Source organism: Streptomyces sp. HPF1205, from assembly GCF_020400825.1.
GTDB lineage: Bacteria > Actinomycetota > Actinomycetes > Streptomycetales > Streptomycetaceae > Actinacidiphila.
The window spans coordinates 57672-115342 of record NZ_JAINVH010000022.1; the positions used below are offsets into that span (position 1 = coordinate 57672).

The following is a 57671-nucleotide window of genomic DNA, read 5'->3' on the forward strand; positions in this document are numbered from 1 at the left end:
GGCCATCCCGCACCGGCCTCCCCGAGCGTGGCGGCGTCGTCAGGTGCGCTGGTCATGAGTACATCCAACAGTCTCTCGGCATCCGCGTGCCGCGGCGCCGTCCGCAGCGGGGACTCATCCCCTGGACCGCACACCGCCGGCATCGATCACCGCGAGTGTACGGATCGCCGGAAGGCCGCGGGACGCTTCGATCCTGACCTCGACCTCGTCCACGACGCGCGGGGGAAAGCGCAGGATGCGCTGGTGGCCGACGGAGTTCGCCTCGGCCAGTACCTCTTCGCGCCCGTCGGCCACCCCGGTCACCACGACCCGCTCCAGGCGCTGGCCCAGCGTGATGTCCTCGCGGATCACCACGGCCGCGACCTCGGTGGGGCCGGCGAGAACGAGTGATGCCGTCGGCACGGCGTCGGACACATCCGGGCGCCACACGTACGGCCGGGCTCCCTCCCGGACCGGCCGCGCGAGCGCGGACCTGTCGGCCACGGGCTCGCCCGCGTCCGTGCGCAGCGCGCCGGACGACAGCCGCACGTCGGCGTCCAGCACCGCGTCGCGGAAAGCGCGGATGCGTTCGCCGAGCGCCGTGAGGGCGGCGACGTCGGGAGCGGCCAGGAGGCCACGGGGATCGGGTGGCACGTTGAGCAGCAGGCACGCGTTCCCGCCGACCGCGTCGCACCACAGGTCGAAGAGTTCGCCGGCGCCGCGGACGCGGTCGTCCTCGTGCCGGTGGTAGAACCATCCCGGCCTGATGGACGTGTTCACCTCGGCCGGGTACCACACGAGGTCGTCGAGCCGGCCGGCGAGGGCCGCGCGGCTGCCCAGATCCTCCTCGTCGCTGCGGACGAGCCGCGAGAAGGCGCCGTCGTCGGCGTGCTGCGAGCGGTCGGCCACGCGCTCGGCGTCCCGCAGCGCGGCGGGCACGACGCTCCACTCGTCGGCCCGGGTGTGCCCGGCCTCGTTGCCGCACCATCGCACGTCCGGCCCGCAGACCGAGATCACGGCGCCCGGTTGCAGACGCCGTACGACCTCGTAGTAGCGCTCCCAGTCGTACACCTGGTGCGCGCCGCCCGGGCCCTCGCCGTTGGCGCCGTCGAACCACACCGAGAACACCTCGCCGTAGCCGGACAGCAGTTCCTCCAACTGCCGCACGAAGAAGTCGTCGTAGGCCTTCCCCGAGCCGTACGTCGCCTCCGTGCGGTCCCAAGGCGACAGGTAGACACCGAACTTCAGGCCGTGTCGGCGCGCGGCGTCGGCCACGAGCCGCACCAGGTCGCCCTTTCCCTCCAGCCACCCGGCGGCGGCGACGGAGTGCTGGGTCACCCGCGAGGGCCACAGGCAGAATCCGTCATGGTGCTTGGCCGTGAGGATGGCACCGGTCATCCCCGCCGCGGCGAACGCCGACATCCACTGGTCGACGTCGAGATCGGAGGGGTCGAACAGGGCCGGATCCTCGCCGCCCAGCCCCCACTCGCGGTCGGTCATCGTGTTCATGCCGAAGTGGATGAAGGCGTAGAACTCCATCGACTGCCACGCCACCTGTCTCGCGCTGGGCCGCACCGCGGTCAGCGCCCTGACCTCGTCGGCGGCATCGCGGGAGGGAGAGGGGGGCACTGTCTCATGGGTCACTCGGGCCGTCCCGTTTCGTTGAGTTCTCACACGTGTTTGTCACGTCTGTTGACAAACAGAGACTGTATCCTCAGTCGGACGCCGGGTCCACATACCTCTCGCCCAGGGCGCGCTCGCGATCGGCCGGATCGAAGCCTTCCTGTCCGCGGGCCCCGGCCGCGGCCGGGGCCCGCTGCTCCCTGTCAGGCCGCAGGATCGGTCAGTTCATGCTCCACCGCTGGTTGGAGCCTCCGTTGCAGGTCCACAGGTCGATCTTCGTGCCGTTGGCGGTGCCGCCGCCGGTGGCGTCCAGGCACAGTCCGGACTGCGCTCCGGTGATGGTGCCGTCGGAGTTGACGTTCCACTGCTGGTTGGTCTGGCCGTTGCAGTCCCAGATGATGACCGCGGTGCCGGGGCTGGTGCCCTGCCCGGAGGCGTCCAGGCACTTGTTGCCGTAGACCGTCAGCTGCTTGCCGGCGGTGTAGGTCCACCGCTGGTTGGAGCCGCCGTTGCAGTCCCACAGTTGCAGCTGGGTGCCGTTGGCGGTGGTGCCGCCGTTCACGTCGAGGCACCTGCCGGACGCGGCGGAGGTGATCGTCCCGCTCGCGCTCGATCCGGCCGGCCTGCGGAAGAGGCCGAACTCGGCGATGCCCGGGGCGGCGCGGGAACCGGTGATGCGCAGCCGCACCTGGCTGGTGGTGACGGGGGATGCCAGACGGATGAGTTTCTTCTGGCCGATGACGGTGTCGGTCGCGATCTGGTTCCAGGCGCCGCCTGTCCACGCGTCCACCGCGTAGGACTCCACGCGCTGACCGATGTTCAGGTCCTCCTGCGTCGAGATGACGTCGAAGGTCTGGGTCGACGGGAGGGTGAACACCAGTGCTCCGGTGTTCCCGGCGGGCTGCCAGGAACTGTCCAGGTTGCCGTCGAGCGCGAGGCCCGGCGCGTGGCCGGTGCTGTTCGAGGTCCCGGTGTCGTCGGCCACGCCGGCGCCCGCGGCGAGGTTGGTGCTGAAGGTGGAGGAGATCGCCTTGCCGTACTGGGACAGGGCCGAGACGGCCGGGGCGTCGATGACGCCCTGCTGGTTCGGCCCGATGTCGAGCAGCTGGTTGCAGTTGCGTCCGACCGATCCGTAGTAGAGGTCCTCCAGCTCCGCTTCGCCCCGCAGGGGGTCACCGGGATGCCAGAACCAGTTGTGGTTCGCCGACAGGGTCGTGTTGCACTCCCCCGGAGACCAGCGCAGCAGGTTCCACGCACTGGTGCCGTCGGATTTGCGCTGGGACAGCAGGGCGTCGCTGCCCAGGTCGGAGGCGCCGTTGCCGCCGGGGACGGACAGGATGGAGTCGGCGGCGGTGGAGGCGTCGCCGGTGTAGGGGACGACCGACCACTCGGAGGTCCGGGCGTAGCCGTTCTCGTTGCCCACCCAGCGGATGTCCGGCCCGCCGTCGTTCTCGATGACCGCGTTGGGCTGCAGGGCGCGGACCATCTTGATCCAGTCGCTGAAGTCGTACGGCTGGTTCCGCCCGGTCGGGTTGGCGTTGTCCCACCACAGCTCGTCGACACTTCCGTACCGGGACAGCAGTTCGTACAGGGTGTTCTCGTAGTAGGTGTTGTAGTCGTCGGAGGTGAAGTGGAACGAGACCCCGTTGGTGATCTCCGAGGAGTCGGAGGGGATGGTCACCGCCTTGTAAGCGCTGCCGTTGGCGTACCGTCCGCCCGGCTGGTTCTCGTGGAGGTCGGCGGGTGAGAGGTAGATGCCGACTTTGAGGCCGTACTTGTGCATGGAGGCGGTGAAGTTCTTGATCACGTCACCCTGGTGGTTGTCCCACGAGGAGGACGCGACGCCGAAGGACGAGTACTTGGAGGGGAACAGCAGGAAGCCGTCGTGGTGCTTGGCGGTGAGGATGGCCTCCTTGAACCCCGCGGCCTTCAGTGAGGCGGCCCACTGATCGGTGTCCAGTCCGGTGGGCTGGAAGATGTTCGGGTCCTCCGTGCCGGTGCCCCACTCCCTGCCGTCGTAGGTGTTGACGCCGAAGTGCAGGAAGGCGGTCTCCTCCAGCCGTTCCCACGCCAGTTGGCGCTGCGAGGGCACGACATTGGCCGCGTTCGCGATGATCGTCGCGGGCGGGTCCGAGGGGGCGACGGGGGCGACCTCGGCCGGTGTCGCGGCGCCCGCGGGGCTCGCCGCGCACACGGTGAGCACGAAGAGACCGAGCGCGGACAGCGCGGTCAGCGCCCGCCTGGTCGGGCTTTGCCTGTCGTGTTTCGCTCTGCGCCTGTTCGTCATGTGCATAGGGGGTCCTCTCCGGGTGGGCAGCAGGGCACACCGGCTCCGGGTGAGCGGTGGCAAGGTCCGTGAAGCTGCGCGCACGTGTCCGGACCGCGGCGGGCCGGGGCGCCGGGACCGGGTCCCGGTGTCCGGCCCGCCGCGGTCGGGCGTCCGTATGGTTCAGGAGGTACTGCCGGTGACCGTGGTCCCCGACCTGGTGACGTAGTACGTCACCGTGGCGCCGCTCCAGAAGTGGAAGGTGAGCGTCACCCGTGCTCCGTCGGTGAGGGAGTTCAGGAAGTCGGAGGTGAGGGTGATGGCGTTGTTGCCGTAATCCGGGGAGAACGTGCTGTTGAACTCCTGGTAGGAGGTCCAGGTGGCGGTGCCGGCGTTGCTGCCGTCGGCGTACTTCGCCTCCATGGTCGCCAGCAGGTCGCCCCGGAACTGGGTCGGGACGGTCAGGGAGCTGGTCGTGCCGCTCGCGTTCGACAGCACCGGCGTGTCGTACGTGACCACGTTGATCTGCCAGGGGACGCCCTGGGAGAAGCGTGCCTGCAGTGTGGCGTCGACGCCGTAGGAGCGGCTTGCGGCCAGCCGGGTCAGCGCCGAGGCCTTCAGTGTGAGCTGGGTGCCGGCGACGGTGTAGTCGCTTCCGTACTTGAGCCACGTGCCGCCCTGGGTGAGGCCCTGGAAGCTGGTTCCGTTCGTGTTGAGGGTCAGCGTCTGGTCGGTGATGGCGCCGGACTTCGGCAGGAAGACGTTGTCGGAGGAGGCGGTTCCCGACCGCGTGGTCCAGCTCGAACGGATCTGGGCGAACAGGTGCGGATCGCGCAGTTGCAGGGTGCCGCGGTTGATGTACGACCCGGCGTCCCACAGTTCGGTGGTGACCCCGTTGACACGTGCCTGGTAGCCGAGGGCTTCGAAGTACTTCAGTGCCTCGCCGTACTCGACGCTTTCGGGCTTGGTGTAGTCGGGGTAGCTGAGCAGGCTGTACTCGCCGAGGACGACGGGGATGCCGCGGGCGACGAACTCGCTGTGCATCAGGCCGAAGTCGGTGGTCATGTCCTGCTGGGTGTTGGCGTCGAAGCGGGTGAAGCCGGCGATGTTGACGCTGAACGGCCAGAAGCCGTAGTAGTGCACGCTCGCGATCAGGTTCGGGTCGTGCAGGGCGGTGATCGTGGCGTACAGGCTGTCCATGTCGGCCTGCGACGGCGTGTCGCCCAGCGTGGGCAGCAGCAGGTAGCGGGTGGCGTTGTTCCCGCCCGACGCGCGGACGATGTCGTGGAAGGAGGTGTTCAGCTCGTCGAGCAGCGGGGCCGCCTGGGCGTCGGTGACGTTGCTGAACTGGGGCTCGTTGATGCTCTCCAGGACCAGCCTGTCCGGCTCGTCCTTGAAGGTTCCGGCGATCTGGGTCCAGGTCTTGTCGAAGCGGCTGCGCACACCGTCGTGGTCGGTGGGCATGCTGCTGATCCACTCCCACGAGTCGTGGTGGGTGTTGAGGATGACGTAGAGGCCGTCGGACAGCGCCCAGTCCACCACCTGTTTGACCCGGCTCATGAAGGCGGGGTCGATGGTGTAGTCCGGCGCCGGTCCCTCGTGGCCGGCCCACGTCACCGGGATGCGGACGCTGCGGAAGCCCTGCGCCCGGACGGTGTCGAACAGGGACTTGGTGACGAGCGGGTTGCCCCACGACGTCTCGTCGGGGATGGCGTCCAGCGTGTTGCCCAGGTTCCAGCCGGGCTGCATGGCGGCGGTCACCGACATCGCCGTGTGCGGCCTCACGGCCGACGTGCCGGTGTGCGCGCCGGCGGCGGTGCAGGACGACGCGTCCGTGGCGGAGCAGCCGGCCGCCGCGTCGGCGGTCGCGGTGCTCAGCGCGACGACGCCACCGACGAACAGGCTGAGGACGGCGGCGGTCAGGCCGGTCCGCCGGCGCTTTGCGGGGGGAAGGGGGGACAAGGTTCCTCCTGCTCGGGCAGGCCCGTGCCCGGTCGTGGCACGGGGTGGGGGGAGAAGAACCGTCGGCGGCCGCATCGCACGGCACGCCGGACGTGTCGGTACCGGCGTCACCGGGACGGCGATCGACGGACACCTGGTGGAACAGTTCATCGCGCCCGGGCCGGTGATGTGCCCGGCACGGTTGAAAGCATGGCGGCGAACGCCAAGGGGGGGCGCTCGGACCGTGCCGTTCCACCGCGCCATGGAGCCGGAGGCGTTCCAGAAGCGCGGCTTACGGGTCGCGGTCCGTCAGGGCCGCCGCACGGGCGGCGCGCGCGGGCCTGAGCACCCCTCGGCGAGATGCCTTGGTTCGCGCGTCAGTGCATGTATTGACGTTCGCCGTGTTGCTCACCGCGGGCCGGATCCGCGGCGGGACAGACGCGAGGTCTCACCGATACAGAACCTGCACCCCGCTCCACCGGAGTGTCAAGGGGTCGCATCGAATCGATTCGCCCCATCCGTCTTCGTGGAGTGAATCCCGCCAGGTGCGGGGGTGGCTGAACGTTACGAATCCAACGGGCGGCCCGGTGCCGGACGGCACCCTCCGAACACCGCGACGCGAGCGCCCGCCCGCGGGCCCGGCCCGGCCGGGGAGGGCTCAATCGGCCGGTGGGGCCGTGCTCTCCCGGACGACCAGGGAGGTCGCGATATCCAGTCCCGACTGGGGTACTTCTTCTCCGCGGCCGATGGCCAGGGCCAGTTCGGTGGCGGCGATCGCCATCTCGGCCAGCGGCTGGTGGACGGTGGTCAGGGGCGGGTCCATCCACGCCACGACCGGCAGGTCGTCGAAACCCACCACGCTCAGGTCCCCCGGTATGGACAGCCCCAGCTCGCGTGCCGCCTGATAGACGCCGATCGCCTGCAGGTCGTTGGCTGTGAAGATCGCGGTGGGCCGCTCCGTACGGGACAGCAGGTCGCGCGCCGCGGCGCACCCGTCCTCCCGCGTGAGCAGGGTCCGCACCAGCAGGCCGGGGTCCGCCGGCACGCCCGCTTCCCGCAGCGCCGAGGAGTAACCGGCCACCCGGGCCCGGCAGAAGGGGTGGTCCGGGCCGCTGATCATGGCGACGCGCCGGTGCCCCAGGCCCACCAGGTGGCGCACCGCGGCCCGGCCGCCCCTCCAGTTCGTCGCCCCCACGAACGGCACGTCGTCGGGCAGTTCGTCGATCGGATCGAAGACCACGAAGGGAATGTTCCTGGCCGTCAGCTGCGCCCGCTCGGCCTCCGACAGCTGCGCCACCGACAGCACACACTGCGGGCGCCGACCCACCGTGTCATCCATGGACATGACCGCCGAGTCGTGCAGGCCGAACTCCGAGACGACCACGCCCACCCGGTTCCTGCGCGCGACCCGCTCCACCCCTCGGATGATCTCCACCGCCCACATGCTCTCCAGCTCGCGGAAGACCAGCTCGACCACGTTGCTGCGGGTCCCCGGCGGCTTGCGGTAGCCGTACCTGCTGATCAGCTCCTCGACCCGCGCCCTGGTCCCCTCCGCGACCCCCGAACGGCGGTTGAGCACCTTCGAGACGGTGGGAACCGACACCCCCGCCGACTCGGCGATGTACGCGATGGTCACCGAACCCGGACCGTCACCCCGCGAGCCCTGCCCGTCGGCCGACGATCCCCCCGGTCTCATGTCCGTCACGGCTGCCCTTCGTGAACGTGTCCGTCTTCGCGCCGTTGGCGTGACACCGAGGCACCGCCCGGGCGCACCTGGGCACCTCTGTGCTCAAACGTTCCTTCGTGCACGGCTATTGACCCGGCCGGAGGCTCCTCGCTACCTTTCGCAATCGCCGGAAATTCTATCATCTTTTGCTTGGAGAGTTTCTCTCCAGGCTCTGACCAGGATTCATCGCCCCACAGCCCACCGCAATCGCCTCAGCGTTCGCCGTCGCTCGCAGGTGCCATGGCCGTCGTCCCGGAGGAGCCCATGCGTAGACTCGGCCGCTTCGCTCCCTCGCGGTCAACCGGGCAGCGGCCATGCTGCTCGTCATCGCGGGCGCCGCCCGCCGCCGGCGGACGGGGTGCCGGCCCTGAGCTGTCGCGGGGGGTGAGCACGGGGGTCAGCAGCGTGATCTCGTCGGTGGGTGTGCCGTTCAGGCGGGAGCTGACCAGTTCGACGGCCCGCGCGCCGAGTTCCCTCGCCGGGCCGGTCACCGCGGTCAGCGGGGGCGAGTACTGCTCTGCCAGGGGCTCGGGGCACAACGCCACCACCGACGCGTCCTCGGGGACCGCCCGGCCGGAGGTACGCAGCAGGGACAGCAGCGGACCGATGGCGCCTTCGTTCTGGACCACGAAGCCCGTCGTCCCCGGGCGGTCGGCCAGTATCCGGGTGAAGGCCCCGGCCGTGGACTCGTACGTGCCCTCGCACGGACGGTGCAGCACCCGCAGTCCGAGGTCGTCGGCCGCCTGCTGGAAGCCCGCCAGCGTCCGCTCCGCGTAGCCGGCGTGCCGCTCGTACACCGCCCGGGAGTAGCCGATGAAGGCGATCTCCCGGTGGCCCAGTGCGGCCAGGTGCTCCGCGCACAGCGCGCCCGCGCGGGCGAAGTCGTGGTCGACCGAGGCCAGTCCGCTCGTGGTGCCGGGCAGGCCGATCAGCGCGGCCTGGCTGCCGGTCTCCCGCAGTACCGCGATGCGCGGGTCGTCGAGCTGGACGTCCATCAGGATGACGCCGTCGGCCAGGCCGCTGCGGGCGACCCGGCGCACTCCGTCGGGGCCCTCGTCGTTGGTGATGAGCAGGACGTCGTAGCCGTGCCGGCGGGCGGTCACGGTGACCGCGATGGCGATCTCCATCATGACCGGCACGTACAGGTCCGCGCGGAGCGGGACCACCAGGGCGATGATGTGGGAGCGCTTGCCCGCCAGGGCGCGGGCTCCCGCGTGGGGGTGGTAGCCGAGCCGCGCGATCGCCTCCCGCACCCTCAGCTGGGTGGGCGTGGAGATCCTGCGTTTTCCGCTGAGGACGTAGCTCACCGTACTCGGGGAGACGCCCGCGGCCTCGGCCACTTCGACCAGTGTCACCATGCAGGTGGTTCCCTCTCTGCTTCCTGCGTACTCGCGTACCGCGTGCCTGTCCGGGGTGTCGTCACTGTCGCCGGGGTCAGCCCTTGATGGCGCCGGTGAGCACGCCCGTTCTGAAGTGCTTCTGCATGAAGGGGTAGACGAGGAGGATCGGCACCAGCGTCAGCACCACGACGGCCATCTGCAGCGACAGGGGGGCGGTCTGGGCGTGGTGGGACCCGAAGCCGTTGTTGGCGGACCCGGGGATGGACATGCCCTGGTTGACGTACTGCAGCAGGACGTACTGCAGCGGCCACTTGGTGCTGTCGGTGGGCATGTAGAGCATGACGTTGAAGAAGGAGTTCCAGTAGCCGACCGCGTAGAACAGGGCTACGACCGCGGTGACGGCGCGGGAGGTGGGAAGCACCACCGACCACAGGATGCGCCAATCGTTGGCCCCGTCGATTCGGGCCGCGTCGATGAGGTCGCCGGCCGTGCCGGAGTAGAAGGCGCGCAGCACCAGGATGTTGAAGACCGAGACGGCGCCGGGCAGGATCAGGGCCCAGTACTGGCCGTAGCCGCCGAGCTCGGTGACCACCAGGAAGGTGGGGATCATGCCGCCGCCGACGAACATGGTGACGACCAGCACCAGCAGGATCGCGCGGTGGCCGAACGAGCGGGAGCGGGAGAGTCCGTAGGCGCACAGCACGGAGACCGCCATCGAGATGGCCGTGCCGATGACGGTGATGCCGAGGCTGACCAGTACGGCCCTGGTGACGGGGCCGTTGGTGAGCATCTGCCGGTACGCGTCCGCGGTGAGCCCGTCGGGCCACAGGACCAGGCCGCCGGCCCGGTTGATGGCGCCGGGGGTGGAGAAGCTGGTGAGGACCACGATCCACAGGGGCACCAGGACGGCCGCGACCACCAGGACCAGGACGCCGCCCTTGAGGGTCTGCGCAACGGCGCCCGGCTGCTCCTCCCAGGCCGGGCGGCTGGTGCGGCGGCGGACGGGCCGCATCGCGGAAACGGGCCGCGCGGGTGTCAGTGACTGGCTCATTTGCGATACAACCCGTCTTCGCCGAAAGCGTGCGCGAGCCTGTTGGCGCCCCAGATGAGCAGCAGCGAGATCACGCTCTTGAACAGTCCGGCGGCAGCGCCGTAGCCGTAGTTGTTGGTGGCGATGCCGTAGTAGAAGGAGAAGGTGTCCAGCACGTCGGCGGTCTCGTGCCCCACCGCGTTGCGCTGGATGAGGAACTGCTCGAAGCCGACGGACAGGGCGTTGCCGAGGCGCAGTACGAGCATCAGGACGATGACGCCGCGCATCCCCGGCAAGGTGATGTGCCACATCCGGCGCCAGCGTTTGGCGCCGTCGGCGGCGGCGGCCTCGTAGAGGTTCTGGTCGATGCCCGCGAGCGCGGCGAGGAAGACGATGATGCTCCAGCCCGCCTCCTTCCACACGTTCTGCGCGGTGACCAGCAACGCGAAGGTGTGCGGGTCGGTCATGATGTTCCACGGCCCCATGTCGTGCTGCGCCAGGAAGTGGTTGAGGAGGCCGGCGCCGCCGAGCATCTGCTGGAAGATGGTGATGGTCAGCACCCAGGAGAAGAAGTGGGGCAGGTAGACCACCGACTGCACGAAGTTGCGCAGCCGTTCGCTCATCACCGAGTTGAGCAGCAGGGCCAGCACGATCGGAACGGGGAAGAAGAGAACGAGCTGGACGAAGCTGAGCCACAGGGTGTTGCGCAGGGCGGCCCAGAAAACCGGGTCGTGGAACAGCTGCTGGAACTGGGCGAGTCCGGCCCACTGGCTGTGCACCACCCCGGACAGCGGATCGTAGTACTCGAAGGCGGTGATCAGGCCGAAGAGCGGCACGTAGTTGAAGACCAGCAGCAGCACGACGGCCGGGACGGTCATGATGATCAGGGACTTGTCCCGGCGCAGCCTGACCCGCCAGTTCGCACCCGCTCCCGTGGCGTTCGCGGTCGCGGACGTCGATCCCCCCTGCGCGCGGGTCGCACCGGAGTCCTTGCTCTTTCGTTGCGGCTTTCTCACCCTGGTGGATGCGGCGGGCACCGTTCCTCCTTGCTCGGCGGCGGGCGTCGCGAGAAACCCGCCGCACGCCGTCGTCCGTTACTGACCGGTGCCGTTCTTGTCCAGGACGTTGGTCCGGTACCAGTTCCTGAGCTGGTCCCCGCCGGCGGCCTTCCACGCGGACAGCGCGTTCTGGTAGTCGGAGACCTTCTTCAGGCCGTGGGTGACGTCCTTGATGGTGTCGGTCAGCTGCTGCCCGGCGGCGGCGGTGGACAGGCGCTGCGGCAGGGTGATGTTCATGCCGTAGAAGAGCGGCTTGTACAGGTGCTTGACGGCCCGGGCACACCAGTCGGTGTAGTCCTTGGTGACCATCTCGGCGCCGGGGTTGCTGACCACGCTGGCAGGGGAGGCCAGGAACGGGTACGTCTGCTGCTGGGCGGTCTTCTTGCCCTCGTCGGTGTACGTGGGGGCGCCGTTCTGCATCGTGTAGTGCACGCCCTCGACGCCGTAGTTGACCAGCGTGTACTCGGTCGAGCCGAACGGCGCGGCCAGGTAGTCGGCTATGGAGAGCAGTTCCTCGATCTGGTCGCCGGCGAGCTTGGCGTTGAGGTAGCTCATGATGCTGGTGGCGGCGCCGAGGTAGGTCCGCGGCGTGGACTTGCCGTCGGCGGCGATGATGTCGAAGGCGTCCCGGCGGTAGTTCTTGTCGGCCGTGGTGCCGGACTGGTAGTCGGAGAGGTTCCAGGCGCCGGTGCCGCCGCCTGAGATCATGACCTTGCCGGCGTAGAACCGGGTGCCCTGGTCGTTGGTGTTGCCGGCCAGCGCGTCCGGGTGCACGAAGCCGGCCTTGGCGAGCTTGTAGTGCCAGTCCAGCGCCTCCAGTATCTCCGGCGTCTCCCACCCGTGGACCAGCTTGCCGTCGTCGAGCCTCCAGCCGGACGGAACTCCCCAGGCCGGTGACAGATAGGTCCACACGTCGTCGAAGGCCCAGACGCCCGCCTTCGCGTCGGTCAGTTCCTTGCCGAGGTCCCACAGGTCCTGGGCCGACTTCACCTGGGCGGCGGTGATGCCCTTGGGCTCCAGGATGTCCCGTCGGTAGAAGACCGCCCCGGACAGGGGCATGCCGCTGGCGAAGGAGGGAATGCCGTAGAGCTTGTCCTGCCAGGCTCCGGCCTGCCAGGCGAGCGTGGGGATCGCGGCGAGGTTGGGGTACTTCTTGATCTTGTCGCCGGCGAGGTACGGGGTCAGGTCGGCGAGTTGCGTACCGGCGAGTTCCCCCACGTTGAAGTTGTTGTTCCACCAGGTCGGCAGCTGGATCCAGTCGGGCAGCTTCCTCGACGCGGTCATCGTGGGGATGATGGTCGCGTAGTCGTTGCCGTTGGCCGGCTTCATGGTGATGGTGGCGCCCAGAGCCTTGTTCACGGCCCGGTAGTAGGAGTTGTCCGGGGGCGGCAGGGTGCCCCACATGGGCGTGACCGCGGTGTAGTGGCCCCCTTTGCCGGGCGTGCCGGAGACCGTTTTCACGGGGTTGGCGGGGTAGGTCAGGAAGCCGGGGTCGGTGAAGGCGCCCGCGGTTCCGGTGACGGAGGGGATGTCCGGCTTGATCGCGTTGCTGGGCCGGTAGGCCGGCAGCGCGGCGGCCAGGCCGGTCTTGCTGTTGGTCCCGCCCTTGGCCGCGGAACCGCTGCCGCAGGCACTGAGCACCGGGGACAGGGCGGCGGCCCCGGCGACGGCGACAGCGCCGTTCAGCAGCGTTCTCCGGTTCATGGCGTTACTCATGGTGGAACCTTTCGCCGTAGAGGTTTCGTTCGGCGACGAGCACGTCGTTCGACGCCTGGGCGGTGTGTACGCGGGAGGAGAGGGAGAAGCGCGAGCGATCGCCGCCGGCCCTGGCGCCCGCCGCTGAGAGGCGCCGCGATCACGGAGCTCTCGAAGCGCTTGAATATGGCCGTGAGGTTAAGTGCACCCTCGCCCCGGACGCAAGACCCCGGCAAGGAAACGAAAAGTCTGCTTGCGCAGAAACTCTCCGGTCTGATCGCGGAAACTTTCTCTTGACATCGCGAGAGCCCACGTGCCAGCTTCGAAGGGCTTCACCTGGCGCCGGGCACGGCCTGCTCGCCGGTGCGGACTGCTCACCATGGACGACCTGGACCGGACCGTGCGCCGCCGGCTGTCGATGCGCTTCCGCCTCGGCGGGCTCGACCCCGGGACGGGGCGGCACGACGGGTCTTGCGCCGGGTGGCTCCGAGCGGCCCCGGACACCATCGCGCTCGGCACCGCGGACGATCGACGCCCGCCGCCGCCCGAGCCTCCGACAACCCGTGAAGGACCTGACACGATGTCGATCCGCCCGCTCGCCGCCCGCGCGGCCAATCCGGTGGTCCCCGGCTTCCACCCGGACCCCAGCGTCTGCCGCGTCGGCGAGGACTACTACCTCGCCTGCTCAAGCTTCGAGTACTTCCCCGGCATTCCGATCTTCCACAGCAGGGACCTGGTGAACTGGACGCAGATCGCGAACGCTCTCGACCGGCCCGGCCAGTTCCGGCTCCCGCCCGGCACCTCCCCCTCCGGAGGCCTGTACGCGCCCACCCTGCGCCACCACGACGGCCGGTTCTGGCTGGCGGTGGCCAACGTCGCCCCCGGCGGCGGGAACCTGCTGTACACCGCCACCGATCCGGCCGGCCCCTGGTCGGACCCGGTGCGGCTGACCGGTGTCACCGGCATCGACCCGGACCTCGCCTGGGACGAGGACGGTGCCTGCTGGTGCACCTTCGCCGGGAACGCGCAGGTCCGCATCGACCCGCGTACCGGCGAGACCCTCGGCACGCCGTACCCGGTGTGGTCCGGCACTCCGGGCGCGGCAGCACCCGAGGGACCGCACCTGTACCGGATCGGCGGGTACTGGTACCTGTTGATGGCCGAGGGCGGCACCGAGCGCGGGCACAGCGTCTCGATCGCCCGTGGCCCCTCCCCGGCCGGCCCTTTCGAGCCCTGCCCGGACAACCCGATCCTCACCCACCGCAGCACCACCCGCCCGGTCCAGAACACGGGCCACGCCGATCTGGTCCAGGCCGTCGACGGCTCCTGGTGGATGGTGCTGCTCGGCGTCCGCCCGCAGGGAGGCACCCCCGGCTGGCACATCCTGGGCCGGGAGACCTTCCTGGCCCCGGTCTCCTGGGAGAACGGCTGGCCGGTGGTCGCAGAGGTCGGACTCGACCTGCCGGACATGCCCTGGCCCCTGGTTCCGGTGCCGGCGGACACCGGACGCGACGACTTCGAGCCGGGCGACCTGCACCCGCGCTGGATCTCACTGCGCGACAGACCGGCGGAACTGGTGACCACCAAGGAGCGCGACGGCTGGCTTACGCTGCGGGCCCGCGGCGGCTCCCTCGACGAGCCGGACGCGGTCTTCGTCGGCCGCCGCCAGCAGGACCTGGCCTTCCTCGTACGGGCGTTGGTGGACCCGGCCGCGGGCAGCGGCGGGCTGGCCGTCCGGCTGGACGAGCGGCACTACTACTGCGTCGAGGCCACCGCCGAAGGGCGGGTGCAGGTGATCGCCCGGATCGGCTCGCTGCGCACCGTCGTCGCCGAAACCACCGTCGCCTGCGGCCCAGTGGTGCTCACCGTACGGACCGACGAGGCTCCGCGGCCGCACGACTCACGCACCGGACCGGACTCCCTGGTGTTCGGTGTCGAAACCGCCGACGGCAGCGCCACGGAGGTGGCCTCCCTGGACGGGCGCTACCTCTCCACGGAGGTGGCGGGCGGTTTCACCGGCCGTGTGGTCGGGGTGTACGCGGCATCGGGCACCGTCCACGTCGACTGGTTCGACTACACGCCCCTGCCCTGACCGGGGCCCTCCACCACGCGGCCCGCCGTGGATCGGCGGCCCCGGCCGGCCGCGCACGCACGCGTGCCGTCGCCACAGCGTCCGGCGCTGCCGGCGGGCCTCGCACGGTGCCCCGGTGTCGCCCACCGGCCGTGGCGGACACGTTTCGTCGCCTGCGCCGCAGAGATAGCATGGCCGGGCGATTGCCGCTGGTCCGGCTGCACGGCCGACAGGAAGGCGGTAGTGGCAACGGCCCCCGGCCGACTCGCAGGAGCGGTGCGGACGCGAAGGATCGGAAAGCGGCTTTGGCTGACGACGCAGTGGAAGGACCGGCGGACGGCGAACACCGGGGAGGCGATCCCTCCCGGCCGGTGACGATCGCGTACATCGCCGAGTCGGCGGGCGTGTCCGTGCCGACCGTCTCGAAGGTGCTCAACGGGAAGTCGGGCGTGTCCCCGGGCACCCGCGCGCGGGTCGAGGAGCTGATCGACCGGTACGGATACCGCAAGCTGTCCGGCGCCAACCGCAGCAACGTGGTGGAGCTGGTCTTCCGCGAGCTGGAAAGCATGTGGGCCGTGGAGATCATCCGGGGAGTGGAGCGCGTGGCCAGCAGGCACCGCGTGGGCCTGATGGTCTCCCGGTTCGGCCTGCACGACTCCCCCGCCCCCGTCTGGGACGACACCGTGGCCCGGCGCCCGAACTGCGTGCTGTCGGTGGCCCAGCTCTCCGAGGCCGAGCGTGAACAGCTCAAGGCCAAGGGAATTCCCTTCGTGGTGTTCGACCCGACCCGGGAACTGCCGGACGACGTCCCCTTCGTCGGCGCCACCAACTGGTCGGGCGGCCGAGCCGCGACCCGTCACCTGACCGACCTGGGCCACCGCCGCATCGCGATGATCAGCGGACCGTCCGACGTCCTGTGCTGCGCCGCACGGCTGGACGGCTACCGCTCCGCCCTGCAGGCCGCCGGGCTGCCGACCGATCCCGACCTGGTGACGCACGCCCCGCTCACCCGCGAGGACGGCTGCGCCGCGGCCCGCGACCTGCTGTCCCGTCCCGGCCGCCCGACCGCGATCTTCACCGCCAACGACCTCCAGGCCATCGGTGTCTACCAGGCCGCACGCGAAGCCGGCCTGCGCATCCCCGAGGATCTCAGCGTGGTCGGCTTCGACGACCTGCCGCTGGCCTCGTGGGTCGACCCACCGCTGACCACCGTCCACCAGCCCCTGACCGAAATGGCCATCGCCGCCACCGAACTCGCACTGACCCTCGGCCGCGGCGAACGGGCCCCGCAGACCGGGCTGGAGATCGCCACCACGCTCACCGTACGGGAAAGCACGGCGCCGCCGAAGGACTGACCGCGAAACGCTGCGCCGCCGCGTCGGGCACCCGGCATGCGTACGCGACCGGGACGGACCGGGGCGGCCCGGCACCGTACACCTGCTGAACAGGCATAGACACCGGGCCAGGAGGCGGTGACGCCCGCGCCGACGGGCCGTCACCGTCGCTCCACGGCTCGTCGGCGCTGGCGCGTTCCACGCGACGCCGATGGGTGGCTTCCGGGGACGGGCCGTCGAACAGCCGCGCTACCGGGGCTTGCGCAGGGAGAACTCGTTGCCGTCGGGGTCGAGCATCAGCACGCGGTCGCCGCCGCCCTCGTCGGTTCCGGTGCGCGTCGCGCCGAGCGAGATCAGGCGGTCGACCTCCGCCCGCCAGTCGGCGCCGGTGGGGAGCGCCAGGTCGAGGTAAACCCTGTTGGGGCCCGTCTTCGGCGCCACCGGAGGACCGCCCCACGTGATCTTCGTACCGCCGTTCGGTGATTGGATCGCGGTCTCCTGGTCCTGGTCCCAGACCAGCGGCCACCGCAGCGCCTCGCTCCAGAAGTAGCCGACCTCCTGCGTACCGTCGCAGGCCAGCGCTCCGATGAAGCCGGTGTCGGCAAGGAACTTGTTGCCCGCCTCGATGACGCAGAACTCGTTGCCTTCCGGATCGGCGAGCACCACATGCCCCTCTTCGGGGCGTTGACCCACGTCGATGTGCTTCCCACCGAGTTCCAGTGCCCTGGCCACCGTCTGCTGCTGATCGTCCGGGGAGGTGCTCGTCAGATCGAAGTGCGCCCGGTTCCTGCCGATCCTGGGCTCCTGGCTCGGCAGGAACCGGATGCGGAACCCGCCGCCATCAGGAGGCAGGATCGCGACCTCGTCGTCCGAATCGCCGGCCGACGTCCAGCCCAGGACCCCGGACCAGAACCGTGCCAGGCCCGACGGCCGGGTCGCGTTGAAGCAGATCGCGAACAGTTGACTGGCCATACGCCGTGCATCTCCGATTCGCCGACAGTCGATACGGCGGCCCGCGCGCCCCGCGGGCACAGCCTAGGCGTGGCCGTGCCGCACCTGCATCCGAGATTCCGCCGCAAGGGAACGCGGTCACGCTCGATGCCCGCCGGGAGCTCCGCAAGTCCCGCCTATCCGGCGGAGGCGTCCAGAGGATTGGAGGCTACCCTGTCGGCCAGACCCGCTCGCACCGCGCTGTCGGCCGAGCTGCCGGGTTTGCGCGCCGCCTGGTCCTGGAAGCACGCAAGGAACCGCTCCGCGAGGTCCAGTCGGGGATAACGCCTCAGCACGTCGGCCCGGAAAGCGGCCGAATAGCCTTCCGCGTCCTTGCCGACGATCTCGGTGGCGGTGGCGCGGGCCAGCAGGTGACCCTCCGGGTCCTCGGACACGTCCACCTCGCGCCACATGTGGCGGATGATCACCTGTGACAGGCGCTCCCGGCGCTCCGCCGGCCACCCCGCGCCGGCGGCGAAGACCTGGGCGACATGGCCTCCGGCCTCCTCGAAGACCACGGTGTGGCTGTCGAACGCCGGTACGAGGCCGAAGTCGTGGAACAGCGCCGCGACGTAGAGCAACTCCGGGTCGAACGAGACGCCGTCCGCCGTACCGCGGGCAGCCGCCCAGAGGTATGCGCGCAGCGAATGGTTGAGCAGCGCCGGGGGCAGATAGGCCGATGCCACCTCCAGCGCGGCGACCGCTGCCGCGCCGGCAGGCATGGGAAGGGCGCCGAGTGACATGTGCTTCATCGTGCGACCGCTTGCGTGGTCCCGGCCGGCGCGACGCGGATGATCGTTTTCCCGCGGATGTGGCGGCCGGGCGCGAACACCGCCGGAGTTTCGGCGAGCGTGCGCACCTCACTGACGATCGGCTTGAGCCGGCCGTCCCTCACCCTCTGCGCCAGGTCGGCCAGGCGGGCCCGGTCGGGTTCAACGACGAAGAAGACCGCCCGCCCGCCTTCGGGAGTGACCGTGGGCGGCGCCGTGATGGAGACGAGAGTGCCTCCGGGCCGTACCAGCGCGGCCGAGCGGTCGAGGATCTCGCCGCCGATCCCGTCGAACACGACGTCCACCGGGCCCGTGTCCTCCAGCCGCTGCGTCTCCAGGTCCACGAACGTCTCGGCGCCCAGGCCGAGAGCGGTCTCCCGGTCGGCGGCTCGGCCGGTGGCGATGACGCGTGCTCCTGCCTCGCGGGCGAGTTGCACCGCGAGGGTCCCGACACCTCCGGCCGCGCCGTGGATCAGCACCGCCTGGCCCGCGGTGAGGCGTCCATGGTCGAACAGGCCCTGCCAGGCGGTCAGTCCGGAGATCGGCAGTGCGGCGGCCACGGTGTGGTCGATGTCGGCGGGAAGCGGGGCCAGGTTACGGGCCTCCACGGCGGTGTATTCCGCCAGGGACCCGTCGCGTGCCCAGTCCGTCAGGCCGAAGACGCGCTGGCCGACGGTCAGGCCGGTCGTGCCGTATCCCAGTTCGGCGACGACTCCGGACAGTTCGTGTCCGGGCACGCTCGGCGTCCGGTCGCGCCCGGCGCGGTCGGTCCATGTCGCGGGCCACGTCAGTTCGGTGCGCGTGAATCCCGCGGCGTGCACACGCACGACGACGTCGTTCTCGGCCGCGTGGGGGTAAGGCAGCTCCGACAGGGCGAGGCCGCCGGCACCGGCCTGCCGGTCCTGGACAGTGATGGCTTGCATGGGTCTTCCTTCATGGACTGTGCAGCGGCGTTCGAGCACACCGATGCCCGCTGCGGGTGGGCGAGGCTCCGGCTCCGAAGTGATTCCACCGTATGGCCCAACCAGCCCGTCCCTGTGGACCACTTCTCGGACGAAACAGTGGGCCACTTGCGGGTCCCTGTACGCGGGACGCCGGCTCGGGAGGCCGGCCCCGCCCGCACCTCGCGTGCGCGGAGGATCAGTGCCTGCCGCGTCCCCCTGGCGCTGTGGACGGCCTGGCCGCCGACACCATGGCGCACCTCGCGTACGTACCGTGATTGTTCGGTTACCGTTCATCGTGTTCCGGTCGTCCGCGCGCCCTCGCCCGAAGGAGGAACCCGTTGGACACCAACGCGCTGCCGCACCTCGACCCGTACGCCGAACGCTTCCTGGCGGCGCATGCCGCGGCCAATACGCCGCCGCTGGAGGACCTGACACCGCAGGAGGCCAGGGCCGGGGCGTTGGCGGGTCAGCTCGCCGTTCACGCGGTGCTCAAGCCCGTCCGTATCGAGGAGCGGACGCTTCCCGTCGGCCCCGGTGGCAAGGTCCTGGTGCGGATCGTACGGCCGCAGTCCTCGTCGGGCATCCTGCCGGCGGTGATGTACTTCCACGGGGGCGGATGGGTGCTGGGCGACCGGATCGCCTACGACCGCAAGACCCGCGACCTGGCCCACGCCTGCGGCGCCGCGGTCGTGTTCGTGGAGTACACGCGCTCGCCGGAGGCCCGCTATCCCGTCGCGCTGGAAGAGGCGTACGCGGCCACCGCCTGGATCGCCGAGCACGGCCTGGAACTGGACCTGGACGGCGCCCGGCTCGCGGTCGCCGGCGACAGTTCGGGCGGCAACCTGGCGACCGCCACGGCCCTGCTCGCCAAGCGCGGCGGCGGCCCACGGCTCCTGCAGCAGGTGCTGTTCTACCCGTCCCTGGACGCCGGATTCGACACGCCGTCCTACGAACGGTTCGCTGACGGTTTCTTCCTCACCCGCGCGCAGATGCGGTGGTTCTGGAGCCAGTACGCGCCCGACCACTCGGTGCGCACGGAGCCGACCGCCGCACCGCTGCGGGCCCCGACGCAGGAACTGGCAGGGCTGCCGCCCGCCCTGGTGATCACGGGCGAAGCGGACCCATTGCGCGACGAAGGCGAGGCGTACGCCCGCAAGCTCATGGAGGCGGGCGTGCCCGTCGTGGCGACCCGCTACCTGGGAGCGATCCATTCCTTCACCGCCCAGGACCAGTTGGCGGCCAGTCCCCTCACCCAGGCGGCGATCGACCAGGCCGGCCAGGTGCTGCGCAGGGCCTTCGACAGCCGGCCGTGGGTATCAGCAGCAGGCTGCTGATACCCACGGCCTGATACCCACTGCCCCCGACGGCCACCCGACCGGCTGCCTTGTCCGCTGCCGGCAGGCAGTCAGCTGCTCTGGAAGAATTCGAGGATGTCCGGGTTGGTGACGTCCGGATGGGTCGACAACATGCCGTGCGGGAGGCCTTCGTAGCTCTTCAGCGTCCCGTTCTTCAGAAGTTTCGCGGACAACGGCCCGGAGTCGTCGTACGGAACGATCTGGTCGTCCTTGCCGTGCATCACCAGAACGGGAACGTCGATCTTCTTGAGGTCCTCGGTGAAGTCGGTCTCGGAGAATGCCTTGATGCACTCGTAGTGGGCGTTCGCCGCACCCATCATGCCCTGCCGCCACCAGTTGTCGATCAGCCCTTGGGAAACATTGGCGCCGGCGCGGTTGAAGCCGTAGAACGGCCCTGTCGGGACCTCGATGTACAACTGCGCGCGGTTGGCGGCGAGGGCGCTGCGGAATCCGTCGAAGACCTCGATGGGCGTTCCGCCCGGATTGGACTCCGACTTGACCATGATCGGCGGCACGGCGCCGACCAGTACGGCCTTGGCGACGCGGCCGGGCTTGGCGCGCGCGGCATACCGCGTCACCTCGCCGCCGCCGGTGGAGTGCCCGACGTGGAAGGCACCGCGGAGATCGAGCGCGTCGGTCAGCGCGATCACGTCAGCGGCATAGGTGTCCATGTCGTGGCCGGTCGAGGTCTGTGTGGAGCGGCCGTGACCGCGACGGTCGTGAGCGATGACGCGGTAGCCGTGCGACAGGAAGAACAGCATCTGGTTGTCCCAGTCGTCGGCGCTCAACGGCCATCCGTGGTGGAAGACGATCGGCTGGCCGTCGCGCGGCCCCCAGTCCTTGTAGAAGATGGTCGTGCCGTCGTCCGTGGTGATCGTGCCCATCGGTTGAGTCCTCCGCTCGCCCGGAATTCTCCACGCGCGCGAACGGGGCGGAGCTGGGAAACAGGCTCACTGCTTCCGGTCGGACCACGCGCTGCCACCCCGCGTCACACACCATTCGTCACCAACGCTACCCCCGCGTGCCATACCGCACATCTTGTGCCATGGGAGACATGTCAACACCTGCCTCACCAGTGAATGCGCCGCGGTCAATGCGCCGCCGCACCGCCGATCGCGACCGGCCCCGGCCGCTGTTGACGCGGAGAAGCAGAACCGGCATCCGTTCGCCGGCCACGCGGCGCGGCGCAGGCCGCCGCCCTACGGCGAAGCAGGTCAGGCCCGCCCCGACGCGGGCGGCGACCACGATCGTGCAACGCGATCAGCCGCCTCGTCGTGCCGCCGTCGGACTGCCGTCGGAAGGCAACCTCATGCCGCTGTTGCGCCGGACCTTGGGGCGGCTCGCCGAGGCAGGGCTCCGCGCGTGCACCCTGTGGCTGCCTGCCGCGGCTGGGCATGCCGAGAGGGCCATGGAGTGGGTCGCAGCCGAGGTGGCCGGGAGGTCAGGCGGTCAGCGCCGCAAGTTCCGCGTTGGCGCGCTCGGTGACCAGGGCGAGGACGCGGCCGGCGGCGGTCAGGTCCGCGGCGGGTATGCCGCCCCAGATGCGGGCGCTGACAGGGGCGGTCTCGGCGCCGACGGCGGCCATCAGCTCGCGCCCCGCGTCCGTGGGGCGAAGATGCGGGCCTTCCGCGTCAAGCAGTCGCTTGGCGAGCAGCTCGTCGACTGTGGCACGGACATCGGCCGGATCGGCCTTGAGGGAGTTCTGGATCTGGGCGACGAGATCGTCCGGTGTCTGCGGGGTGTCGGCGGTGACGGCGGCACGCAGGGCGACCTGCTGCTGGAACGTGATGCCGTGCCGGGCCAGGACGTGCTCCAGGACGCCGCGGGCAGCGTAGTGGGCCAGGGCGAGGTCGCGGGCGTTGGCGACTGGTTCGGTGGTGGACGCGGTGGCGGATGCGGTGGCGGTGGACGCGGTGGTGGTCATGGTGGTGTCCCTTGAGTGCTCTGGTCGTTCGGTACGGATGGAGCGAGTGGCGCGTCGAGCAGGGTCGTCAGCTCGTCGGTGAACGTGTGGGTCCGCGGGGCGTCGAGGCCGCCGAGCGGCTCCAGCAACTGCTGAAGCAGCTCCTGGACCACCACGATGGCCTTCCGCGCGACGGCCTGGCCCTGGTCGGTGAGGGCGAGCTGGACGGCGCGCGGGTCGCGGGGATCGCGGGTGCGCTCGATCAGACCGCCCGACTCCAGGGCGCGCGCCAGCTTCGAGACATACAGCGCCTCCAGGCCGGTGTGGTCGGCGAGTCGGCGCTGACTGGGCCGCTCGCCGGCGCGCTGCATACCGTGCAGTGACGCGAGCAGTGAGTACTGCGCGTGGGTGAGGCCCAGCGGAGCCATCGCGCGATCGACCGCGACACGCCACTTGTTGGCGAGCCGCCATACCAGGAAACCGGGCGTGGGGCCCGGCGAACCCTTGCTCATGTCGAATAGAGTACATGGCTACTATGTCCATGGCTACTGATTTCGACGGCTGCAACGACGGCACCCGACTCGGCGCCACGACGGGCCGGGGACCGCCTCCAGCGGGACGGCTTCCACCCACTCGCGGTCGGTTGCGTCCGGGACCGCTCGGTGGAAGGTGGCCCGGGATGCCGGGGCGTCCCGGGCCACAGGTTCGTTCAGCCGCGGCGCCGGGTGGTGGTGCGGCGCCGGGCCGACAGGGTCAGTGCTCCGGTGCCGGCCAGCAGCAGTGCGCCCGCGCCGACGAGTACGGGCGTGGTCGAGGTGCCGCCTGTGTGGGCGAGTTGGCCGGTGGACCGGCCGGTGCCGGACGTGACGCCGCCGGACGTCGTGACGCCAGGGGTCGTCGGTGTGGTGGTCGAGGTGGGCTCGGGGGCCGGGGTGCCGGTCCCGGTGCCGTCTGCGGTGGTCGCCTTGATCGTCAGCCGGGCGTTCGGTCCGCAGGTCGTCGTGCCGCGGAAGGGGATGGCGCCCTCGTTGACGATCACGCAGTTCCCGATGGTGGTCGGGCCGGTGGGCGCGTCCTTGCGGTAGGTCACGCGGACCTGGGTGCTCGTGGTGGCGTGCGCGGCGAGCTTGGAGTCCTTGCCGTCGAGGGTGAACCCGTACAGGTCCGGATCATCGTTCGCGGTGCGCGGTGCCAGGGTGGCCCAGTGGCCACCGCGCAGCACCTGCACGGTGGCGTAGCGGTTGGTGTAGAGCAGGTGGTCGAGGTTGACGTAGGACGAGGGCGTGGGATTGCGGACGGTGGCATGGAAGGTGACGCCCGGGCCGCCGGCGGTCGCGGTCCGGGGCGCGCCGCTGACCACGGAGGTCAGGCCGTCGACGGCGACGGCGTCGTCCCTGGAGGCCAGAGCCGCGCCACCGCTCTTGGGGGCGACCGCGGTGTGGACCTTCAGCTCGTCGGTGCCGCCGTTGGTGTCTCCGTCGTGCGGGGCGCCCATGGGCAGGCCCAGGCGCAGCTGGAACGCGCGGGACTGGCCGGCTGCGAGGCGGAAGGACAGCGGCAGGGCCCCGTCGAAGACGGTGCTGTCCTTGGCGCTGTGCGAGGCGGCCATGGGCACGCGGTGCCAGCTGCCGCTGTCGGTCCGGTACTCCAGGCTCAGCGCGTTCGTCGGCAGTCCCAAGCCGCCGTCGATGCTGAAGCTCAGGGCCAGGTCCGCCGAGGCGTCCGCGCCCGTGCCGCCGGTGACGGTGTCGGTGAACTCGACCGGCAGCCCGGCCAGTCCGACCTCGCCCGGGGTGGCCGTGGACAGCGAAACGCCCTCGTGGGCGGTTCCCTCCGCCACGGCGGACGGGGCCAGGCTCACGCCGACCGCGGCGAGCAGGGCTGCGACAGTCCCGGCTGCCGCAACCCTGCGCACGGAGTGGGCGCGGGTGCCGGAGGTGCTGATGGTGCTGATGGTGCATGTGTGATTGGAGCTGTGCTTCAACGTATCCCCCCATGGATGAGTGGACTGGTCCGGTGCGGTGGTCCGCGTCACGGATGTCCAGTCAGCGGGTGTTCGAACCCGCCTCTGTGCGCATTTAGACACGTGCATCCATGTGATGGTTGCGGCGGAACTCGAAGAATTTCCGGCTGAGTTGTCAATGCGGTGGTCAAGAGGCTTTCCCTCGATGCGGAATTCTTCGTTCTGCCAACCCGCTCGCAAGGCGGGCGAGGTTGTTGCGTCCGGTCAGGGTGCGGAGCCGGCGGGGCCCAGTACCCGCAACCGGTCTTCCAGCAGCTCGGCCTACGCCCCGGGCGAAGAGCGGGCGCCGTGTCGCGCAGCACCGCGACTTGGTTGCCCTTTTTTTGCGCCGTTTTCCACTCCTCAAATCGTGCCGTGACGGTCCGAAAATCGCTCCTTGTGATCAAGGATTTGGAGCTTGTATCTATCTTTGACGGGGACGGGCGGGATCGCCGAAGAAGCGCTACGGGGGGCTGATCCGGTGTTGGATGTGAAGGTGTTCCGCACGACGGACCTGCCGGTGGCGGACAGGTTCGACATGTGGCAGCAGCTCTTGGGCAAGGCGCATGCACCGATACGTCTGACCAGTGAGTTCGCCGGCGACTTTCGTGCCACGCTGCGCCAGTTCAACCTTGGTGCGGCCACGTTGTGGCCTGCCGAGTACCCGCAAGTGACCTGGTACCGGCCGGCCAGGCTCGTGAGGCAGGCCGACCCGGAGAACTGCCACCTCACACTCGTCCTGCGCGGCAGCGGCGTAGCCCAGTGGGACCGGGCCGAGAGGGCTCTGGGGGAGTACGACTTCCACGTCAACCACACGTCGGTGCCCTACGTCATCCACTGCCACCCCGGGCAGCACGAGATCATCGGCGTCGATGTGCCCAAGGCGTCGCTCGGCCTGCCCTGGAACCGGGTGCAGCAGGTCGTAGGGCAGGGATTGCCCGCCCGCGACGGTGTCGGCATCCTGCTGACGCAATTCCTCACCCAGGTGGCCCGCGATACCGACGGTTACGCGCCGGCCGAGGCGCCGCGGCTGGGCCTGGTCCTCACCGATCTGGTGACCGCGCTGTTCGCGCGGGCGCTGGACGCCGAGGAACACCTTTCCCCGGAGACCCGCACGCGGAACCTCCTGCTGGAGGTGAAGGCCTTCATCCGGCGCAACCTGCAGGACGCCGGCCTGGGCCCGAGCAGCATCGCGGCCGCGCACCACGTCTCCCGCAGCCACGTGCACCGCCTCTTCAGGGCCGAGGGCGTGACGATCGCCGCCTACATCCGCGCCCAGCGTCTGGAGGCAGCCCGCCGCGACCTTGGCGACGCTTCCGCGGCGGCCGTACCCATCCACGCCATCGCCGCCCGCTGCGGCTTCAGGGACCATGCCACCTTCACCCGCGCCTTCCGCGCCGCCTACGGCACCACTCCGCGTGACTACCGCCACGTGGCCGTCCTGTGATCCGCCCGTCCGGCGCTCCCGGGCCTCGTGGCCGGCGACCGCTCCCGGCCGTGCGTGCGTCGGCGGCCCAGGGCCGGGTTTGGACCGCCGGCGCACATCACCCCTCTCACACCGAGGCAGTCGTCAGCGCCACGTACTCCCGGGGCCGGACGGGCGGCCGCACCGCGTGGACCGCCGCGAGGTGGCGGGCCGGCAGGGGGGAGCGGTACGAGGGGACCGAGACGTACGGCGCCGGCAGCGGCCCGGCGGCGGTGTCACCAGGGCACGACCCCGGCGTCGTCGAAGAACGCGCCGGTCGGGCCGTCGTCGGGCAGAGTGGCGAGCCGGATGGCGATCTCGGCGCCCTGTTGCGGGGTGCGCACACCGCGGTAGCCGTTGAGGTCGGTGGCGCAAAAGCCCGGGCACCCGGCGTTGATCAGGATGTTCGTGCCGCGCAGTTCCTTGGCGTACTGGACGGTGACGGCGTTGAGGAGTGTCTTCGACGGCGAGTAGGCGGCGGAGATCGGGCCCGTTTCGGCGCCGGGAGTGGTCTGCCGGGTGAGCGATCCCACCGTGCTGGACATGTTCACGATCCGCGGCGACGCCGAGCGGCGCAGCAGCGGGAGCATGGCGTTGGTGGTGCGGATGACGCCGATGACGTTGGTGTCCAGGACCGCCCGCACCGTCGCGGGGTCCACCCGGGTCGGTTCCTGCGGCATGCCGCCGGTGATCGCGGCGTTGTTGACCAGCACGTCAAGGCGTCCGGCCAGCTCCTCGACGATGCCCGCGGCGGCGGCGACGCTCGCGTCGTCGGTCACGTCGAGCGGCACCCCGAAGGCGTCGGCGCCCGCCGCGCGCAGCTTCGCCACGGCGGCCTCCCGGCGCTCCTCGTCCCTGGCGCCGACGCCGACACGCCAGCCGAGAGCCCCGAGACCGGCCGCTATCTCGTACCCGATGCCCTTGTTCGCGCCGGTCACCAGCGCGATCGTCTGTTCGTTCGTCTGTTCGTTCATACGGCCATCCTGTGCCGCGCGCCGGCGGAGCCGCCAACACCGATCGGGTGGGCAGTGATACCCCACGGGTATCAGTTGTGGCCGGGGCCGGGTATCGTGGGGGTGTGGAGACGCGGGAACTGCGGTACTTCGTGGCCGTCGCCGAAGAGCTGCACTTCGGGCGGGCCGCACAGCGGCTCGGGATCGCGCAGCCCCCGCTGTCGCGGGCGATCCGCCAGCTCGAACGGCGCCTCGGGGCGACCCTGCTGGAACGCACCAACCGCACGGTGACCCTGACCGACGCCGGGTCGACACTGCTGCGGGAGGGGCGGGCGGCGCTGGACGCGGTTGAGGCGGCCGAGCGGCGCACGCGCCGCGCCTCTCTCGCCGCCGATGGCGAGGCCGGCCTGATCCTGGTCTCGAAGGCCGGTGCGTCCGGCGAGTTGCTGGCGAAACTCCTCGACGCCTACGCCGCGGAGCCCGATGCGGCCGCCGTGGAGGTCCTGCTGTGCGGGCCCGGCGAGCAGGAAGGGCTGCTGCGCGACGGGCGGGCGGACGTGGCTCTGCTGCACCGCCCGTTCGACTCGACGGCCGGGTTCGACACCGAGGACCTCGTCGTGGAAAAGCAGGTCCTGGTCCTGCCGGCCGGTCACCCCCTGGCCGGCCGGCCGCACGTACGGCTCGCCGAGACCTCCGAGCTGCCCGGCCTACCGCTCCCGCGCTGGCCGGCCCCCGACGGCACCTACCCCGAGGGTGCCGGCCTGCAGGTCCGGGACCACACGCAACTGCTCCAGCTGATCGCCCTGGGCCGGGCCTGCGCGATCCTGCCGGAATCCAGCCGGGTCCAACTGCACAGCGGGCACACCACCGTCCCGGTTCTCGACGCCCCGGAGGTCACCACCGTCATCGCCTGGCCACCGCACAGCCGCTCCCGCGCCGTGGCCGCCCTCGTGCGCACCGCGACGGCGCTGTGACCCCGCCGGGAACCGGGAACCGCGCCCTCGGCGCCCTCCGCTGCGACCGGGCGTTTCGAAGGGGCTCAACCCGGCGATCCCGCCTGTTGGTCGGGTGACCCGATGGACATGGCCGAGGGAGCAGGACAGGCCGCGGAGCAGGGAACGGGACCGCTGGACGGTTCAAGTGGCCCGGGTCGTGTGGCGTGTTCAGCCGCGCGCCGACGACAGTACGTCGAGGATGTGGTCCTTGGCGAAGGTCTTGTCCCACGGAGTGTCCAGGACCAGGCAGCCGCCCAGCTTCTTGATGTCTTCCCTCACCACGTCGGAAGACCCCATGGGGGCTCTGCTGGTGAACTCGAATTTCCACGGCATCCACAATGATGCCGTGCTGTCCGTGGCGGCACGGGAGTAATCCGGTTTCGCCGCCGGAAAGGCGGGGCACGGGCGGAAACCGGAGGTGACGATTTCACGTGTGGGAAAGTATCCGGTTTTCGATCGGCGATTTTCGATGTAGAGCTCCCCCGCTGTGGTGATGTAGAACATGGGGGTGGTTCCGGGGCCTCGGTTGATAATCCACCCGCCGGGATGCGAGATGAACCGGTCCACGAATCCCGGGCCGGTGGGTGACCTGTCGCGACCCCGGCCCACCACTTCTTTTCCGGTTTTCGGTGGGATCCCGCGCCGGGGAGCCAGCGTGGCGAAATCCCGGCAGTAGGCGAGGAAGTCGTTCCAGACCCGCGAGGCGGTCTCGAAGGTCGACTCGACGCCGCTGCGAATGTCGGATTCCGAGCCTCGGGCAGCCGCCTGGGCCTTGTTCAGATCGTCCTCCAGTCCCATGACGGAAGCCTACCCGGCCTCCTGAGCGTGTCCATGCAGGTGCGGAATCGGTCGCCGGGTGTTGTCCGCCGCGTCAATCCAAGAGCCGTGCCCGTGCCCTGCGCCTCGCCCACAAGGGCCGGATCGAAGCTCCGCAGAGACGACGTCAGTGGCCGCCTGCTGATTCCACGGTCAAGTCACCGTTCGTCGTCGACAGATCCAAGCGGTACTTTCCCGACGGGTCGTTCCTGAAGGCCACCTTCTTGTCGCCGTGGGAGTCGCTCGCTGAGATCCGGTAGTCGGCAGGCGGGGCCGTGACCGTGAGGCTGCCGCTGGTCGTGCGGGCCTTGATGTTCTGCGGGGTGGCCGTCCGGATCGTCACCTCGCCGTTCGATGTCTGCGCGTCGATGTCGCCGCCCTCGGCGTCATCGACGTGGACGCTGCCGTTGGTGGTGCGCAGCCGCACCGTGCCCGTCGCCCCGCTCACCGTGATCTCGCCGTTGCTCGTGTGCACGTCGACCACGCCGACATCGCTCAAAGTGAGGCTGCCGTTGGACGTGCCTCCCGTCACCGCAAGACCGGCGGGCACCTTGACGACGTAGTCGACGCCGCAGTCCTTGCCGCAGCCGGAGAGCGTCAGGACGCCGTCCTCGACGCTGAACGAGGTGCCCCTCGGCTTGTCACCGCGGTAGTTGACCTTGCGGTGCACGGAAGTCGTTGAGATGTCCGCCGAGGCGTCCACCTTCACCCCGCCGTTCCTTGCGTCGAGACGGATCGAGGTGATCTTCCGGGGCACCGTGGCATCGTCCTCGAAGGTCTTCTGGTTCAGGACCGAGCACGCGGAGAGGCCGCCGACGGTGAGAGCGGCCAGAGCCACAGTTGCAAGGAGACGCGTCCGCAGGCGTCGCACGAAGTTCCCCCGTGTGGAGTGAGTCGGACGATGATCGGTCACTGCGACCTTACGCAGCGACAGTCCCCGCCCACGATGGGGGAAACCCCCCAATTCCCGGACCGGGCCGGCCTGCACGGCGATCACGGGTACTCGCTGAAGGACCAGTCGGCACCACCGACGACAGTGGCCGTGCGCGACCGGGCCGGCCTTCGACGAGGGGGCGCTGCGGCCGATCGTCGGCAGCCGGGCCGTGGCGGCCACCTCGGCCGGTGCCGGGCCGGGGTGCCGGCCACGGCACCGGCCCGGCCCGTTCGGCCCCCGTTCGCACGGTCCACGGGCCCCGGGCCGGAGGCATTCGGCCCCTGATCGCCGCGAACAAGTCGGGCGCACGCTGGGCGCACGACGACCCGAGGAGGCGGCCGTGCGCACCACCACCAGCCTGGACGCCGCGACACTGGAGAAGCTCATCTCCGCCGCCGTCGCGGCACCCTCCCAGCACAACACCCAGCCCTGGCGCTACCGGCTGGACCCGGACACCACTACCGTCGAGGTGCGCGCCGCCCCCGAGCGCGGTCTGCGGCACACCGACCCCGTCGCCCGCGGCCTGCACGTCTCCGTCGGCGCCGCCCTGTTCAACCTGCGCGTCGCCGCTACCCACTTCGGGTGGCACCCGGTGGTGAGGCTGCTGCCCCGTCCCGCCGAGCCGGGGCTGCTGGCGACGGTGCGCCTGGCCGGACCTCGCACCGCCGGCCGCCTGCACCGGCCCGACCTGTACGACGCGGTGTGGCGCCGGCACAGCAGCCGCTTCCCCTTCACCGGCCCGCCCGTTCCGGCGCGGGTGCTGGCGGAGATCGCCGAAGCGGCCACCGCCGAGGGGGCCTTGCTGACCTTCCCCGGCCCCACGGAGGTCAGCCGCATCATGCGCCTGACCGCCGAGGCCGAGCACCACAGCGCCGCCGACCCGGCCCGCAGCGCCGAGACCCGCGATTGGGTGCGCGAGGGCGCCCCGGACGGCCTTCCCGGCGCCGCGCTGGGACCCTACGACGCCATGGGCCGCCTGCCGGTCCGCGACTTCGCCGGTATCCATTCCGCGAGCCGCCCGCGCTCTGCCGCCTTCGAACGCCGGCCTGTCATCGGCGTGCTGGCCACCGCGCACGACACCCGCGCCGACTGGCTGCGCGCCGGGCAGGGGCTGCAGCACGCCCTGCTGGTCGCCACCGCCCACCACGTGCGCACCTCGCTGTTCAGCCAGGCCGTGGAGTGGCCCGACCTGCGCTGGGCGCTGCGCGACCCGCGGACCGGCCGCCGTCACGTGCAGATGCTGATCCGGTTCGGCCACGGCCCCGACGGCCCGGCCACCCCCCGGCGCCCGGCCCGCGACGTGCTGGACGTCGACGAGGCACAGGATGTCCGAGCCGGGGGCCGGCCCCGAGCGGTCACCGGCCGGGGCATGGCCGCTCCCTGTTCCGCACAGGGCTCCGCACGGCGGTACCGGAGCGAACGGCCGGCCCCGTGAGCCCGGCGGACCCGGGGCCGGCCGGAGCCCGGGTCAGGGACCAACGGCCCTGCTCGGCAGCGGAGTTCGGGTTCAGGATCGAAGACGAGGGCGGAACGTACCGCCCGCGGGCACGGGACAAGCGCGAGAGCGCGGAGAGGAGTTGCGATGACCGTGATGACGCGGCCCGCCGAGGACATCGACCCCGGCGCCTGGCACGGATTCGGCGGTACGGCGTGGCGCGAGCGCGTCGACGTGCCGGACTTCGTCCGGGCGAACCACACCCCGTACGAGGGCGACGCGGGCTTCCTGGCCGGCCCGACGAGGAGGACCCGCGCGGTGTGGGAGAAGGTCGCCGCGCTCTTCCCCGAGGAGCGGCGGCGCGGGATCCTCGACGTCGACCCGGCCACCCCGTCCACGATCACCTCGCACGCGCCCGGCTTCATCGACCGCGACCGCGAGCTGATCGTCGGCCTGCAGACGGACGCGCCGCTGAAGCGGGCGATCATGCCGAACGGCGGCCTGCGGATGGTGGAGAACTCGTTGCGGGCGTACGGCTACGAGCCCGACCCGTTCGTCACCGAGGTGTTCGGGAAGTACCGCAAGACCCACAACGACGGGGTCTTCGACGCCTACACCCCGCAAATGCGGCGGGCCCGCAAGGCCGGCATCATCACCGGTCTGCCCGACGCCTACGGGCGCGGCCGGATCATCGGCGACTACCGGCGGGTCGCGCTGTACGGGACCGACCGGCTGATCGAGGCCAAGCGGGCCGAGCGGGCGCTGCTCGACGAACGGCCTTCGACCGAGGACGTGATCCGCGACCGCGAGGAACTCGCCGAGCAGATCCGGGCGCTGGGCGAGCTGACCGCGATGGCCGCCTCGTACGGCTGCGACGTCTCCCGTCCCGCGGCCGGCGCGCACGAGGCGGTGCAGTGGCTGTACCTGGCGTACCTGGGCGCGGTGAAGGAGCAGAACGGCGCCGCGATGTCGCTGGGCCGCACCTCCACCTTCCTCGACGTCTACCTCCAGCGCGATCTGCGGGCGGGCGTCATCGACGAGACCCGCGCGCAGGAGCTGATCGACGACTTCGTGATCAAGCTGCGGATCGTGCGGTTCCTGCGCACCCCCGAGTACGACGCCCTGTTCTCCGGCGACCCCACCTGGGTCACCGAGTCCATCGGCGGCATCGGCTCGGACGGCCGCACCCTGGTCACCCGCACCTCCTTCCGCTTCCTGCAGACCCTGTACAACCTCGGCCCGGCCCCCGAGCCGAACCTGACCGTGCTGTGGTCCCCGCGCCTGCCCGAGGGCTTCAAGCGCTTCTGCGCGCAGGTCTCCGTGGACACCAGCTCCATCCAGTACGAGTCCGACGACCTGCTGCGCCCGCGCACCGGCGACGACACCGCGATCGCCTGCTGCGTGTCCGCGATGGCGGTCGGGAAGCAGATGCAGTTCTTCGGCGCCCGCGTCAACCTCGCCAAGGCCCTGCTGTACGCCGTCAACGGCGGCCGCGACGAGATGACCGGCGAACAGATCGCCCCGCCCACCGAGCCGCTGACCGGCGAGTACCTGGACTACGGGGAACTGTCCGCGGCCTACGACCGGGTGCTGGACTGGCTGGCCGCCACGTACGTGGACGCCCTCAACGTCATCCACTGCATGCACGACAAGTACGCCTACGAACGCCTGGAGATGGCCCTGCACGACCACCCCGTGCACCGATTCCTGGCCTGCGGCGTCGCCGGCCTGTCGGTCGCCGCCGACAGCCTGTCGGCCGTGAAGTACGGCCGGGTGAGGGTGGTCCGCGACGGCACCGGCCTGGCCGTCGACTACGTGCCCGAGGGCGACTGGCCCGCCTACGGCAACAACGACGACCGCGCCGACGCCATCGCCGCCGGCCTGGTCGAGTCGTTCATGGCGAAGATCGCCCGGCACCCGGCCTATCGGGGCGCCGAGCACACCCTGTCGGTGCTGACGATCACCTCCAACGTCGTGTACGGCAAGCACACCGGCAACACCCCCGACGGCCGCCGGTCCGGGGAGCCGTTCGCGCCCGGCGCCAACCCGATGAACGGCCGCGACCGGCACGGCATGGCCGCCTCGGCCCTGTCGGTGGCGAAGATCCCGTACGACAAGGCGCGCGACGGCATCTCGCTGACGTCCACGATCACCCCCGAGGGGCTGGGCCACGACCCGGCCGAGCGGGCCGGCAACCTGGCGGCGCTCCTCGACGCCTACATGACCGCCGGCGGCTACCACCTCAACGTCAACGTGCTCAGCCGCGCCACCCTTGAGGACGCGATGGCCCACCCGGAGAAGTACCCGGACCTGACCATCCGGGTCTCGGGCTACGCCGTCAACTTCGTGCGGCTCACCCGCGAGCAGCAGCTCGACGTGATCGGCCGCACCTTCCACGGAAGCCGGTGACCGGGCGATGACCGGAACACCTCCCACTCCCCCACGAGCGGCCTCGCACGCCCCCGGCACCGACGCCGGGGGCCCCGCCGGGGACAACCCCACGGCCGTCCCCGGGCGGTCCGGTGCCGGGGCCGGGAGGCCCGCCGCGGCCGCGGGCGCCACCGGCCGGATCCACTCCTGGGACCTGTCCACCGGCGTGGACGGGCCCGGGACGCGGTTCGCGCTGTTCCTCAGCGGCTGCCCGCTGCGCTGCCTGTACTGCGCCAACCCCGACACCTGGCACATGCGCGACGGGCGGACCGTCACGGCCGACGACACGCTGGCCCGGATCGCCTCCTACGCCGGCTTCCTCAAGGCCGCCGGCGGCGGCGTCACCCTCACCGGCGGCGAACCGCTGCTGCAGGCCGCCTTCACCGCCCGGCTGCTGCGCGGCTGCCGTGACCTGGGCCTGCACACCGCGCTGGACACCTCCGGCTACCTCGGGGCGCGCGCCACCGACGCCATGCTCGCCGACACCTCGCTGGTCCTGCTGGACATCAAGCACTTCGACGCCTCCCGCTACCGCCGGCTCACCGGCGCCCCCCTGTCCCCCACCCTGGCCTTCGCCACCCGCCTGGACCGTCTCGGCGTGCCCGTCCGCGTCCGCTACGTCCTCGTACCCGGGTGGACCGACGACGAGGAGGGCGTCGACGGCCTGGCCGCCTTCGCCGGGGGCCTGTCCAACGTCGAGCAGGTCGACGTCCTCCCCTTCCACAAGCTGGGCGCCCGCAAGTACGAGGAGCTCGGCGTCCGCTTCCCGCTCCGCGACACCCCCGTACCCGATCCGGCGCTGACCGAGCGCGTCCGCGAGCAGTTCCGGGCCCACGGCCTGCGCGCCTGCTGAACGGCGGCCGGGCACCCGACCGCCCCCGCTCACTTCGTCCGCAAGGAGGGCCCTGCCATGACCGGCAGTCCGCACATCGTCCGCGACGTCATGACCGCCGACACCGCCACCGTGGACCGCACCGCACCGTTCAAGGAGATCGTCCGCATCCTGCAACGGCGGAAGGTCGGCGCGGTGCCCGTCGTGGAGGCCGACGGCCGGGTCGTCGGCGTCGTCTCCGAGGCCGATCTGCTGCCGAAGGAGGAGTTCCGGGACAGCGAGCCCAGCCGCCTGACCCAGTTGCGCCGCCTGGAGGACGTACTCAAGGCCGGCTCGGCGGTCGCCGGGGACCTGATGACCGCCCCCGCGGTCACCATCGAGGAGGACGCCACCTTGTCCCAGGCCGCCCGCGTCCTGGCCAGGGCCGGTGTGAAACGGCTGCCGGTGGTGGACGGGGCCGGGCGGCTGCGCGGCGTCGTCAGCCGCGCCGACCTGCTGAAGGTCTTCCTGCGCGAGGACGAGGACATCGCCGAGGAGGTGCGCCGGGAGATCGTCGCCCACGTCTTCCCCGGCGAGCCCCCCACCGTCCGCGTCCACGTCGCCGAGGGCACCGTCGTCCTCCGCGGTCACGTCGCGGACACCGCCCGTATACCGGTGGCGGCCCGGCTGGTGCGCGCCGTCGAGGGCGTGGTCGACGTTCGCTGGGACCTCGACCAGGCACCCCGGCGCCCGGCGGGGCCGCCGCGGGTGGGGCCGTTGTTGTGACCGCCTCGCGGCATCCGGCGGGCGGGGGCAGGCGCTCGCCGGGTGCCGCGGGGCCCGCGGTCGGCCGCCGCGTACGGCGGGCGGCACCGCGGGCTCGTCAGGGCTCGGGCGGAAGGGGTACGAACACGACGGGTGTGGTGCTGTGCCGCAGGCAGTACAGGCCGATGCCGCCGGGGATCTCCGGTGAGCTGATGCCGGTGGTGCCCAGGACCAGCAGCGACGCCCCTTCGGCGCGGGCCACCAACTGCTCGCCCGGCGACCCCTGCACCGGGGCGCTGATCACCCGCTCGGGCAGTTCGCGGTGGCGGGCCAGCGCCTGGACGGCCCGCTCCAGGCGTTCACGGGCGACCGCCAGGTGGCCGTCGGCGGCGGCGCCCGGCGGCCGGGCGGCGAGTTCCTCCCAGACCGCCACCAGGTCCAGGACCGCGCCGCGCTCGCGCGCCTGCGCGGCCGCCCAGGTCACGGCGGTGCTGGAGCCGAAGGAACCGTCGACGCCGACGACGATGCGCTGAGCCCGTTCCCGCCCGGCCAGCTGCTCGCTTGCGACCTCCTCGGCGGTCAGGTTCGCGCCGTCGAACTGAGAGGGCATGGTGTCTCCCTTCCTCGGGGCACGGCTTGCCGCCAGGCGGACGCGGAAACCCCGGGGCCGGAGCACCGGAGCGGTTCGTGGTGGTGCGCACGCGGACCGTGACGACGCCGGGGCGGCGGGGCAGCGGACGGCCGCCGGCCGGCAGACACCGCGGGCGCCGCCCGGCGTCTGTTCCGGCCGGCCGGGTCAGGGCCCGCGTGGCCTTCGAGATGTGACCTCCCGTACGGCGGGAGGGGAGAGGACGGACGTCATGCCGAAGTACGTGTACGAGTTCGCCGAGGGCAGCCGAGGCATGGCAGCCCTGCTCGGCGGCAAGGGCGCCAATCTGGCCGAGATGACGGGCCTGGGCCTGCCGGTGCCCCCCGGCTTCGTCATCACCACCGACGCCTGCCGCGCCTACCTCGCCGACGGCCGGGAACCGGTCGGCCTCGCCGAGGAGATGGCCGGCCACCTGGCCGGGCTGGACGCGCCCGCCTGTACCGCAGGCGCGAGCACATCCCCGACGACCTGGGCACCGCGGTCACCGTCCAGGCCATGGGCGACGGCAACCTCGGCGACGACTCCGGCAGCGGTGTCGCCTTCACCCGCGACCCGGCCACCGGACGCCCCGGTGTGTACGGGGACTACCTGCCCGACGCGCGGGGCGAGGACGTGGTCTCCGGAGTGCGCAACACGATGCCGCTGACCGACCCCGACTTGACCCAGACGGTGTGGGGCTTGTCCCGCGACGACGTCGAGGCCGCCTTCTTCACCCAGTACCTCGACCAGCACATCTTCGAAAGCTCCCCCTTCGAGACCCTCGACCGCGAAGGCGTCGGACGTCTGGTGCGGCTGGCGGTCACCGAGGGCCGCGCCGCCCGTCCCGGCCTGAAGACCGGGGTCTGCGGCGAGCACGGCGGCGACCCGGACTCCGTGCACTTCTTCCACGCCGCCGGCCTGGACTACGTCTCCTGCTCCCCCTTCCGGGTCCCCGTGGCACGCCTGGAGGCCGGACGGGCGGCTGTCGAGCAGGCCGAGCGGAGCCCGGCGCGGAGCTGAACCGTATCCACCAGCGGGTTCGCCGGCGCGGCCCGCGTCGACGGGCCGCGCCGGCCACCCACCGACCACACCACCGGGAGCACACCATGAAGCACCGCAGGATCGGGCAGGTGATGACCGAACAGGTCGTCAGCGTCCGCCCGCAGACACCGTTCAAGGAAGTCGCAGGACTGCTGGGCAGGCACCGCGTCAGCGGCCTGCCGGTGGTGGACGCGGACGACAGGGTCGTCGGCGTCGTCTCGGAGAGCGATCTGCTGCAGCGCCAGGCGCTGGCGGACGTCCAGGAGCCGCGCCGCCGGCTGTGGCGTTCCCGCGCGGCCCGCGCCGCCGGACGGAAAGCGGCGGCGCTGACCGCGGGCGAGCTGATGTCCGCCCCGGCGGTCACCGTGCGGGCCGACGAGTCCGTCGCCCGCGCGGCACGCACCATGACAACCCGCCGCATCGAGCGGCTGCCCGTCGTGGACGGTGAGGGCCGCCTCGTCGGCATCGCCACACGCCGGGACCTGCTGCGCGTCTTCCTGCGTTCCGACGAGGACATCCGCAAGGAAGTCATCGACGAGGTCCTGGTCCGCTCGCTGTGGCTCATGCCGCAGGAAGTGGGGGTCCGCGTCAAGGACGGCGTCGTGACGCTGGAGGGCAGAGTGGACCGCGAGAGCGAGGTCCACATCGCCGGGCGGATGACGGAGCACATGGACGGCGTGGTGGGCGTGCACAACCTCCTGACCGCGCGGTTCGACGACTCCCACCTGCGGCCCGTCCAGCCCGGCGGGAACGGGGTCGTCCGGGACCGGTGACGCGGACCGTGACGGGCGCCGGAGGAGCCCAGGCCCGCGGTCCGCCACGCCGCGGGCCGAGGCGCGTCCGGCGGCGCCCCGACACCACAGGCCGTCCGCCGGCCCGTACCGGCGGACGGACTGTCGCCATGGCACGTGCCTGTCGCCGACTGGCGGCCCGCTCGGCGAGGCCGCGCAGCGCGTGGCGGGCCGTACACACCGGTACCGGCCCGAGGAGGTGGTGCGGCCGGTGCTGACGGAGTGTCTGCCCGGATCGGCGCGGCCGTCGGCGGAGCATGGTGGCCACCGCCCCCGGGACCGGTCACGCGAGGCGTCGGGGCGCACAACGCGCGAGCGGGCGGCCGCGGCATCCGAGGAGGCGAATGGTGTGAGCACCGACCGGGCCGATGCCGCGGCGGAGCGGCTGATGCGTACGGCGCAGTACTTCTTCCCCGGCACGCAGTCACCCGACCGGCGGACCCTGTACCGGGAGGGCGGCCGGGCGGCGGAGGAGTTCTACCGGGAACGGTGGCGCCACGACCGGGAGGTGCGCTCCACGCACGGGGTGAACTGCACGGGCTCGTGCTCGTGGCGGGTGTTCGTCAAGGACGGCCTGATCACCTGGGAGACACAGGCGACCGACTACCCCTCGGTCGGCCCGGATTCCCCGGAGTACGAGCCGCGGGGCTGCCCGCGCGGCGCCTCGTTCTCCTGGTACACCTACTCGCCCACCCGCATCCGCTACCCGTACGTGCGCGCCCCGCTGCTGGACCTGTGGCGGCGGGCCAGGGCGCGGCACGCGGATCCGGTCGAGGCGTGGGAGTGGCTGACCGCGGACCCGCGGCGGTGCGCGGCCTACAAGCGGGTCCGGGGCAAGGGCGGGTTCGTCCGCTGCGGCTGGCGCGAGGTGACCGAGCTGGTGGCGGCGGCGCAGGTGCACACCGTGAAACGGTACGGCCCGGACCGGATCGTGGGTTTCTCGCCGATCCCGGCGATGTCGATGGTGTCCTACGCGGCCGGGACGCGGTACCTGTCGCTGATCGGCGGCACGATCTCGTCCTTCTACGACTGGTACGCCGACCTGCCGATGGCGTCGCCGCAGGTGTTCGGCGACCAGACGGACGTGCCGGAGTCCGCCGACTGGTGGAACGCCGGCTACCTCGTCGTGTGGGGCACCAACCTGCCCATCACCCGCACACCGGACGCGCACTTCATGACCGAGGCCCGCTACCGGGGCCAGAAGGTCGTGGTGGTCTCCCCGGACTACGGCGACCACACCAAGTTCGCCGACGACTGGCTCGCGGCGGCTCCCGGCACGGACGGCGCGCTGGCGATGGCGATGGGGCACGTGATCCTCACCGAGTTCCACCGCGACCGGCAGGTGCCGTACTTCACCGAGTACGCCAAGACGTACACCGACCTGCCGTTCCTCGTGCGGCTGCGCGGGCGCGAGGGTGGCGGGTTCGTGCCGGAGAAGTTCCTCAGCGCCGCCGACCTTCCCGGCCGGGGTGGTGAGGAGGAGGCGGCCGAGTTCAAGACGGTGCTGCTTGATGCCCGTACGGGAGAGCCGGTGGTTCCGAACGGGTCACTGGGTTTTCGCTGGACGTCGCAGGACGGTGGCCCCCGGTGGAACCTGCGGCTGGAGGGCGCGGATCCGCTGCTGTCCCTGTACGGGCGGCCGGGCGGCGAGGCGGTGGCCGTCGACCTGCCGCGCTTCGACACGGGGCCCGGTGAGTCCGGCGGGGTGCTGCGGCGCGGTGTGCCGGCGGCGCGGGTCGGCGGTCACCTGGTGACCACCGTCTTCGACCTGGTGCTCGCCCAGTACGGGGTGGCCCGCGAGGGCCTGCCCGGACGGTGGCCGAGCGGTTACGACGACGCGGCGGCCCCGTACACCCCGGCCTGGCAGGAGGCGATCACCTCGGTGCCGGCCCGCGCGGCGGCCCGCGTGGCGCGCGAGTTCGCCCGCAACGCCGAGCGCACCGGCGGCCGTTCGATGATCGCGATGGGGGCGGGCACGAACCACTGGTTCCACTCCGACCAGATCTACCGCGCGTTCCTGTCGCTGGTGATGCTCACCGGCAGCCAGGGCGTCAACGGCGGCGGCTGGGCGCACTACGTAGGGCAGGAGAAGGTGCGCCCGCTGACCGGCTGGTTCCATCTCGCGTTCGGCCTGGACTGGCAGCGGCCCACCCGGCACATGGTGGGCACGCCGCTGTTCTGGCTGGCCACCGGCCAGTGGCGCTACGAGGCGTTCTCCGCCGACGCGCTGGCCGGCCCGCTCGGGCAGGGCCGGCTGGCCGGGCGCACCCTGCCCGACTGCAACGCCCTGGCCGCCCGGCTGGGCTGGATGCCCTCCCACCCGGCGTTCGACCGCAACCCGCTGGACCTGTGCGACGAGGCCGAACTGGCCGGCACGGACGTACCGGATTACGTCGTCGGGGAGTTGAAGGCCGGCAGGTTGCGGTTCGCCGCCGAGGACCCGGACAACCCGGCCAACTTCCCCCGCGTGCTGCTGGTCTGGCGGGCGAACCTGTTCGCGTCGTCGATGAAGGGCCACGAGTACATGCTGCGGCACCTGCTGGGTACCGACGACGCGGTGACCGCCGCCGAGACCCCGCCCGGCCTGCGCCCGGCCGAGGTGGTCTGGCGGGAGCCGGCCCCGGTCGGCAAGCTCGACCTGTCGGTGGCGGTCGACTTCCGGATGACCAGCACCTGCCTGTTCTCCGACGTGGTGCTGCCCGCGGCGACCTGGTACGAGAAGTACGACCTGTCGTCCACCGACATGCACCCGTTCGTGCACGCCTTCAGCCCGGCCATCGCACCGCCGTGGCAGGCGCGTACCGACTTCGACGTCTTCCACACCCTCGCCGCCGAGTTCTCCCGGCTGGCCGGGACCCACCTCGGGGTGCGCCGGGACGTGATCGCCGCTCCGCTCGCGCACGACACCCCGGACGAACTGGCCCAGCCGCACGGACGCGTGCGGGACTGGAAGGCGGGAGAGTGCGAGCCGGTACCGGGCCGGACGATGCCGAAGCTGATCGTGGTGGAGCGCGACTACACCGAGGTGGCCGAGAAGATGGCCGCGGTGGGTCCGCTGCTGGACACGCTGGGCACCTCCACCAAGGGCCTGACGTGGCGGCCCGGGCAGGAGATCGAGGACTTGCGCCGCCGCAACGGCGCCGTGCGCGGCGGCGTCGCCGACGGGCGGCCCTCGATCGCCCGCGACGACCAGTTCTGCGAGGCGATCCTGGCCCTGTCCGGCACCACCAACGGCCGGCTGGCGGTCGCGTCGCTGCGCGCGCTGGAGGAGCGGACCGGCGTGGACCTGGTGGACCTGGCCGAGGAGCGCTCGGGGGACAGGATCACCTTCGAGGACACCCGCGCCCAGCCGCGCGCGGTGATCACCTCGGCGGAGTGGTCGGGCACCGAGTCCGGCGGGCGCCGCTACTCCCCGTTCACCGTCAACGTCGAACGCCTCAAACCCTGGCACACCCTCACCGGCCGCCAGCACTTCTTCCTGGACCACGACTGGATGGCCGAGTTCGGCGAGCAGCTTCCCGTGTACCGGCCGCCGCTGAACATGCTCGCGCACTTCGGCGACCCGACCCGCGCACCGGACGGCCGCACGGAGCTCGTGGTGCGCTACCTGACTCCGCACTCGAAGTGGTCGATCCACTCCGAGTACCAGGAGAACCTGCACATGCTCACCCTCTTCCGCGGCGGGCCGGTGATCTGGATGAGCCCGAAGGACGCGGAGACGATCGGCGTGGCCGACAACGAGTGGATCGAGGCGTACAACCGCAACGGCGTGGTCGCCTGCCGCGCCGTCGTCACCCACCGGATGCCGACCGGAACGGTGTTCATGTACCACACCATGGACCGGCACCTGAACGTACCGAGGACGGAGACCTCCGGTCTGCACGGGGGCGGCGACAACTCCCTCACCCGGCTGATGATCAAGCCCACCCATCTGATCGGCGGCTACGCCCAGTTCTCGTACGCCTTCAACTACATCGGCCCCACCGGCAACCAGCGCGACGAGATCACCGTCATCCGCCGCCGCGACCAGGAGGTGGACTTCCGATGAGGGTCATGGCGCAGGTGGCGATGGTGATGAACCTCGACAAGTGCATCGGCTGCCACACCTGCTCGGTGACCTGCAAGCAGACGTGGACCAACCGGCCCGGATCGGAGTACGTGTGGTTCAACAACGTCGAGACCAAGCCGGGTACCGGCTACCCCCGCCGCTACGAGGACCAGGAGAAGTGGAAGGGCGGCTGGGCCCTGAACCGCCGTGGGAGGCTGACGTTGAGGGCCGGTGGCCGGCTGCGCAAGCTGGCGACCATCTTCTACAACCCCGACCTGCCCTCGCTCGACGACTTCTACGAGCCGTGGACGTACGACTACCGGAGCCTGACCACCGCGCCCCTGTCCGACAGCTTCACCAGCGCCCGCCCCACGTCCCGGCTCACCGGCCGCGACATGCGCCCCGCACGCGGGCCCAACTGGGACGACGACCTCGCCGGGGCCGCCGAGTACGCGGCCGCCGATCCGAACCTGGAGGGCATGTCGGAGCGGGTGCGGATGGACTTCGAGCACGCGTTCATGTTCTACCTGCCGCGGATCTGCGAACACTGCCTCAACCCCTCCTGCGTCGCCTCCTGCCCGTCGGGGGCGATGTACAAGCGGGAGGAGGACGGCATCGTGCTGGTCGACCAGGACCGCTGCCGCGGCTGGCGGTTCTGCGTCTCCGGCTGCCCGTACAAGAAGGTCTACTTCAACCACCGCACCGGCAAGGCCGAGAAGTGCACCTTCTGCTACCCGCGCGTCGAGGCCGGACAGCCGACCATCTGCTCGGAGACCTGCGTGGGCCGGCTGCGCCACCTCGGCGTCATGCTCTACGACGCCGACGCCGTCCTGGACGCCGCCTCCGTCAGGGACGACAAGGACCTGTACGAGGCGCAGCTGTCGGTCTTCCTCGACCCGCACGACCCGGACGTGGCGGCCGCGGCGGAACGTGACGGCATCGCCCACGACTGGATGCGGGCCGCCCGCCGCTCCCCGGTGTACGCGCTGATCAAGAAGCACCGGGTGGCGCTGCCGCTGCACCCGGAATACCGCACCATGCCCATGGTCTGGTACGTCCCGCCGCTCTCCCCGGTCACGGACGCGGTGCACGCCACCGGCTACCACGACGACGACCCCGACCGCGTGTTCGCCGCCATCGACGCCCTGCGCATCCCCGTGGAGTACCTGGCGAACCTGTTCACCGCCGGGGAGACCACCGTGGTGGAGGGTGTGCTGCGCAAACTGACGGCGATGCGTGCCCACATGCGCGCCCGGCAGCTCGGCGACCCGCCCGACCAGGACCTCCTCGGCCAGGTCGGCGCCAGTGCGCAGGACATCGAGGACCTGTACCGGCTGCTGGCCATCGCCAAGTACGACGACCGCTACGTCATCCCCCGGGTGCACGCCGAGGACTCCGGCGCCCTCATGGCCCAGCACTGTTCCCTCGACCACCTCGGCGGGGCGGCCGATCCCGCCGCCCGTGACGCGGACCGGCCCGCCCCGCCCCTGCCGGGCCTGAACCCGCCGGGCGGCGGCAGCCGGTTCCGCGACGGCGACGGCACGGTGCGTTTCAACCTCCTCGGCTGGAACGGCAGCGGCCCGGCCCCCGGCCTCTTCGGCGAGGGGAGCGGCCGGTGATCCCCCGCCGAGCCCGCCGCCCGGCGGCCGACACGCCCCTGGTGCACCGCATCGCCTCGGTCCTCCTGCGCTACCCGGACGAGCCGATGCTCGCCTGCCTCGACGACATCGCCGCCGCGCTCCCCGCCGTCGCCGACCCGGCCGACCGAAACCTGCTCGTCGCCGCCTGCGACCACCTGCGGTGCCTGACCCCCACCGAGGCCGCCCGGAGTTACGTGGAGACCTTCGACCACACCCGGCGCCGCAGCCTGCACCTGACCTACTACCGGCACGGCGACACCCGCGCCCGCGGCATGGCCCTGCTCGCCCTCAAACACGCCTACCGGCACGCGGGCCACGAACCACCCGAGGCGGAGCTGCCCGACTTCCTGCCGCTGGTGCTCGAATTCGCCGCACTCGCGCCCGAAGCGGGCCACCGGGTCCTGCTGCGGTGCCGGGCCGGACTCGAACTCCTCCGCCAGGCGCTCCACGAACGCTCCAGTCCCTACGCCGGCGTCCTGGACACGCTCTGCGGCCGGCTGCCCGAGCCGGCCCGCCGCGAACGCGACGCCTGGCAGCGGCTGGCCGCCGAGGGGCCGCCGGGCGAAGACGTCGGGCTGGAGCCCTTCGGCCCGCCCGAGCAGACCGGACGTCCGCCCGAGCGGACCGGCCGCGAGCCGTTCGCCCCGCCGGGAGACCCCACGCCCAGCGCGGGCCCGGTGGGTGAGGCGTTCCTGAGCGCGAAGGAGGGACGGTGAGTTCCTGGGACCTGTGGTGGTGGGTCATCCTGCCCTACCTCGCCCTGGCCACCTTCGTGGTCGGCCACGTCTGGCGCTGGCGCTACGACCAGTTCGGCTGGACCAGCCGCTCCACCCAGCTCCAGGAGCGCCGCCTGCTGAAATGGGGTGGGCCGCTCTTCCACTACGGCACCTTCGCCGCCATCGCCGGGCACGTCCTGGGCATCCTCGTCCCCGAGTCGTTCACCCGCCGGCTGGGCATCCCCGAGGACACCTACCGCTGGTTCTCCGCCGTCGGCGGCACCCTCGCGGCACTCGCCGTCGCCTTCGGCGTGGCAGTCCTCGCCTTCCGCCGCACCACCGTGCCCAAGGTCCGCGCCACCACCAGCCCCGTCGACTGGATCGCCCTCGTCCTGCTCGCCGTCGTCATCGTCCTCGGCATCCTTCCGACCATGGGCATCAACCTCTTCGGCGGCGGCTACGACTACCGCCGGAGCGTGGCGCTGTGGTTCCGCGGGCTGTTCGCCGGCAGCCCGGACGTGACCGCCATCGCGCACGCCCCGCTGATCTACCAGGTCCATGCGACCGCGGCCTGGGCCATCCTCGCGGTGTGGCCCTTCACCCGCCTGGTCCACGCCTGGAGCATCCCGCTGTGGTACCTGTGGCGTCCGTACGTCCTGTACCGCTCCCGCACCGCCGCCCACCCCACCGAACCCGGCACCAGCGGACGCCGCTGGCGCCGCATCGGCGTCCGCTACTGACCCGAGCTCATGGCCGTACGTGCCCGTACGTGCTTACGTGCCCGGTACGGCCGGGTATGACGGTTCAGGCGGGCGGCCAGGACGCGAGCCGGTCCGCGAACGCCTCGGCATGCGGGATACGGAGTGCGGGATGCGGGTCATGGGGCGTGGGGGAACGGTCTCCGCGCCGTGGCGGCTTCCTGGGCCGTCACTCCCCCTGCGGTGGAAGCGCGGCGACGACCGGATGGTCACGCTCGATCAGCCCGAGCTTGGCGGCGCCGCCGGGAGATCCCAGCACGTCGAAGAACTCGGCGTTCGCCGGGGTGTACTGCGACCACTGGTCCGGTACGTCGTCCTCGTAGAAGATCGCCTCGACCGGGCAGACCGGCTCGCACGCGCCGCAGTCCACGCACTCGTCCGGATGGATGTACAGCGAACGCTGTCCCTCGTAGATGCAGTCCACCGGGCATTCCTCGACGCACGCCTTGTCCTTCACGTCGACACACGGCTGCGCGATCACGTAGGTCATCGCCCCGACTCCCCTCTCGTCCCGGAGGTGTTCAGCACCAGGTTTCTACGAATAGTACATGTAATAATTACTGGCATCCGACGGGGATGCTGCGGGAGAAGGGCCGACCGGCGGCGCTTTTCACTCGTTTCTACGAAACGCACTGGGTAAAATCGGCGAGATGAGTGAGCAGCCGTTGCACGATCCGGCCGGGCCTCCCGCCGTGAGCGAGAGCCGGGCCCGCGTACTCGACGTCCTGCGCGCCACGCCCGAAGCCGTGGGCGTACGGGAGATCGCCGAGCGGACCGGCCTGCACTCCAACACGGCCCGCTTCCACCTCGACACGCTGGTCAAGGAGGGGCTCGCCGAGCGCGGTACCGAGGGCGGCGGCCGGCCGGGCAGGCCCCGCGCCGTCTACCGCGCCGCCCCTTCCCCGGTACCGGCAGGCCGCCGCAGCTACCAGCTGCTCGCCCAGATGCTCACCGGCCTCGTCGCCGAGGCGCTGCCCCAGCCGGCACAGGCCGCGGTCACCGCCGGCGAGGCGTGGGGCCGCTACCTTGCCGACACCCCGTCCCCGGCCCAGCGCATCGGCGCCGACGAAGCCGTCCGGCGGCTGACCCAGGTGCTCACGGACGTCGGCTTCGCCCCCGGCTCCGTCCCGGCCCGGCCGGACAGGGTCCTTCCCCTGCGCCACTGCCCGTTCAGGGAAGTCGCCGAGGAACACCGCGACGTGGTGTGCTCCCTGCACCTGGGACTCATGCGCGGCGCCCTGCAGGAAGTACGCGCGCCCATGGGCGTGGACCGACTGGAGCCGTTCGTCGAGCCCTCACTGTGCCTGGCCCATCTCACACCCGTGGAGGAGCCGGCGGACCGCGCCGGCTGAGCGTGCGCGAAGGCGCTGACGACTTGCCTGCGTCGGGCGGCGTCACCGACGTCCCGGCCTCCTGCGGTGCCAGGGTGCGCACGACGTCGAACTCGTCGCCCTCGGGGTCGGCCACGACCACCCGGCTCCGGCCGGGGCCCTGGCCCACGTCCACCCACGAAATGTCGAGGCCCGGTTCGACGGCGTGCCAGCCTGCCGGGTCCTCCCGCACCCGCGTGGCGGCCTGCGGCCGCTCACGCGGCTGCGCGGCTCTTGTCGGGGCCGTGGACGCGGAAGCGTTCGGCGGCGCTCCACTTGACCTCCAGGCCGTGTCCCGGCCGCTCCCGGTCAGGGGCCAGGGCGCCCGCGGCGGGACCGAGGGTGCCCTCGAACAGCATGTCCTCGATGCGGACGTGGTCGTGGAAGTACTCCAGGTGGCGCAGCCGCGGCACCGCGCAGAAGGCGTGGGCCGACACGGCCGGCGCGCAGTGGGCGGACAGGTCCACGTGCCGGGCCGCGGACAGGCCCGCCACCTGCAGCAGCCCGGTGATGCCGCCGCAGCGCGTGACGTCGGCCTGCAGGCAGTCCACCGCCGGCCCGTCCAGCAGATCGGCGAAGTCCCGCAGCACGTAGCCGTACTCCCCCGCCGCCACCTCCAGCGGCGCCGGAGCGCGCTCACGTACCAGCCGCAGCCCCTCCGGATCGTCGGAGCCGACGGGCTCCTCCAGCCACGACACACCCCACTCCCCGGCGAACCGCGCCGCCCAGTACACGGCCTCCTTGCGGCCCAGGGCGCCGTTGGCGTCGGTGAACAGCTCCGGCCCCGCGCCGATCGCCTCGCGTACCGCCCGCAACCGCCCCGGATCCTGCTCCGGGTGGCGGGAGGTCTTCAGCTTCACCCGCGTGATTCCGTCCTCGACCCACCCGGCGAGCTGCCCGGCGAGGCGGTCCAAGGGGTAGTTGGTGAAGCCGCCGCTGCCGTACACCGGCACCCGGTCGTGGAAGGCGGGCAGCACCGCCGTCAGCGGCAGGTCCAGCAGCCGCGCCTTCAGGTCCCACAGGGCGATGTCGACGGCCGAGATCGCCATCGCGCCCGCTCCCGGCCGGCCGGCGTTGCGCAGCTGCGCCTGCATGCGCCGCCAGGCGGCCGGCGGGGCCAGCGCGTCCGCCCCCAGCAGCACCCCGGCGAGCTTCGAGGACACCAAGGACGCGGTGGACACGTCGCCGTACGTGTAACCGGTGCCCGTCCGGCCGCCCGCGTGCACCTGCACCAGGACCATCGTCGTGGAGTCCCACTCCAGCGTGCCGTCCTGCTCCCTGCCGTCCGGCCCGTCGGTCGGCACCTCGAAGGCGTGCACGTCGACGCCCTTGATCGTCTCCTGTACGGCCGGCACGGCACTCACTCCTCCTGCGGTTGCCCTTGGTCACGTGGTCGCCCACGTCGCGCGGCGGCCCGCCGCGACCACGCCGGCCGCCGCACCGTCCGGGCATGTGCTCGGCCGTCCCGGCGAGCCTCTGCCGGACCCCCTTGGCGGCGATACCGGTCCCCTCGGGTCGTGGACGGCGGCCTTGGTGGCCTTCTTCCCCTGGACGGCCAAGATGTGCGGCGGGATCGGCGCGATCTGCGGGCCGGTCCTGAACTCAGGGACCACCGGACTCAGGGACCACCGGCTCGCTGTGCCCTACGGGTGTCCTCCCTGCGAGCCGGCAAGACCTCGGTGCGCCAGTCGGGTGACCTCGACGCGGAAGCCCTGGTCCGGGACCGGGCCGGGTGGCGATCACGGTCCGGCCGAGGGCACTGTCGAGGACGGCAGCGGCCCGAGCCGACCGCGTCACGGTCGGCCTCGTCCCGCAGGCCGGTCCGGTGTGCCTGCGGGAGCCTGGCTGCCGTCCGGCGCCACGGGTAGGAGGGTCGGAACCGACAGTCGACAGTCACCGGGAGAGGTGACAACCACAGGAGGCATGGAGCGTGCCGGTAAGCGGAAAAGCTGACAGGTGGCTGCGCCGGGCCGGGAAGGCGCTGGGCGGGGTGGCCGCCCTCGTGATCGTCGGGGCCGCGTCGATGTGGCTGGCGGTCCGGCTCACGCCGATGCAGTCGGTGTCGGCCGCGGGCCAGAGCGTGAAGGTGGGCGCCACCCAGCCGGGCTGGAGCCTGTCCGGGCCGGGGGAACTGGACCTGTTCGGTGAGACCATCGCCACCCGTCCGCACTTCGACGGCCCCATCCGCCCCCGCCTGAAGCTCGCCCACATCAGTCTCGGCTCCCAGGTCGACGACGCGGCACGCGGCGGCGGCGAACTGGTGCCCGTGCTGAGCCGCCGTCTCGCCTCCGGGTGGCTCCACTACTGCCTGTGGGAGTCGCTGATCGCTGCCGGATGCGCCGCCGTCATCGCCGTCGCCGTCGCCGGGATCAGACGCGCCTCGCGCCGCGCCACGCTGGCCGCCGTGGCGGCCGCGGTGGCATCGGTGTGCGCCGTGAACGCCGTGGGCATCTATCTGCTGGCATCCGGCACGCCCCAAGTGCTGCGGCGGGTCCGAACGCTGGACGACCTCGTGGGACGCGCCCCCGCCAAGAACGTACCCGCGGCAAAGGGGCCGGCGATGCCGGACGTGCGCGTCGTCGTGCTCGGCGACTCCACTGCCGCGGGCATCGGCAACCGTCCGGTGGACCACCCGACCGCCACGGACCGGACGTGCGGGCGCAGCGCCGACTCCTATGCGGCCGACCTCGCGGCCGTCAACGACTGGAACGTCCTCAATCTGGCCTGCCAGGGGGCCACGGTGACCGACGGAATCCTCGGCGTCCAGACGCGCGGCGACGACATGATCGCGCCCCAGCTCGCTGTCGCCCAACGCGCCACCAGCGCGTCCGCCCTCGTTGTCAGCGTCGGCGCCAACGATCTCGACTGGGCCGCGCTGACCGCCCTGTGCGCGCAGGCACCGGTCTGCGACGACAAGGCGTCCACCGCCTACTTCACCAAGCAGATCGCCGCGTTCAGCCAGGACTACCTCGACCTGCTGCAGCAGCTGGCCGCCCTCCCCCACCACCCTCACGTTTTGGTCAACGACTACTACGACCCCTTCGGCGAGGACACCGGGTGCCTGAGCAAGGACGGCGTCACACCTGACAAGGCCAAGGTCCTGCGCTCCCGCCTCTCCGACCTGAACACGGTCCTGGAAAAGGGCGCGGCTGCCTTCCACTTCGTCTCCGTCCGTCCCCACTTCGACGGGCACGGGCTGTGCAGCGAACAGCCATTCGTCCAGGACTCCGCCGACAGGGCACCTCTGCACCCCACCGCGGCAGGCGAACTGGCCATCGCTCTCGCCGACCAGCAGGCGCTGACCGGCACGGTCGGAACCGGGCCCGCGGGCGGTACCGGCTCGGCGGCCTCCGGCACAGGCGCATCGCCTGATGCCACGCCGTGAGCAAGCACTCGGTCCGGCCACAGCCGTTCGACCACAGCCGTCCGATGCCGGCCGTTCGATCCCGGCCGTTCGGCGGCGCGAGCGCGGACGTCGTCGTGCGGGAACGTTCAGGACACCGAGGGTTCCGGCGCGGACACGGCGCCGGCGGTGCCCGGGGTGTCGACGACTCCCAGCCGCAGGTGCTCGATGTGGTGGACGGCCTGGTCGAGGAGCTCGGCCACGTGGTCGTCGTGCAGGGCGTAGACGACCGAGCGACCCTGGCGGGTGCCGGTGACCAGGCCGAGGTTGCGCAGCAGGCGCAGTTGGTGGGAGCACGCGGACTGCTCCATCCCGACGGCCACCGCCAGCTCGGTCGCGGCCAGGGGCCCTTCGCGCAGACGGGCCAGGATCAGCAGTCGCGAGGGCGTGGACAGGGCCTGCAGCGTGGTGGCGACCTGCGCGGCGTTGGCAGTCGTCAGGCGGGTGCGCGGCGGCGCGCCGTCGGGGGTGTTCGCTCCGTGGCCCATGGCACCATCCTACGGAATGAACCCATGAACGATTCTTCAAGTATTCCTGTTACGGTGGGGTGGTTGCCCGCTTCTCGCGCGAAGGAACCGCTCTCGCCATGCCTGCCGCCCTCGACCAGCGTCCGATCCAGGCCCCGCCCCGGCACACGCCTGCCGCTGCCCCGCGGCGGCGTACCCGGGTGCTCGCTCCGGCCGAGGCCCGCTGGGCCGCGGCCGCCCTGGCGCTGTTCCTGATCGCGCTGCCGTTGCAGCTGACCGGCGCCCCGGCGTGGGCGTGGGGTCCGCTGTACGCGCTGACGTACGCGGCCGGCGGCTGGGAGCCCGGCTGGGCGGGGCTGCGGGCTTTGAAGGACAGGACGCTGGACGTCGATCTGCTGATGGTCGTCGCCGCCCTCGGTGCGGCCGCGATCGGGCAGGTCATGGACGGGGCCCTGCTGATCGTCATCTTCGCCACTTCCGGCGCGCTGGAAGCACTGGCGACCGCCCGCACCCAGGACGCCGTACGGGGCCTGCTCGACCTCGCCCCGACCACCGCCACCCTGCTCGCGGACGACGGCACCGAGACCACCGTGGAGACCGGCCGGCTCGCGGTCGGCGACACCGTCCTGGTGCGCCCCGGTGAGCGCATCGGCGCGGACGGTCGCGTACTGGACGGGTCGAGCGACGTCGACCAGGCGACGATCACCGGCGAGCCCCTGCCCGTGGACAAGCATGCCGGGGACGAGGTCTTCGCGGGTACGTTGAACGGGACCGGCGCGCTGCGGATCAAGGTCGAGCGCGACCCGTCGGACTCGGTGATCGCCCGGATCGTGGCCATGGTCGAGGAAGCCTCCCGGACCAAGGCACCCACCCAGCTGTTCATCGAGAAGGTCGAACAGCGCTACAGCCTCGGCATGATCGCCGCGACTTCGGCCGTTTTCCTCGTCCCACTGGCGTTCGGGGCGGCGCTGACCGGGTCGCTGCTGCGCGCGATGACGTTCATGATCGTCGCCTCTCCGTGCGCGGTGGTGCTGGCCACGATGCCGCCCCTGCTGTCCGCGATCGCCAACGCCGGCCGCCACGGCGTACTCATCAAGTCCGCGGTGGTGATGGAACGCCTGGGCCAGGTCGACGCCGTCGCCTTGGACAAGACCGGCACGCTGACCGAGGGGACGCCCCGCGTGGCCGCGATCCGCCCGCTGGCCGGGTCCGGCCTGGACGACGACGGCCTGCTGGCGCTGGCCGCCGCGGCCGAGCATCCCAGCGAGCACCCCTTGGCCCGCGCCGTCGTCGGCGCCGCCCGCGAGCGCGGCCTGGCCCTGCCCGCCGTGCGGGACTTCTCCTCCACCCCGGGCGTCGGCGTCACCGCCACCCTCGACGGCTCCGTCGTCACCGTCGGCGCCCCGGCCCGGCTGCTGAACGAGTCGGGCGACGGCAGTACGGCGGCCCGCGCCGCGGTCATCGCCGGCGACCTGGAGGACGGCGGACACACCGCCGTCCTCGTCCGGCGCGACCACCGCCCCGTCGGCGTCCTGGGCATCGCCGACCGGCTGCGGCCCGACGCCGCCGCGACCGTCTCCGCCCTCGGCCGCCTCACCGGTACCGGCCCGGTGCTGCTGACCGGCGACAATCCGCGTGCCGCGGCCCGCCTGGCCGCCGAGGCCGGCATCACCGACGTCCGCGCCGGCCTGCTGCCCCAGGACAAGGCCGGCGCGGTCAAGGAACTGGAGCGGTCCGGCCGCAAGGTCCTGGTGGTGGGCGACGGCGTCAACGACGCACCCGCACTCGCCGCCGCGCACACCGGGATCGCGATGGGCCGGGCCGGATCCGACCTGGCCCTGGAGACCGCCGACGCCGTCGTCGTCCGCGACGAACTCGCCGCCGTCCCCACCGCTGTCGGCCTCTCCCGGCGGGCCCGCCGCCTGGTGGTGCAGAACCTCGTCATCGCCTCGGTGTTCATCACCGGCCTGGTCACCTGGGACCTGGCAGGCCACCTGCCGCTGCCGCTCGGCGTCGCCGGCCACGAAGGCTCCACCGTCGTCGTCGGCCTCAACGGCCTGCGCCTGCTCGCCGACGGCGCCTGGCACCGCGCCCGCACCGCGACCCCGAGGTGAGCCGCCCCAGCCCGGAAGCCACCCCAGCCGCTGCGCCGGGAGGCCCGCAAGGCCGCTCCCAGCCGGGCGTGGCAGCGGGCCGGCGCGTCATCGTGCGCCGGCCCGTGCGAAGCTCACCGCGGGGCGTCACCCGTGACACCGCGCGGGCGGATCAGGTGTTGGTCGACCACCGCGGGGCCCCGTAGCAGGGAGCGGTGCCCGCCACCGGGGCGTAGATGACGAGGTTGCCGTCGGTCTGGAAGCACAGGTAGTAATAGCCGCCGGGGTTGCCGCCGGTCCCGGAGTTCCACAGCGCCCGCGTGCCCTGGTACACGACGAAGTTGCCGTCGCTCTGCATCGTGGCGTAGTCGCCCACGTTGTTGTAGGTCTGCGTGTCCCACAGCGGGTGCCCGGCGACGTCGTAGATCACAAGGTTGCCGTCGTGCTGCATGATGAGCTGGTACTGCCCGACGCACCAGCGCTCGCCGGCGGTGAAGTCGGTGCCCGCCGGGAACGCCTTGTCAGTGGTGAGTCCGTACTGGCAGGGGACCCAGGCGTCGGTGCGAGAAGCGGGAGCGGCGTTGGCCGCGGAGGGGACGAGCACGGTGGCCGCGGCGGCGGCCATCAGCGTGACGGCGAGGCGCGTGGCCGCCAGGGCGGAACGTAATCGCATGGCATGGGCCTTCCTGGTAGGGGGATGCAGCGAATCCGGAAGTACTCATAACCGTTCGCGCCCCGTGCGGGGGCGCGAACGCATGTTATGTCCCTGGCGTGCCACCGGCAGCCGAAGCGCTCAACCTGCCGGTGCACAGCCGAAACCGCACCGGCAGGCCGGGTGCGGGCTTCGGCGAGGATCTCGATGGCCTCGGTGTTCGTTTCGGCGGCGGCGGTCTTGAGCTGGAGCCAGTTGGATGACGCGCGCAGGTCGTCCGGCTGCCAGGGCAGCCCCAGCGAGCGTGATGGCGCGGAAGAGTGACCACTCCCGCAGGCGCTGAGTCAGAAAGGGGCCGCTGATCGTGGCTTGGGTCATCGCCCGCGCCCACTCCCCGTAGGCGGGCCCGGGGACGAGGCAGGCGGCTCGACCGTCCAGAAGCATCGTGACACGCGGCCGCGTTAGCGGCGCGGACGGCGGCTTGCCCCGCTCGCACCGGCGGCCTGACCCCTCCTCCGCCTGCCGACGCGCCGCGGTCCGGCTTCCCGGAACGCACCGGCGATGCCGACGCAGCCGGTTCGCCAGCACGTTCTTGGTGCGAAAGGTGTGTGTGCGCAAAGGGCACGGCCCGCCCCTTTCCGGTGGCGGGCCGTGTTCCTGCGGTCCGGGTGGTCAGTTCAGCGGGCCGAACTTCAGGCTGCCGTCCGTGCCAAGGACGTCGACCTGGGCCGTGTAGCCGGGCCCGTCGTAGTACCAGGCGCTGGAGTCCGAACCGGTGGTCGTGATGGTCCTGTCCTCCACGACGGTCCACACTCCGTTGTACTCCCGGTTGATCTCCGCCTCGCAGCCCTTCGACCCACCGCTGGTCGTCCAGCGCATGTAGTCGTGTGCCGGTGATCCCTGGAGCTCGACCTGCTCGTAGACGTGGCAGTTGACGAGTTGGTTGATCGAGTAGCTGCTGGCGCTGGCCGGTGCCAGCGCGCCGACCGTCGCCACGCCGACACTCACGGTGAGAATCGCGAGTCGGCGTGCTCTCCTGGTGATGGACACAAATCCCCCTGAGAAAGCGGCGCGCGGCGCCGCATGGATGTGAAACGTGCCTGGCCGATGCGGATGTCCCTCCGTGGCGTGGACGCGTTCACCCCACTGCGGGCCACGGCCACCGGAGCGTATTCCTCCGGTCGTGACGACCTGCCTGGCTCGGGCAGACCGTCATCCGCTGCCAGCGAGACTAGGCGGCCGTCGAGGAGCCTGTCCTTGGCACCGCGTCTCCAAAGCCTTGACCATGCGTCGCCCGCGTGCTGTGCCCGTGCGCGCCCGTTGACCCGCTGCTCTGCGGAAGTGCGAGCGGACGGGGAACGAGCGGGCGGCGCCGTTCGAAACGCCCTGCGGATGACGTCGGCAGGCATCTGCTTCCTGGTGCGGGCGGCGGCGCTGTTCGCCCTCGCCGGTGACTGGGTGGAGGCGTCGAACGCCTCGTGGGAGTGCGGGTACGGCGGCACCTGCATCGACCGTGGACTTTTCGGGGCGACCGTCACCGTGGAACTCGTGCTGGTCGCGGCCGAGTTCGTCGTCGCGACGGCCTGGTGGGCCCGGTTTCTGTGGCGGCAGCGGCTTTCTCCCGAGCTCGACGACTGGTGGGCGCTCCTCATGGTCCGCCTGCCGTGGACCGTCATGGCAGGTTGCCTCGTGTCGGTGCTCGCCGTGACCGGGTGGAGACTTCTCGCGTGAAAGGGCGTGCGTGAGGAGGCCCCCACTCGCCGTGGCGTGTGGGGGCGTCGCGCCAGGGCGCGCCCGCCCGCGGATCCCGTTGATCAACTGCCACCCGGACCGGGCTGGTGGCCGCCCTGGCTTCTCACCCACCGGCAACAGCATTCCAGCCCGGTCCATCGCACGCCCGTCAGACCCCCACGCCTCACCGGTGGATCACGACAGACCTTGATCACTTCCGGAAAACGCCCTAGTAGACGCGGGGCCCGGTGGTGTCCATGCCGGTGGGGTCGTACACCTCGACCCACAGGTAGTGAACGCCGTCGGCGTGGTAGAGCTGGTACGTCGAGGATTGGGACCACGGGGTCGCCTGCGTCCCTCCCGTGCTGGTGGTCGCGAAGAGCCTCACCCAGCAGCCCGACCAGCCGATCACCGTCCCGTAGGCATAGTGGCCGCTGTCCCCCGGAGCGACCCAGGCATGGCAGTTGGGCGTCCAGGCGTCGCCTCCCAGTCCGTCGGCCGAGGCATTTGTGGTGGAGAAGACCAGGCCCCCCGCGGCGATCGCGCCGATGACGGCGGCTTTGATGCCGCGCCGCTTGGAGGTACCCGTCGTACGGATTCCCCGAGTTGGCTGTGACGTGCGCTTCATGTCTCTCCTCAGGACTGCTGGTGCTCACGGGCCGGTATGCGCCGCCAGGTGCGCGGGAATGGCCGGCCACCCCCTGCGGTGACGTTATGGACCCGGGTCCTCCGGCCGTCCTGGATCCGTCCTAACGCGAGGTCGGCGGGCGGATCGGCGCCCAGGCCGGAGTCCACCGGAGGCGCACGCCTCGCCCGGCGTGCGGCGGCCCGGCGTGCGGCCGCGGAGGCGCCATCGGCCCATGGAGGACGACCCCTCCCGGGCGGAGCGGACCTTGCGGGCGTGGGAGCGGATCGAGGCGTGGTTGCGGACGCACGCGCCGCGGACGTACGCCGCGCTCCCCGGCCCGGCGGAGCCGTCCGCGGTCGAGGCGGCGGAGGCCACGATGGGCGTTCCGCCGCCGGAGGGCCATGAGCCGTGGCCCGTGAGCCACGCCCACGGCCCACGGCCCACGGCCTCGCGGAGCGTCAGATGCCGGTCACGGGGTGACCAGCATGCCGCAGCTGAGCGACCTTCCGTTCGGGCTGCACAGGGCGGACATCCCGGTGTCCAGCCAGTACGCGTCGCGATCCATCAGCCGCATGTTCCTGGCGAATCCGCCGAACTGGTTCATCGAGCCACCGTTCTGCGAGTTGGATATGGACGAGCGTCCGCACACCTCGGTCCACTGGGGCGCGTAGCCGCCGATGTTGTACAGGTGGACGGTCCCGTTCACCATCGTCGCGTACGTCTGCAGGCACTCGCTGCCGGAGAACACCGGGTTGAGTCCGTCGTCGTCGGCGGGCATCCCTCCGCTGTTGTACGTGGCGTTGCCCGCGAACTCGTCGCAGCTGAGGGTGTCGGTGGTGCCGCTCAGCACCGCGGGATCCCCGTTCGCCCCCGCCCATCCGGCCTCGTCGCAGATGACCGCTCGGTTTGCGCCCTCCCGTCCACCGGGCGCGTAGTAGAGCGGCTTCTGCAGGCCGCGACTGCCCGGATGGTTGGCCAACTGGCTCTGGACCAGCCACGCGTGCGCGGCCGCCTGCGGGTACCTGGCCGCGTTGAAGGTGTACGTCGGGGCGTAGTTGCCGAAGACGCAGCCACCGGCCGTGGTGATGACCGTGTCACAGCGGACCTCGTCGAGCCGCGTCGGGTTGTCCGCGCTCCACTGGTTGACGTATTGCTGGATTGCCGCCCCTCCCTCGGCGGGCGTGACCTCGGCCTGGATCAGCAAGTCCGGCTTGAAGGTGTAAGTTTTGTCCGCCGTACTGTTGTCCCACGAGTACTGGGTGGTGAGTTCGGCGGTGTGGCCGTCGCCCAGCACCCAGACCGGTGGGCTGCTCCACCCGGCGCCGGCGTCATTGGGTGTGCAGCCGGAACTGCACGTGTGCTGGATGGTCAACTCGATCGTGGCCATTTCCGGCGGAATGGATTCCGGCGTGGCGGTCAGGTACTCCACGAACGTGGACGCGTCGCTCAGATCCAGTTCCCGTCTGAGGTTGTAGTGCGCCATTGCCTCGACCACACCGTCCTTTTTGAGGACGACGTAGTAGTCGCGGTTCTCGCACTCGACGCGCCGGGTCGCCGCCACGCCGGGGATGGAATCGTCGCACCAGTCTCCGTTGTCGGTCGGCGGTAGCGCGGCCCTGAGCCCGGCGGATTTCGCCCGCGGGACCGATCGGGTACAGACCTGCAGGCCACCCCGTACCGGTCCGCAGTGCAGCGAGGGTTTGGCGCTGGAGGCCGGTGCCCGGTTGGCGCCGCTGATCGGCAGAGGCAGTGTGACCAGGGCGTCCGGTGCCTGGAGCGTCGGGTCCGGGTTGGGGCTGGTGGGGACGGGGTCGGGAAGTGTCAGGTCGATCGCCGGGCCGTCGGGTATCCCGTAGTCCCCGGGGACGAAAGCGACGGCGTCCCAGGCGATGTCGTCGTCGGCGTTGCCGGTGTTGACGGTGTTGGACAGGCTCACCTGGGGAGCCTTGTCGTTGAAGCGGTAGGCGCCGAGGGAGACCCACTTGTTCGACGCGTTGGCCTTTTGGCTGATCGTCTTCTTGACGGGGCCGAACGCGGTGTCGATCCGGTAGACGGCCTGCGTGGCCTGCGCTCCGGTGTCGGGAATGTGGACGAAGACCTCGCCCTGGGGCTGGGGAAGGGCGGAGTTCAGCGTCCACTGGCCGAGCACGGTCATGCGCCCGCCGTCGCCGCCCAGGCTGGTCCTGTCGCGGGCGTGCGCGTACCAGAAGTGGCCCTGGTAGCCGCCGCCGATCTGGTGGAGGTCGCCCTTGGCCTCGTACAGGCCCATGGTGTCGGGGTAGAAGGTGAACTGGAAGGTGCCTTGGGAGGTGGTGGTGCCGCAGTCGCTCCAGCTGTTGGTGCCGGCCGGGACGGAGTGGACGACGAGGGAGCCGGCGGGCGGTGCGGCGCAGTCGGGTGTGCCGTACTGGAGGCGGTAGCCGCGGCCCGGTTCGGCGCGCAGGGTCTGGTACTTGATGGCTTCGTGACCGCAGGTGTCGGCGCAGTCCGGCTTCCAGACGGTGTTCTCGTTGTTCCACCAGTGCAGTTGGTCGCAGCCGTCGATCTGCTGGGTCTCGCACGGCGGCGGGTCGGTGATGTCGCAGGCGTTGTCGGGTGTGCAGAAGGTGCCGAGCGGCGGCTTGATGGCGCTGCGGTCCCCGTCGCTGAGCCACCAGGAGGGCCGGAAGCCGGCGGAGGAGAAGCCGGATTCGCCGGGCCAGTCCTGGCGGCCGGAGGTGGCGTAGGAGTGGCCGGTGTCGATGGACCAGGCGGCCCAGCCCATGACCTTCTCCTCGTAAGGCCAGTCCTGGGGGTGGGCGGCGTCGTGGTTGGCGTTCGGGTCGAGCTTGGTGTCCATGAACGCCTGACGGGCGGGTGGATAGATGGGGTTGGCCGGGTTGTTGTACCAGCCGAGACCCCACGGAACGCCCGGGGCGCCGGCAGGCGGGTTGAAGCCGAGGTTGTAATTCCACACGGCGGTGAACCAGTTCTCCGGCTTGGAGGGGTCGTCGTTGTTGACGGTGACGGTCTGGCCGCTGGTGTGGACCTCGTTCCACTTGTCGGCCAGGATCTGCAGCGAGGCCGCGACGTTG

General features: G+C 71.4%; 45 protein-coding genes and 3 pseudogenes (2 of these 48 cut by a window edge). 20 read left to right on the forward strand and 28 right to left on the reverse strand.

Annotation, left to right across the window (positions count from 1 at the left end; genetic code table 11):
- The 9 genes from K7G61_RS23715 to K7G61_RS23755 all read right to left on the reverse strand — a co-directional run.
- Nucleotides 1-56: the start of an ROK family transcriptional regulator gene (locus K7G61_RS23715; RefSeq protein WP_225848973.1), read on the reverse strand. 1105 nt of this gene lie to the left of the window's left edge; 56 of the gene's 1161 nt are visible here — the first part of the coding sequence; its start codon is at nucleotides 54-56; its stop codon lies off the left edge, out of view.
- Between the two features lie 58 nt (nucleotides 57-114).
- The gene (locus tag K7G61_RS23720) at nucleotides 115-1623 is read right to left on the reverse strand and encodes an alpha-L-fucosidase (RefSeq protein WP_225848974.1); all 1509 of its coding nucleotides are present in this window, start codon (nucleotides 1621-1623) and stop codon (nucleotides 115-117) included.
- Nucleotides 1624-1822: 199 nt separating this feature from the next.
- Nucleotides 1823-3889 (reverse strand): RICIN domain-containing protein, encoded by a 2067-nt coding sequence (locus K7G61_RS23725; protein WP_225848975.1) that lies wholly within the window; start codon nucleotides 3887-3889, stop codon nucleotides 1823-1825.
- Nucleotides 3890-4051: 162 nt separating this feature from the next.
- Complete coding sequence (locus K7G61_RS23730; RefSeq protein ID WP_225848976.1) at nucleotides 4052-5830, reverse strand: cellulase family glycosylhydrolase; 1779 nt, start codon at nucleotides 5828-5830, stop codon at nucleotides 4052-4054.
- Between the two features lie 637 nt (nucleotides 5831-6467).
- Complete coding sequence (locus tag K7G61_RS23735; protein WP_225848977.1) at nucleotides 6468-7505, reverse strand: LacI family DNA-binding transcriptional regulator; 1038 nt, start codon at nucleotides 7503-7505, stop codon at nucleotides 6468-6470.
- Nucleotides 7506-7747: 242 nt separating this feature from the next.
- Nucleotides 7748-8893, reverse strand: coding sequence for a LacI family DNA-binding transcriptional regulator (locus K7G61_RS23740; protein ID WP_225848978.1), 1146 nt, complete (start codon nucleotides 8891-8893; stop codon nucleotides 7748-7750).
- Between the two features lie 76 nt (nucleotides 8894-8969).
- Nucleotides 8970-9926: a carbohydrate ABC transporter permease gene (locus tag K7G61_RS23745; RefSeq protein WP_225848979.1), complete on the reverse strand. Its 957-nt coding sequence runs from the start codon at nucleotides 9924-9926 to the stop codon at nucleotides 8970-8972.
- Entirely contained in the window at nucleotides 9923-10942 is a 1020-nt protein-coding gene (locus tag K7G61_RS23750) for a sugar ABC transporter permease (RefSeq protein WP_225848980.1), read from the reverse strand. The genes K7G61_RS23745 and K7G61_RS23750 overlap by 4 nt, the downstream gene beginning before the upstream one ends.
- Before the next feature lie 57 nt (nucleotides 10943-10999).
- On the reverse strand, nucleotides 11000-12679 hold the full coding sequence (locus tag K7G61_RS23755) for a Tat pathway signal sequence domain protein (protein ID WP_225848981.1): 1680 nt from the start codon (nucleotides 12677-12679) through the stop codon (nucleotides 11000-11002).
- A 559-nt stretch (nucleotides 12680-13238) separates the two neighbouring features.
- Between K7G61_RS23755 and K7G61_RS23760 the strand changes: the two genes are divergently transcribed.
- Nucleotides 13239-14750: a glycoside hydrolase family 43 protein gene (locus K7G61_RS23760; protein ID WP_225848982.1), complete on the forward strand. Its 1512-nt coding sequence runs from the start codon at nucleotides 13239-13241 to the stop codon at nucleotides 14748-14750.
- Between the two features lie 284 nt (nucleotides 14751-15034).
- Nucleotides 15035-16084, forward strand: a complete 1050-nt coding sequence (locus tag K7G61_RS23765; protein ID WP_263984763.1) for a LacI family DNA-binding transcriptional regulator — start codon at nucleotides 15035-15037, stop codon at nucleotides 16082-16084.
- 228 nt (nucleotides 16085-16312) lie between these two features.
- Here the strand turns inward: K7G61_RS23765 and K7G61_RS23770 are convergent, their stop codons facing one another.
- The 3 genes from K7G61_RS23770 to K7G61_RS23780 form a co-directional block, all read right to left on the reverse strand.
- The gene (locus K7G61_RS23770) at nucleotides 16313-17035 is read right to left on the reverse strand and encodes a VOC family protein (protein ID WP_225848983.1); all 723 of its coding nucleotides are present in this window, start codon (nucleotides 17033-17035) and stop codon (nucleotides 16313-16315) included.
- A 155-nt stretch (nucleotides 17036-17190) separates the two neighbouring features.
- Nucleotides 17191-17796 (reverse strand): HD domain-containing protein, encoded by a 606-nt coding sequence (locus K7G61_RS23775; RefSeq protein ID WP_225848984.1) that lies wholly within the window; start codon nucleotides 17794-17796, stop codon nucleotides 17191-17193.
- Nucleotides 17797-17801: 5 nt separating this feature from the next.
- Nucleotides 17802-18746: an NADP-dependent oxidoreductase gene (locus K7G61_RS23780; protein ID WP_225848985.1), complete on the reverse strand. Its 945-nt coding sequence runs from the start codon at nucleotides 18744-18746 to the stop codon at nucleotides 17802-17804.
- 359 nt (nucleotides 18747-19105) lie between these two features.
- On the opposite strand from K7G61_RS23780, the gene K7G61_RS23785 reads away from it, so the two are divergent.
- Nucleotides 19106-20101 (forward strand): alpha/beta hydrolase, encoded by a 996-nt coding sequence (locus K7G61_RS23785; protein WP_225848986.1) that lies wholly within the window; start codon nucleotides 19106-19108, stop codon nucleotides 20099-20101.
- Nucleotides 20102-20172: 71 nt separating this feature from the next.
- On the opposite strand, the gene K7G61_RS23790 is transcribed toward K7G61_RS23785, so the two are convergent.
- From K7G61_RS23790 to K7G61_RS23805, 4 genes are all read right to left on the reverse strand, one after another.
- Entirely contained in the window at nucleotides 20173-21006 is an 834-nt protein-coding gene (locus K7G61_RS23790) for an alpha/beta fold hydrolase (protein WP_225848987.1), read from the reverse strand.
- Between the two features lie 557 nt (nucleotides 21007-21563).
- On the reverse strand, nucleotides 21564-22046 hold the full coding sequence (locus tag K7G61_RS23795; protein ID WP_225848988.1) for a MarR family transcriptional regulator: 483 nt from the start codon (nucleotides 22044-22046) through the stop codon (nucleotides 21564-21566).
- Nucleotides 22043-22537 carry a MarR family winged helix-turn-helix transcriptional regulator gene (locus K7G61_RS23800; RefSeq protein ID WP_225848989.1) on the reverse strand — a complete coding sequence of 165 codons (495 nt, stop codon included), beginning with the start codon at nucleotides 22535-22537 and terminating at the stop codon, nucleotides 22043-22045. The genes K7G61_RS23795 and K7G61_RS23800 overlap by 4 nt, the downstream gene beginning before the upstream one ends.
- A 197-nt stretch (nucleotides 22538-22734) precedes the next feature.
- On the reverse strand, nucleotides 22735-24009 hold the full coding sequence (locus K7G61_RS23805; RefSeq protein ID WP_225848990.1) for a hypothetical protein: 1275 nt from the start codon (nucleotides 24007-24009) through the stop codon (nucleotides 22735-22737).
- 514 nt (nucleotides 24010-24523) lie between these two features.
- Here K7G61_RS23805 and K7G61_RS23810 point away from each other — a divergent pair.
- On the forward strand, nucleotides 24524-25474 hold the full coding sequence (locus tag K7G61_RS23810) for an AraC family transcriptional regulator (protein ID WP_225848991.1): 951 nt from the start codon (nucleotides 24524-24526) through the stop codon (nucleotides 25472-25474).
- 254 nt (nucleotides 25475-25728) lie between these two features.
- On the opposite strand, the gene K7G61_RS23815 is transcribed toward K7G61_RS23810, so the two are convergent.
- Nucleotides 25729-26466, reverse strand: coding sequence for an SDR family oxidoreductase (locus tag K7G61_RS23815; RefSeq protein WP_225848992.1), 738 nt, complete (start codon nucleotides 26464-26466; stop codon nucleotides 25729-25731).
- A gap of 104 nt (nucleotides 26467-26570) precedes the next feature.
- Here K7G61_RS23815 and K7G61_RS23820 point away from each other — a divergent pair, with 104 nt between their 5' ends.
- Entirely contained in the window at nucleotides 26571-27419 is an 849-nt protein-coding gene (locus K7G61_RS23820) for a LysR family transcriptional regulator (protein WP_225848993.1), read from the forward strand.
- Between the two features lie 189 nt (nucleotides 27420-27608).
- Here K7G61_RS23820 and K7G61_RS23825 read toward each other — a convergent pair whose 3' ends face one another.
- A complete protein-coding gene (locus K7G61_RS23825) occupies nucleotides 27609-28238 on the reverse strand; it encodes a hypothetical protein (RefSeq protein WP_225848994.1) in 630 nt (209 codons plus the stop codon).
- 145 nt (nucleotides 28239-28383) lie between these two features.
- Nucleotides 28384-29094 carry a DUF4097 family beta strand repeat-containing protein gene (locus tag K7G61_RS23830; RefSeq protein WP_225848995.1) on the reverse strand — a complete coding sequence of 237 codons (711 nt, stop codon included), beginning with the start codon at nucleotides 29092-29094 and terminating at the stop codon, nucleotides 28384-28386.
- Nucleotides 29095-29530: 436 nt separating this feature from the next.
- On the opposite strand from K7G61_RS23830, the gene K7G61_RS23835 reads away from it, so the two are divergent.
- The 4 genes from K7G61_RS23835 to K7G61_RS23850 all read left to right on the forward strand — a co-directional run bounded on the left by K7G61_RS23835 (nucleotide 29531) and on the right by K7G61_RS23850 (nucleotide 34652).
- Nucleotides 29531-30625: a hypothetical protein gene (locus tag K7G61_RS23835; RefSeq protein WP_225848996.1), complete on the forward strand. Its 1095-nt coding sequence runs from the start codon at nucleotides 29531-29533 to the stop codon at nucleotides 30623-30625.
- A gap of 147 nt (nucleotides 30626-30772) precedes the next feature.
- Nucleotides 30773-33034 (forward strand): formate C-acetyltransferase, encoded by a 2262-nt coding sequence (gene pflB, locus K7G61_RS23840; protein ID WP_225848997.1) that lies wholly within the window; start codon nucleotides 30773-30775, stop codon nucleotides 33032-33034.
- Nucleotides 33035-33041: 7 nt separating this feature from the next.
- Complete coding sequence (gene pflA, locus K7G61_RS23845) at nucleotides 33042-33908, forward strand: pyruvate formate-lyase-activating protein (protein WP_225848998.1); 867 nt, start codon at nucleotides 33042-33044, stop codon at nucleotides 33906-33908.
- A gap of 57 nt (nucleotides 33909-33965) precedes the next feature.
- Nucleotides 33966-34652, forward strand: coding sequence for a CBS domain-containing protein (locus tag K7G61_RS23850; RefSeq protein ID WP_225848999.1), 687 nt, complete (start codon nucleotides 33966-33968; stop codon nucleotides 34650-34652).
- 97 nt (nucleotides 34653-34749) lie between these two features.
- Here the strand turns inward: K7G61_RS23850 and K7G61_RS23855 are convergent, their stop codons facing one another.
- A complete protein-coding gene (locus tag K7G61_RS23855) occupies nucleotides 34750-35241 on the reverse strand; it encodes a universal stress protein (protein ID WP_225849000.1) in 492 nt (163 codons plus the stop codon).
- Between the two features lie 250 nt (nucleotides 35242-35491).
- Here K7G61_RS23855 and K7G61_RS37355 point away from each other — a divergent pair.
- From K7G61_RS37355 to narI, 7 genes and pseudogenes are all read left to right on the forward strand, one after another.
- Nucleotides 35492-35931: pseudogene (locus tag K7G61_RS37355) on the forward strand (PEP/pyruvate-binding domain-containing protein); the annotation flags it as partial.
- Between the two features lie 3 nt (nucleotides 35932-35934).
- Nucleotides 35935-36279: pseudogene (locus K7G61_RS23870) on the forward strand (putative PEP-binding protein); the annotation flags it as partial.
- An 86-nt stretch (nucleotides 36280-36365) separates the two neighbouring features.
- The gene (locus tag K7G61_RS23875; RefSeq protein ID WP_225849001.1) at nucleotides 36366-37073 is read left to right on the forward strand and encodes a CBS domain-containing protein; all 708 of its coding nucleotides are present in this window, start codon (nucleotides 36366-36368) and stop codon (nucleotides 37071-37073) included.
- A gap of 406 nt (nucleotides 37074-37479) precedes the next feature.
- The gene (locus K7G61_RS23880; RefSeq protein ID WP_225849035.1) at nucleotides 37480-41139 is read left to right on the forward strand and encodes a nitrate reductase subunit alpha; all 3660 of its coding nucleotides are present in this window, start codon (nucleotides 37480-37482) and stop codon (nucleotides 41137-41139) included.
- Nucleotides 41136-42758: a nitrate reductase subunit beta gene (gene narH / locus K7G61_RS23885; RefSeq protein WP_225849002.1), complete on the forward strand. Its 1623-nt coding sequence runs from the start codon at nucleotides 41136-41138 to the stop codon at nucleotides 42756-42758. The genes K7G61_RS23880 and narH overlap by 4 nt, the downstream gene beginning before the upstream one ends.
- Nucleotides 42755-43495: a nitrate reductase molybdenum cofactor assembly chaperone gene (gene narJ / locus K7G61_RS23890; RefSeq protein ID WP_225849003.1), complete on the forward strand. Its 741-nt coding sequence runs from the start codon at nucleotides 42755-42757 to the stop codon at nucleotides 43493-43495. The genes narH and narJ overlap by 4 nt, the downstream gene beginning before the upstream one ends.
- Nucleotides 43492-44235 (forward strand): respiratory nitrate reductase subunit gamma, encoded by a 744-nt coding sequence (narI, locus tag K7G61_RS23895; RefSeq protein WP_225849004.1) that lies wholly within the window; start codon nucleotides 43492-43494, stop codon nucleotides 44233-44235. The genes narJ and narI overlap by 4 nt, the downstream gene beginning before the upstream one ends.
- 187 nt (nucleotides 44236-44422) lie before the next feature.
- On the opposite strand, the gene fdxA is transcribed toward narI, so the two are convergent.
- Nucleotides 44423-44743 (reverse strand): ferredoxin, encoded by a 321-nt coding sequence (fdxA, locus tag K7G61_RS23900; protein WP_225849005.1) that lies wholly within the window; start codon nucleotides 44741-44743, stop codon nucleotides 44423-44425.
- A 160-nt stretch (nucleotides 44744-44903) separates the two neighbouring features.
- On the opposite strand from fdxA, the gene K7G61_RS23905 reads away from it, so the two are divergent.
- Entirely contained in the window at nucleotides 44904-45605 is a 702-nt protein-coding gene (locus K7G61_RS23905) for a metalloregulator ArsR/SmtB family transcription factor (RefSeq protein WP_225849006.1), read from the forward strand.
- Between the two features lie 64 nt (nucleotides 45606-45669).
- On the opposite strand, the pseudogene K7G61_RS23910 reads toward K7G61_RS23905, so the two are convergent.
- Both K7G61_RS23910 and K7G61_RS23915 read right to left on the reverse strand, forming a co-directional pair.
- Nucleotides 45670-45759 (reverse strand): annotated as a pseudogene (locus K7G61_RS23910) (VOC family protein); the annotation flags it as partial.
- Between the two features lie 79 nt (nucleotides 45760-45838).
- The gene (locus K7G61_RS23915) at nucleotides 45839-46987 is read right to left on the reverse strand and encodes an enolase C-terminal domain-like protein (protein WP_374204216.1); all 1149 of its coding nucleotides are present in this window, start codon (nucleotides 46985-46987) and stop codon (nucleotides 45839-45841) included.
- A 566-nt stretch (nucleotides 46988-47553) separates the two neighbouring features.
- Here K7G61_RS23915 and K7G61_RS23925 point away from each other — a divergent pair.
- Entirely contained in the window at nucleotides 47554-49008 is a 1455-nt protein-coding gene (locus tag K7G61_RS23925) for an SGNH/GDSL hydrolase family protein (protein ID WP_225849008.1), read from the forward strand.
- Between the two features lie 107 nt (nucleotides 49009-49115).
- Here the strand turns inward: K7G61_RS23925 and K7G61_RS23930 are convergent, their stop codons facing one another.
- Nucleotides 49116-49514: a helix-turn-helix transcriptional regulator gene (locus tag K7G61_RS23930; protein ID WP_225849009.1), complete on the reverse strand. Its 399-nt coding sequence runs from the start codon at nucleotides 49512-49514 to the stop codon at nucleotides 49116-49118.
- 98 nt (nucleotides 49515-49612) lie between these two features.
- Between K7G61_RS23930 and K7G61_RS23935 the strand changes: the two genes are divergently transcribed.
- Complete coding sequence (locus tag K7G61_RS23935; protein ID WP_225849010.1) at nucleotides 49613-51607, forward strand: heavy metal translocating P-type ATPase; 1995 nt, start codon at nucleotides 49613-49615, stop codon at nucleotides 51605-51607.
- 151 nt (nucleotides 51608-51758) lie between these two features.
- On the opposite strand, the gene K7G61_RS23940 is transcribed toward K7G61_RS23935, so the two are convergent.
- Nucleotides 51759-52259, reverse strand: a complete 501-nt coding sequence (locus K7G61_RS23940) for a hypothetical protein (RefSeq protein ID WP_225849011.1) — start codon at nucleotides 52257-52259, stop codon at nucleotides 51759-51761.
- Nucleotides 52260-52910: 651 nt separating this feature from the next.
- Nucleotides 52911-53246, reverse strand: a complete 336-nt coding sequence (locus tag K7G61_RS23945; RefSeq protein ID WP_225849012.1) for a hypothetical protein — start codon at nucleotides 53244-53246, stop codon at nucleotides 52911-52913.
- A 384-nt stretch (nucleotides 53247-53630) separates the two neighbouring features.
- Here K7G61_RS23945 and K7G61_RS23950 point away from each other — a divergent pair, with 384 nt between their 5' ends.
- A complete protein-coding gene (locus tag K7G61_RS23950) occupies nucleotides 53631-53969 on the forward strand; it encodes a hypothetical protein (protein ID WP_225849013.1) in 339 nt (112 codons plus the stop codon).
- A gap of 229 nt (nucleotides 53970-54198) precedes the next feature.
- Here the strand turns inward: K7G61_RS23950 and K7G61_RS23955 are convergent, their stop codons facing one another.
- On the reverse strand, nucleotides 54199-54597 hold the full coding sequence (locus K7G61_RS23955; protein WP_225849014.1) for a hypothetical protein: 399 nt from the start codon (nucleotides 54595-54597) through the stop codon (nucleotides 54199-54201).
- A 469-nt stretch (nucleotides 54598-55066) separates the two neighbouring features.
- A protein-coding gene (locus K7G61_RS23960) for a Tat pathway signal protein (RefSeq protein WP_225849015.1) crosses the window boundary here: on the reverse strand, nucleotides 55067-57671 show its 3' portion. 1799 nt of this gene lie beyond the right edge of the window; the window shows 2605 of its 4404 coding nt (coding positions 1800-4404); its start codon lies off the right edge, out of view — the gene reads right to left on this strand; it ends in the stop codon at nucleotides 55067-55069.

What these genes read in the sequence shown, in the direction of transcription:
- K7G61_RS23725 (WP_225848975.1), bottom strand. Translation starts at nt 3,889, where the DNA reads ATGACGAACAGGCGCAGAGCGAAACACGACAGGCAAAGCCCGACCAGG.
- K7G61_RS23735 (WP_225848977.1), bottom strand. Translation starts at nt 7,505, where the DNA reads ATGAGACCGGGGGGATCGTCGGCCGACGGGCAGGGCTCGCGGGGTGAC.
- K7G61_RS23740 (WP_225848978.1), bottom strand. Translation starts at nt 8,893, where the DNA reads ATGGTGACACTGGTCGAAGTGGCCGAGGCCGCGGGCGTCTCCCCGAGT.
- K7G61_RS23745 (WP_225848979.1), bottom strand. Translation starts at nt 9,926, where the DNA reads ATGAGCCAGTCACTGACACCCGCGCGGCCCGTTTCCGCGATGCGGCCC.
- K7G61_RS23755 (WP_225848981.1), bottom strand. Translation starts at nt 12,679, where the DNA reads ATGAGTAACGCCATGAACCGGAGAACGCTGCTGAACGGCGCTGTCGCC.
- K7G61_RS23760 (WP_225848982.1), top strand. Translation starts at nt 13,239, where the DNA reads ATGTCGATCCGCCCGCTCGCCGCCCGCGCGGCCAATCCGGTGGTCCCC.
- K7G61_RS23770 (WP_225848983.1), bottom strand. Translation starts at nt 17,035, where the DNA reads ATGGCCAGTCAACTGTTCGCGATCTGCTTCAACGCGACCCGGCCGTCG.
- K7G61_RS23775 (WP_225848984.1), bottom strand. Translation starts at nt 17,796, where the DNA reads ATGTCACTCGGCGCCCTTCCCATGCCTGCCGGCGCGGCAGCGGTCGCC.
- K7G61_RS23780 (WP_225848985.1), bottom strand. Translation starts at nt 18,746, where the DNA reads ATGCAAGCCATCACTGTCCAGGACCGGCAGGCCGGTGCCGGCGGCCTC.
- K7G61_RS23790 (WP_225848987.1), bottom strand. Translation starts at nt 21,006, where the DNA reads ATGGGCACGATCACCACGGACGACGGCACGACCATCTTCTACAAGGAC.
- K7G61_RS23795 (WP_225848988.1), bottom strand. Translation starts at nt 22,046, where the DNA reads ATGACCACCACCGCGTCCACCGCCACCGCATCCGCCACCGCGTCCACC.
- K7G61_RS23800 (WP_225848989.1), bottom strand. Translation starts at nt 22,537, where the DNA reads ATGAGCAAGGGTTCGCCGGGCCCCACGCCCGGTTTCCTGGTATGGCGG.
- K7G61_RS23815 (WP_225848992.1), bottom strand. Translation starts at nt 26,466, where the DNA reads ATGAACGAACAGACGAACGAACAGACGATCGCGCTGGTGACCGGCGCG.
- K7G61_RS23825 (WP_225848994.1), bottom strand. Translation starts at nt 28,238, where the DNA reads ATGGGACTGGAGGACGATCTGAACAAGGCCCAGGCGGCTGCCCGAGGC.
- pflB (WP_225848997.1), top strand. Translation starts at nt 30,773, where the DNA reads ATGACCGTGATGACGCGGCCCGCCGAGGACATCGACCCCGGCGCCTGG.
- pflA (WP_225848998.1), top strand. Translation starts at nt 33,042, where the DNA reads ATGACCGGAACACCTCCCACTCCCCCACGAGCGGCCTCGCACGCCCCC.
- K7G61_RS23850 (WP_225848999.1), top strand. Translation starts at nt 33,966, where the DNA reads ATGACCGGCAGTCCGCACATCGTCCGCGACGTCATGACCGCCGACACC.
- K7G61_RS23855 (WP_225849000.1), bottom strand. Translation starts at nt 35,241, where the DNA reads ATGCCCTCTCAGTTCGACGGCGCGAACCTGACCGCCGAGGAGGTCGCA.
- K7G61_RS23875 (WP_225849001.1), top strand. Translation starts at nt 36,366, where the DNA reads ATGAAGCACCGCAGGATCGGGCAGGTGATGACCGAACAGGTCGTCAGC.
- K7G61_RS23880 (WP_225849035.1), top strand. Translation starts at nt 37,480, where the DNA reads ATGCGTACGGCGCAGTACTTCTTCCCCGGCACGCAGTCACCCGACCGG.
- narH (WP_225849002.1), top strand. Translation starts at nt 41,136, where the DNA reads ATGAGGGTCATGGCGCAGGTGGCGATGGTGATGAACCTCGACAAGTGC.
- fdxA (WP_225849005.1), bottom strand. Translation starts at nt 44,743, where the DNA reads ATGACCTACGTGATCGCGCAGCCGTGTGTCGACGTGAAGGACAAGGCG.
- K7G61_RS23905 (WP_225849006.1), top strand. Translation starts at nt 44,904, where the DNA reads ATGAGTGAGCAGCCGTTGCACGATCCGGCCGGGCCTCCCGCCGTGAGC.
- K7G61_RS23930 (WP_225849009.1), bottom strand. Translation starts at nt 49,514, where the DNA reads ATGGGCCACGGAGCGAACACCCCCGACGGCGCGCCGCCGCGCACCCGC.
- K7G61_RS23935 (WP_225849010.1), top strand. Translation starts at nt 49,613, where the DNA reads ATGCCTGCCGCCCTCGACCAGCGTCCGATCCAGGCCCCGCCCCGGCAC.
- K7G61_RS23940 (WP_225849011.1), bottom strand. Translation starts at nt 52,259, where the DNA reads ATGCGATTACGTTCCGCCCTGGCGGCCACGCGCCTCGCCGTCACGCTG.
- K7G61_RS23950 (WP_225849013.1), top strand. Translation starts at nt 53,631, where the DNA reads ATGACGTCGGCAGGCATCTGCTTCCTGGTGCGGGCGGCGGCGCTGTTC.
- K7G61_RS23955 (WP_225849014.1), bottom strand. Translation starts at nt 54,597, where the DNA reads ATGAAGCGCACGTCACAGCCAACTCGGGGAATCCGTACGACGGGTACC.